Annotated in this window: 51 protein-coding genes, 3 tRNA genes and 1 rRNA gene (1 of these 55 cut by a window edge); 10 read left to right on the forward strand and 45 right to left on the reverse strand. The window is 40.2% G+C overall.

Annotated elements, in window-relative coordinates; translation table 11 throughout:
- Positions 1 to 338 precede the first annotated feature (338 nt).
- A complete protein-coding gene (locus OW255_RS19730) occupies positions 339 to 1,922 on the forward strand; it encodes an N-acetylmuramoyl-L-alanine amidase family protein (protein ID WP_268115105.1) in 1,584 nt (527 codons plus the stop codon).
- A 123-nt stretch (positions 1,923 to 2,045) separates the two neighbouring features.
- On the opposite strand, the gene OW255_RS19735 is transcribed toward OW255_RS19730, so the two are convergent.
- The 4 genes from OW255_RS19735 to OW255_RS19750 all read right to left on the reverse strand — a co-directional run bounded on the left by OW255_RS19735 (position 2,046) and on the right by OW255_RS19750 (position 4,418).
- Entirely contained in the window at positions 2,046 to 2,777 is a 732-nt protein-coding gene (locus OW255_RS19735) for an MBL fold metallo-hydrolase (RefSeq protein WP_268115106.1), read from the reverse strand.
- A 92-nt stretch (positions 2,778 to 2,869) separates the two neighbouring features.
- Positions 2,870 to 3,484 (reverse strand): GNAT family N-acetyltransferase, encoded by a 615-nt coding sequence (locus OW255_RS19740; RefSeq protein WP_268115107.1) that lies wholly within the window; start codon positions 3,482 to 3,484, stop codon positions 2,870 to 2,872.
- Between the two features lie 84 nt (positions 3,485 to 3,568).
- The gene (locus OW255_RS19745; RefSeq protein WP_024838084.1) at positions 3,569 to 3,982 is read right to left on the reverse strand and encodes a VOC family protein; all 414 of its coding nucleotides are present in this window, start codon (positions 3,980 to 3,982) and stop codon (positions 3,569 to 3,571) included.
- Between the two features lie 94 nt (positions 3,983 to 4,076).
- Entirely contained in the window at positions 4,077 to 4,418 is a 342-nt protein-coding gene (locus tag OW255_RS19750; RefSeq protein WP_268115108.1) for a hypothetical protein, read from the reverse strand.
- A gap of 154 nt (positions 4,419 to 4,572) precedes the next feature.
- Between OW255_RS19750 and OW255_RS19755 the strand changes: the two genes are divergently transcribed.
- Positions 4,573 to 5,085 carry an HXXEE domain-containing protein gene (locus OW255_RS19755; protein WP_268115109.1) on the forward strand — a complete coding sequence of 171 codons (513 nt, stop codon included), beginning with the start codon at positions 4,573 to 4,575 and terminating at the stop codon, positions 5,083 to 5,085.
- Positions 5,086 to 5,345: 260 nt separating this feature from the next.
- On the forward strand, positions 5,346 to 5,543 hold the full coding sequence (locus OW255_RS19760; RefSeq protein ID WP_268115110.1) for a hypothetical protein: 198 nt from the start codon (positions 5,346 to 5,348) through the stop codon (positions 5,541 to 5,543).
- A gap of 315 nt (positions 5,544 to 5,858) precedes the next feature.
- Here OW255_RS19760 and OW255_RS19765 read toward each other — a convergent pair whose 3' ends face one another.
- From OW255_RS19765 to OW255_RS19835, 16 genes are all read right to left on the reverse strand, one after another.
- Positions 5,859 to 7,010, reverse strand: a complete 1,152-nt coding sequence (locus OW255_RS19765; RefSeq protein ID WP_268115111.1) for a S8 family serine peptidase — start codon at positions 7,008 to 7,010, stop codon at positions 5,859 to 5,861.
- A gap of 167 nt (positions 7,011 to 7,177) precedes the next feature.
- Positions 7,178 to 7,396: a CLI_3235 family bacteriocin precursor gene (locus tag OW255_RS21130; RefSeq protein ID WP_416861656.1), complete on the reverse strand. Its 219-nt coding sequence runs from the start codon at positions 7,394 to 7,396 to the stop codon at positions 7,178 to 7,180.
- Positions 7,397 to 7,456: 60 nt separating this feature from the next.
- The gene (locus OW255_RS19770; protein WP_268115112.1) at positions 7,457 to 7,753 is read right to left on the reverse strand and encodes a hypothetical protein; all 297 of its coding nucleotides are present in this window, start codon (positions 7,751 to 7,753) and stop codon (positions 7,457 to 7,459) included.
- A gap of 21 nt (positions 7,754 to 7,774) precedes the next feature.
- The gene (locus OW255_RS19775; protein WP_268115113.1) at positions 7,775 to 8,851 is read right to left on the reverse strand and encodes a TIGR04066 family peptide maturation system protein; all 1,077 of its coding nucleotides are present in this window, start codon (positions 8,849 to 8,851) and stop codon (positions 7,775 to 7,777) included.
- The gene (gene ccpM / locus OW255_RS19780) at positions 8,844 to 10,262 is read right to left on the reverse strand and encodes a Cys-rich peptide radical SAM maturase CcpM (RefSeq protein WP_268115114.1); all 1,419 of its coding nucleotides are present in this window, start codon (positions 10,260 to 10,262) and stop codon (positions 8,844 to 8,846) included. Before ccpM ends, OW255_RS19775 begins: the two co-directional genes overlap by 8 nt.
- Complete coding sequence (locus OW255_RS19785) at positions 10,262 to 11,986, reverse strand: ABC transporter ATP-binding protein (RefSeq protein ID WP_268115115.1); 1,725 nt, start codon at positions 11,984 to 11,986, stop codon at positions 10,262 to 10,264. The genes ccpM and OW255_RS19785 overlap by 1 nt, the downstream gene beginning before the upstream one ends.
- 566 nt (positions 11,987 to 12,552) lie before the next feature.
- Positions 12,553 to 12,819, reverse strand: a complete 267-nt coding sequence (gene rpsR / locus OW255_RS19790) for a 30S ribosomal protein S18 (protein WP_024838076.1) — start codon at positions 12,817 to 12,819, stop codon at positions 12,553 to 12,555.
- Positions 12,820 to 12,840: 21 nt separating this feature from the next.
- Positions 12,841 to 13,290, reverse strand: coding sequence for a single-stranded DNA-binding protein (locus OW255_RS19795; protein WP_024838075.1), 450 nt, complete (start codon positions 13,288 to 13,290; stop codon positions 12,841 to 12,843).
- A gap of 22 nt (positions 13,291 to 13,312) precedes the next feature.
- Positions 13,313 to 13,600 (reverse strand): 30S ribosomal protein S6, encoded by a 288-nt coding sequence (rpsF, locus tag OW255_RS19800; protein WP_024838074.1) that lies wholly within the window; start codon positions 13,598 to 13,600, stop codon positions 13,313 to 13,315.
- A gap of 151 nt (positions 13,601 to 13,751) precedes the next feature.
- Positions 13,752 to 13,949 carry a DUF951 domain-containing protein gene (locus OW255_RS19805; RefSeq protein ID WP_024838073.1) on the reverse strand — a complete coding sequence of 66 codons (198 nt, stop codon included), beginning with the start codon at positions 13,947 to 13,949 and terminating at the stop codon, positions 13,752 to 13,754.
- A 41-nt stretch (positions 13,950 to 13,990) separates the two neighbouring features.
- The gene (locus tag OW255_RS19810) at positions 13,991 to 14,980 is read right to left on the reverse strand and encodes an aldo/keto reductase (RefSeq protein ID WP_313345344.1); all 990 of its coding nucleotides are present in this window, start codon (positions 14,978 to 14,980) and stop codon (positions 13,991 to 13,993) included.
- Between the two features lie 111 nt (positions 14,981 to 15,091).
- Positions 15,092 to 15,817, reverse strand: coding sequence for an NAD-dependent protein deacylase (locus OW255_RS19815; RefSeq protein WP_268116641.1), 726 nt, complete (start codon positions 15,815 to 15,817; stop codon positions 15,092 to 15,094).
- A gap of 170 nt (positions 15,818 to 15,987) precedes the next feature.
- Positions 15,988 to 17,040, reverse strand: coding sequence for a GNAT family N-acetyltransferase (locus tag OW255_RS19820; RefSeq protein ID WP_268115117.1), 1,053 nt, complete (start codon positions 17,038 to 17,040; stop codon positions 15,988 to 15,990).
- The gene (locus OW255_RS19825; protein ID WP_024838069.1) at positions 17,040 to 17,960 is read right to left on the reverse strand and encodes a DUF2156 domain-containing protein; all 921 of its coding nucleotides are present in this window, start codon (positions 17,958 to 17,960) and stop codon (positions 17,040 to 17,042) included. The genes OW255_RS19820 and OW255_RS19825 overlap by 1 nt, the downstream gene beginning before the upstream one ends.
- A 25-nt stretch (positions 17,961 to 17,985) precedes the next feature.
- Positions 17,986 to 18,390: a TFIIB-type zinc ribbon-containing protein gene (locus OW255_RS19830; protein WP_268115118.1), complete on the reverse strand. Its 405-nt coding sequence runs from the start codon at positions 18,388 to 18,390 to the stop codon at positions 17,986 to 17,988.
- Positions 18,391 to 18,490: 100 nt separating this feature from the next.
- The gene (locus tag OW255_RS19835; protein WP_024838067.1) at positions 18,491 to 19,441 is read right to left on the reverse strand and encodes an AraC family transcriptional regulator; all 951 of its coding nucleotides are present in this window, start codon (positions 19,439 to 19,441) and stop codon (positions 18,491 to 18,493) included.
- Between the two features lie 187 nt (positions 19,442 to 19,628).
- On the opposite strand from OW255_RS19835, the gene OW255_RS19840 reads away from it, so the two are divergent.
- A complete protein-coding gene (locus tag OW255_RS19840) occupies positions 19,629 to 19,871 on the forward strand; it encodes an HPr family phosphocarrier protein (RefSeq protein WP_024838066.1) in 243 nt (80 codons plus the stop codon).
- 56 nt (positions 19,872 to 19,927) lie between these two features.
- Here the strand turns inward: OW255_RS19840 and OW255_RS19845 are convergent, their stop codons facing one another.
- From OW255_RS19845 to dapA, 3 genes are all read right to left on the reverse strand, one after another.
- Positions 19,928 to 21,943, reverse strand: coding sequence for a methyl-accepting chemotaxis protein (locus OW255_RS19845; RefSeq protein WP_268115119.1), 2,016 nt, complete (start codon positions 21,941 to 21,943; stop codon positions 19,928 to 19,930).
- A gap of 137 nt (positions 21,944 to 22,080) precedes the next feature.
- A complete protein-coding gene (locus OW255_RS19850) occupies positions 22,081 to 22,989 on the reverse strand; it encodes an amidohydrolase family protein (RefSeq protein WP_268115120.1) in 909 nt (302 codons plus the stop codon).
- A 127-nt stretch (positions 22,990 to 23,116) separates the two neighbouring features.
- Complete coding sequence (dapA, locus tag OW255_RS19855) at positions 23,117 to 24,016, reverse strand: 4-hydroxy-tetrahydrodipicolinate synthase (RefSeq protein ID WP_024838064.1); 900 nt, start codon at positions 24,014 to 24,016, stop codon at positions 23,117 to 23,119.
- Between the two features lie 119 nt (positions 24,017 to 24,135).
- Here dapA and dpsA point away from each other — a divergent pair, with 119 nt between their 5' ends.
- A complete protein-coding gene (dpsA, locus tag OW255_RS19860; RefSeq protein WP_268115121.1) occupies positions 24,136 to 24,984 on the forward strand; it encodes a dipicolinate synthase subunit DpsA in 849 nt (282 codons plus the stop codon).
- On the forward strand, positions 24,981 to 25,559 hold the full coding sequence (locus OW255_RS19865; RefSeq protein WP_024838062.1) for a dipicolinate synthase subunit B: 579 nt from the start codon (positions 24,981 to 24,983) through the stop codon (positions 25,557 to 25,559). Before dpsA ends, OW255_RS19865 begins: the two co-directional genes overlap by 4 nt.
- Before the next feature lie 41 nt (positions 25,560 to 25,600).
- Here OW255_RS19865 and OW255_RS19870 read toward each other — a convergent pair whose 3' ends face one another.
- The 6 genes from OW255_RS19870 to OW255_RS19895 all read right to left on the reverse strand — a co-directional run bounded on the left by OW255_RS19870 (position 25,601) and on the right by OW255_RS19895 (position 31,180).
- A complete protein-coding gene (locus OW255_RS19870) occupies positions 25,601 to 26,155 on the reverse strand; it encodes a hypothetical protein (RefSeq protein WP_268115122.1) in 555 nt (184 codons plus the stop codon).
- Positions 26,156 to 26,248: 93 nt separating this feature from the next.
- Positions 26,249 to 27,103, reverse strand: a complete 855-nt coding sequence (locus OW255_RS19875) for a class II fructose-bisphosphate aldolase (protein WP_024838060.1) — start codon at positions 27,101 to 27,103, stop codon at positions 26,249 to 26,251.
- 10 nt (positions 27,104 to 27,113) lie between these two features.
- Positions 27,114 to 28,979 carry a fructose-specific PTS transporter subunit EIIC gene (locus OW255_RS19880; protein ID WP_268115123.1) on the reverse strand — a complete coding sequence of 622 codons (1,866 nt, stop codon included), beginning with the start codon at positions 28,977 to 28,979 and terminating at the stop codon, positions 27,114 to 27,116.
- A gap of 2 nt (positions 28,980 to 28,981) precedes the next feature.
- On the reverse strand, positions 28,982 to 29,902 hold the full coding sequence (locus OW255_RS19885) for a 1-phosphofructokinase family hexose kinase (protein ID WP_268115124.1): 921 nt from the start codon (positions 29,900 to 29,902) through the stop codon (positions 28,982 to 28,984).
- A gap of 170 nt (positions 29,903 to 30,072) precedes the next feature.
- Complete coding sequence (locus tag OW255_RS19890) at positions 30,073 to 30,813, reverse strand: MurR/RpiR family transcriptional regulator (protein ID WP_268115125.1); 741 nt, start codon at positions 30,811 to 30,813, stop codon at positions 30,073 to 30,075.
- A gap of 160 nt (positions 30,814 to 30,973) precedes the next feature.
- Positions 30,974 to 31,180 (reverse strand): helix-turn-helix domain-containing protein, encoded by a 207-nt coding sequence (locus OW255_RS19895; protein ID WP_034600060.1) that lies wholly within the window; start codon positions 31,178 to 31,180, stop codon positions 30,974 to 30,976.
- Positions 31,181 to 31,333: 153 nt separating this feature from the next.
- Here OW255_RS19895 and OW255_RS19900 point away from each other — a divergent pair, with 153 nt between their 5' ends.
- Positions 31,334 to 31,810, forward strand: a complete 477-nt coding sequence (locus OW255_RS19900; RefSeq protein ID WP_268115126.1) for a helix-turn-helix domain-containing protein — start codon at positions 31,334 to 31,336, stop codon at positions 31,808 to 31,810.
- 30 nt (positions 31,811 to 31,840) lie between these two features.
- On the opposite strand, the gene OW255_RS19905 is transcribed toward OW255_RS19900, so the two are convergent.
- On the reverse strand, positions 31,841 to 33,250 hold the full coding sequence (locus OW255_RS19905) for a zinc-binding metallopeptidase family protein (protein ID WP_268115127.1): 1,410 nt from the start codon (positions 33,248 to 33,250) through the stop codon (positions 31,841 to 31,843).
- Between the two features lie 575 nt (positions 33,251 to 33,825).
- Between OW255_RS19905 and OW255_RS19910 the strand changes: the two genes are divergently transcribed.
- The gene (locus OW255_RS19910; RefSeq protein ID WP_024838054.1) at positions 33,826 to 35,844 is read left to right on the forward strand and encodes a KUP/HAK/KT family potassium transporter; all 2,019 of its coding nucleotides are present in this window, start codon (positions 33,826 to 33,828) and stop codon (positions 35,842 to 35,844) included.
- Positions 35,845 to 36,150: 306 nt separating this feature from the next.
- On the opposite strand, the gene OW255_RS19915 is transcribed toward OW255_RS19910, so the two are convergent.
- The 7 genes from OW255_RS19915 to OW255_RS19945 form a co-directional block, all read right to left on the reverse strand.
- Positions 36,151 to 36,885 (reverse strand): hypothetical protein, encoded by a 735-nt coding sequence (locus OW255_RS19915; RefSeq protein ID WP_024838053.1) that lies wholly within the window; start codon positions 36,883 to 36,885, stop codon positions 36,151 to 36,153.
- Positions 36,886 to 37,388: 503 nt separating this feature from the next.
- A complete protein-coding gene (locus OW255_RS19920; RefSeq protein WP_035317732.1) occupies positions 37,389 to 38,501 on the reverse strand; it encodes a glycoside hydrolase family 88/105 protein in 1,113 nt (370 codons plus the stop codon).
- Positions 38,502 to 38,563: 62 nt separating this feature from the next.
- On the reverse strand, positions 38,564 to 39,697 hold the full coding sequence (locus OW255_RS19925; RefSeq protein WP_024838052.1) for a glycoside hydrolase family 88 protein: 1,134 nt from the start codon (positions 39,695 to 39,697) through the stop codon (positions 38,564 to 38,566).
- Positions 39,681 to 41,426 carry a DUF2264 domain-containing protein gene (locus tag OW255_RS19930; protein WP_268115128.1) on the reverse strand — a complete coding sequence of 582 codons (1,746 nt, stop codon included), beginning with the start codon at positions 41,424 to 41,426 and terminating at the stop codon, positions 39,681 to 39,683. Before OW255_RS19930 ends, OW255_RS19925 begins: the two co-directional genes overlap by 17 nt.
- Positions 41,427 to 41,516: 90 nt before the next feature.
- Positions 41,517 to 42,875, reverse strand: coding sequence for an ABC transporter substrate-binding protein (locus tag OW255_RS19935; RefSeq protein WP_024838050.1), 1,359 nt, complete (start codon positions 42,873 to 42,875; stop codon positions 41,517 to 41,519).
- 57 nt (positions 42,876 to 42,932) lie between these two features.
- Positions 42,933 to 43,772, reverse strand: a complete 840-nt coding sequence (locus OW255_RS19940; RefSeq protein ID WP_024838049.1) for a carbohydrate ABC transporter permease — start codon at positions 43,770 to 43,772, stop codon at positions 42,933 to 42,935.
- A complete protein-coding gene (locus OW255_RS19945) occupies positions 43,772 to 44,701 on the reverse strand; it encodes a carbohydrate ABC transporter permease (RefSeq protein WP_024838048.1) in 930 nt (309 codons plus the stop codon). The genes OW255_RS19940 and OW255_RS19945 overlap by 1 nt, the downstream gene beginning before the upstream one ends.
- Positions 44,702 to 44,941: 240 nt before the next feature.
- On the opposite strand from OW255_RS19945, the gene OW255_RS19950 reads away from it, so the two are divergent.
- Positions 44,942 to 45,676, forward strand: coding sequence for a response regulator transcription factor (locus OW255_RS19950; protein ID WP_024838047.1), 735 nt, complete (start codon positions 44,942 to 44,944; stop codon positions 45,674 to 45,676).
- A 63-nt stretch (positions 45,677 to 45,739) separates the two neighbouring features.
- On the forward strand, positions 45,740 to 47,611 hold the full coding sequence (locus tag OW255_RS19955) for a sensor histidine kinase (protein WP_024838046.1): 1,872 nt from the start codon (positions 45,740 to 45,742) through the stop codon (positions 47,609 to 47,611).
- Positions 47,612 to 47,833: 222 nt separating this feature from the next.
- Here OW255_RS19955 and OW255_RS19960 read toward each other — a convergent pair whose 3' ends face one another.
- From OW255_RS19960 to OW255_RS19995, 8 genes are all read right to left on the reverse strand, one after another.
- Positions 47,834 to 48,973 (reverse strand): 2-methylaconitate cis-trans isomerase PrpF family protein, encoded by a 1,140-nt coding sequence (locus OW255_RS19960; RefSeq protein ID WP_024838045.1) that lies wholly within the window; start codon positions 48,971 to 48,973, stop codon positions 47,834 to 47,836.
- A 652-nt stretch (positions 48,974 to 49,625) separates the two neighbouring features.
- Complete coding sequence (locus tag OW255_RS19965; RefSeq protein ID WP_155857778.1) at positions 49,626 to 49,925, reverse strand: hypothetical protein; 300 nt, start codon at positions 49,923 to 49,925, stop codon at positions 49,626 to 49,628.
- Positions 49,926 to 50,117: 192 nt separating this feature from the next.
- Entirely contained in the window at positions 50,118 to 50,315 is a 198-nt protein-coding gene (locus OW255_RS19970) for a hypothetical protein (protein ID WP_024838043.1), read from the reverse strand.
- Between the two features lie 493 nt (positions 50,316 to 50,808).
- Entirely contained in the window at positions 50,809 to 51,837 is a 1,029-nt protein-coding gene (namA, locus tag OW255_RS19975; protein WP_024838042.1) for an NADPH dehydrogenase NamA, read from the reverse strand.
- A 643-nt stretch (positions 51,838 to 52,480) separates the two neighbouring features.
- Positions 52,481 to 52,551 (reverse strand) — tRNA-Cys (locus OW255_RS19980).
- 12 nt (positions 52,552 to 52,563) lie between these two features.
- Positions 52,564 to 52,635 (reverse strand) — tRNA-Glu (locus OW255_RS19985).
- 46 nt (positions 52,636 to 52,681) lie between these two features.
- Positions 52,682 to 52,754, reverse strand: a tRNA-Asn gene (locus tag OW255_RS19990).
- A gap of 92 nt (positions 52,755 to 52,846) precedes the next feature.
- Positions 52,847 to 54,487: ribosomal RNA gene (locus tag OW255_RS19995) — 23S ribosomal RNA — on the reverse strand; it runs 1,252 nt beyond the window's last position.

The following is a 54,487-nucleotide window of genomic DNA, read 5'->3' on the forward strand; positions in this document are numbered from 1 at the left end:
CTCCACGAACTTTCGCTTTTGGAATATATCAAAACCTTTTCCCAAGGATTATCCAGGTTTTATTTTTTTATATCCAGAATAAAGCAGTTTATTACTGATAAATAATTTCAATTATATATTTTATTATGTTTTTTAATTATATTAATATAAATAATCTCTCATTAAGGCTAATTTTTCCAAAATGCGAAATATTTCTCTTTACAAAATTGCTTTAGTACTATACCATATAGGCGTAATATGTTTATATCCTGAGACACCATAAAAAAGTTGATTGTTTCGAGTTGGATATTTACCATATTATAAATACATTACATCATTACTTTAAGGGAGAAATACTTTTGAACAAGCATTGGACGAGAAATACCTTTATGATTATGACGGCAGCCACATTAACCATAAATACTGCTATGGTTTCAAAAGCAAGTGGCTGGACCGAGACAGAAAACGGCTGGCATTACGAAGAAAATGGCGGATACATAACATCTGCATGGAAGAAGGGGCAAAAGGGCTTTTATTATCTTGGTGATACCGGAAAGCTTAAGACTTCTTCCTGGATCACCGATGGAGACAAGAACTATTATGTGGATTCAGAAGGTCTCCGGGTAAAAAACTCCTGGATTTATAATCAGTCCTGGAATGATTCCACAGATACCAATCAATACTGGTATTATTTTGACCAAAATGGTGAAATGTTGACCGGAAAGCAGCAAATAGGGGATAAAAAATACTTTTTCTCCAGTACCGGTGAAATGTTGACCGGCTGGATCACATTTACAGATAATGAAGCAGAGTACTTAACAGACGAAATAACCACCAATAATACATATTACTGCCTGGAGGACGGAAGCAGAGCAAGCGGCTGGCTTAAGCTGGAAGCTCCTGATGATGAGGACCATTCAGGAGAAGAATACTGGTACAATTTTAAGAGCACTGGCGTTATTCGAAGAAACACGAAAGCCACCATTGGTAATCATGAATTCTGTTTCGATGAACAGGGCCGAATGATTGAAGGCTGGGCCTATAAAACGGCAGATACTGATACTTATGTAAGGGTTGACGAAAACACGGAGAAAGCACTTTTAGACACCTATAATGCAGACGCAAGCAGGTATTACTATTGCGGCGAAGAGGACCTGGGAGTCATTCAAAAAGACATATGGTTATCCATCGTACCACCTGGATTAAACGGCGATCCTGACGAAGATGCCACCTGGTATTACTTTGATAAACGGGGCAAGATGATGACCGCAACCAAAGCCACCGCCTCAGAAGCCACACCATCTAGTGCAAGCCGTATGACCGAAGTAAGATGGGTCGATACAAAAGGAAAATATGGATTAGAGGGGGGCGACGATGATCTGCACCATGCCCGCCTTCAAAAAGTTAATAACACCTATTATCTTTTCGACTCTAGGGGTGAAATCATTGATGGCCTGATTTATATTTACAATAAAGATGGATCCTTCCAATTAAAAGAAGGCTATTATTATTTCGGCTCCAAATCATCAAAAACCACCGGAAAAGTAACGCTTGTAAATGACGCAACCGATTACCATTACTATTTCTCCAAAAAGAGAGAAAATGGCTATTCCGAAGGTCAGGGCGTCACTGGAGTATACGAAGGAAAGTTATATTATAAGGGACTTGCAGTCACAGCAGATGAAGATACCAAATATAAATTAATTTATATCCCCGAGTTAGCCAAAACTAACGGAACTGGACTGTTTGTTGTAGATGAAAATGGAAAAGTCAAAACAAGCGGCCTGACTTCTGAAATGTATGACGGGACTAAATACAGAGTTAAAAAACAAGGTTCCAGCTACCGAGTGTTCCGGGTAGATTTAGATACCAAGGAGGAGACAGAACTCACTCACGATGACGCTGAGCTCACTCTGGATTTTAGCGAACCTGAACTTGTTTAATTGATTGATATAATGGCAAACGATGATTTGTCTTAATCATGATAGGGCTGGAGGCTTCTCTAAGAAGCATTCAGCCCTATCTTATGAAGAGCAGAAAATAAATTACTTTTTATATTTCTGTTACTAAAATTTTGCAATGATTTCATTCAAACGATTTTTAACACCTGTATCACAAACACCACCATGGTAGCAAATAATCGTTTCTATATCATAACCTTCCAATTTACGAACGGAATCTTTTGCCTCTTCCATATTTAAAGCATATTGGGGCAAAGCCATATAAAGCTTTCCATTTACAATAACGAGAGCATCACCTGTAATCAGCACTTTTTCTTTTTTAACGTATAAAGAGATATGCCCAGGCATATGACCCTTCGTGTCTACCACCTCAATACCACCGCAATAAGGAAGAATTGCGCCACCTTCTATTACAGTAACCTTATCAACCGGTTTCACAGAGGCTATTAGCTTTTGGAACTCCTTACCGTACTCCTTTTTATCTTCCGGCAGCGTATCCTGAAGGTCTTCGGCCTGCTGTAAACGCAGAGATTTACATTTTCCCGTAATATAGGGCGCTTGTTCTTTTGAACACAAAACTTCAATTTGGGGATATTTCTGAGTTATTTCATGTAACGCTCCCATATGATCATAATCATGGTGTGTAATAATTATCTTCGTTAACATGCTTAAAGAAAAACCAATTTTTTGCATGGCCTCCTCTAACATTGGCATTGTATCCGGATAACTGCAATCAACTAAAATCAATTCGTTCTCGTCTTTTAAAAGTACCGGGTATATGATATTTTCTGTTTCACCTCTATGAAACGTTAGCGGTAATAAATATATATGGCTCATTTTAAAAACCCCTTTTTTTATCTTTATGTATTGTCTTTGTTGATGTCTATCAAAGAGTTATTCTAAATACATTAGGAATCAGTCTCCACCTCTCAAATTACTTGTTTAGATCTACACAGTTTTAACTGTTTCCTCATGACCAGTCCCTGCTCTGCCTCAGCAAAAATATAAAATCCCATTTTCTGATACAGTTCAAAATGGCCTCCAAAATCCGACGATTGGTAACTGGATTTTTTGTATGGGTATACTTCTATTACATCGAATCCATCTTGGGCGGCATCCTTACAAGCACGTTCCAATAACTGGGTAGCAATGCCCTGCCGTTTCATATCCGGTGCAATCATAAAACAAAAAATAGATTTTACCTTTACGTCCAAGCCAGGTTCCTCTAAGGGCACATAGTCCATAAATCTTTGCCAACTTGCACATTTCAAACAATCTGACTTTGTATTGGCATTACACCAGCCAACCACCCTGTCGCCGTGATAGGCAAGATAACCTTGAACGTTATTGCCTCTAACATATTCATAGGCACACTCCCTGCGGTTCTCTGCAGTCGAAAGGTCTTTCTTCTTATAATCTTCGTTACTCCAGCAGACACAATAACATTTATTTTCATCTACATTGTCATCATGTGGTGTAACATCAAAAAAATGAACATAATCTTCTGCCAGGTCTGGCGTCAGTTTGCGTATTTCAATATTCATATTTTACCCCCAATTATATATCATTTGTCTTAGAATGTTCTTCTGATTCATAGTAAATTAAGATAAATACCAAACGACTAAATACTAAAAATCACACATCAGCTCCCAAAGAACTCCAAAACGATCCCTGACAGTGCCTATGATCACCATATAAGGCGGCCTTTCCAGTGGATTTATTATCTCTCCACCTTCACTAAGTATGGAAAAGGCACTTTCAACCTCCTCTGCAGTATCAAACCCGATCCTATGTTTCACCTTTTTTGTTAGATTAACATCCTCTTCGCTGGATAAATCACTCAGCCTTACCTCTTGTTCATCAAACATGATTTCAGAATGGTAAACCAGTGAATCCTTTGACGCATCCGGCTGCTCCCAGCCATTTTTCACCGCATCGGAATAATGTAACAAATTCTTTACCCTACAACCAAAGGCTCGCTTGTATACCTCCAAGGCTTCTTCCGACTCTCCGGAAAAACATAATTGTTGAATGAATTTCATATGAACCCCCTAAATATATGTGTTACAGTTTATGTATTTCACTTCCCTATTTCCGGTCATATACAGTCCGGCTGTTATGAATACCTCCCATCATTTATATAGATGTATACTCAAGTACCTCATCATGCTTCATAAAAAGCTGGGTATGTTTTGTCAATTCCTCATATCCCTTATTTTTCAAGCACCATTTCATAGCCGTCAACACAAGTGCGGCATATAAATTTGACAAATAATCTAATATCTCTGGTGATTTCTTATTCTTTAACTTCTGGCTCTCATAAAAACTCTTCTGTAAAAAGTCCGACATGTCTTCATATAAATGAATGGTGTCGGTATGAATGGTAATTTTATGAAAGTCCTTTTCCATTAACAAGGACAGAAAAACGCTTTCGATATTTTTTCTTGTCTTTCTGACACGCAAGTCATTCTGATTCATTTTTCCACTCCCTATGATTATTTTAAAACTTCTCAAGCAGATAAGCAACACTATATCTGTTTTAGTAGCTTATATTAATAAGCAATAAATTTCTGAAGATTGAAATGTTTCACCTAATGTTATAAACTAAAAATTAAAAAGGAGAGATGTAATTATGAATGAACTTAAATGGTTTGCCTGGCTTTTTCCATTATTATTTATTGTACATGACATGGAGGAGATTATTACAGCAAAGAGCTGGTGCAACAAAGGATTGAAGCCAATTATTCCTCTGCCCTCCACCCCTTTTGGTAATACCAAAAGTACAGCGGGCTTTGCAGTTGCAGTCTTTGAAGAATTGATTTTATGGATTCTTGCCACTCTCCTGGGAAATATCACTGGTTTTTATGGATTATGGTACGGGTTCCTCGTTGCCAATATCATACACATGATCCTGTTTCACATGATTATTTTTCCTCTATCCTATCGCCGATATGTCCCTGGTATAATCACCGCATGGCTAACGCTGATTCCATTCTGCTATATCTTTTACCTGGCTCAAAAAGTTTTGAATTATTCCGTTATTCAAATTGGGCTCTGGGTGACAATCGGATTTTTATTGGCATTTGGTAATGTGAAACTACTGCATAATAAAATGAACCTGCTTTCTAAACTGACAGGAGAATGAGAGCTTGATCATTAACATTTGGAACACATGAATGGTTAGTTGATTTATGTTATTAAGATAATATTCTAACTTATGGTAATTATTTTAGAAGTGGAGGTGAATTACATTATATATGAATAACCATAATATGCAAAATACTGTACAATATCATGGAGGTTAGATATGAAATCTATAGTTAAAAGAGTGACCTCTGTATTACTCATGTTTACAATTATGGCTACATCAACACTCATCTCATACGCACAGGATTATAAGAATTAATGAAAAATTTAATAAATAAAATCATTGCAAATTTAGGTTATATAATAATTATTTGCGGCATGTTAATAGCTGAAAAAATCTCTACACAGGCAACATGGGCAAATATTATTAAAGATAATTTTTGGAGAATTATATTTATATTAATTGTAATTGTAGTTTCAGAATTAATTGTAAAATATATTAAGGAGAATAAGTAAATTAGCATTATATGTAAAGGGGTAAACTGTTCCCATCACAGATCCACTCTTACAAATGTTGATACATCTTAATCGTAATCGGGCTGAAGGCTTCAAAGGAAAGCCTTCAGCCCTTTCTTATGATGAGAGGGGTAATACAGATTGATATGATGGCTCCACTCCTTTTTAATGGGATTGAGTCAACAAGACAATTGCTCTTCAATTTTTCCATTTCTGCCTATTGCTCTTTATTATATATAGTATTAGCATCTAAATGGGACAGAAAACTATAGGATAATAAAATATTGATATTACACCTCTAAACCAAGTTCATACTTATAATAGAAAAGGATATAGCTCTAAAAATAATTCCTCTATATTTTCGTACTTATCTGTATTAATATATTTGATTCCTTTTCCGCCTATAATTCTTTTATGTTCAAATTTATCAATAATAACATCAAAATCTATAAGTTTTAACTTAGATAAGGTTCTCTTGTTATTTACATGTAATATAATAAAATCAGCATTGCAATAATGGCTATAAAAGCGTATCTTCTGAACCAAGCGATACGAATTGAAATCCAATAAATTTATTATCTTCTTCTCAATGTCTGTGTTAAAGCTATCACTTAAGCAAAACCCAATATAACCATTTTTTTCAAATTCAGATAGCAATATTATTGTTGAATCTGTATCAATATTATTTAATATAGCAATAATTGGCACAGTTACTTTTGCTTTAAAATACTCTCTATAGAAATTTTTATACCAATCATATTTAGGTTTTATTGATGCTTTTTTTAAAGTAAATTCAATGTCGCGCATCGAGCTTGTACCGTTATTCAGGAGGTTACAGACCTTAGCAGTTATTATTGGAGCTACGAGGCTGTTTGAACTAGGTAGAGTATAATACTTCCCCCTATATTTTATAATTTCATCCGATAAATAGTAACTGATATCTATACCATCCAAACAATTCCCATTATATATATAACCACGGCAACCAGACTTAACTCTAAGGGATCTAACTCCAATCACTTCTTTAAAGCAAGCAGGAAAAGTCATCTTTTTTCTATTTGAAGTTGCGCAAACCACTACTACACCCATACGTGTTAACTTTTTAACAATTTTATATAGTGGTGGTACATCAGTCAACGAAGTTGTCCCAATGCTTAAATTTACAATATTTATACTATTTCGCAAACACCACTCTAAAGATATTAATAAATGACTAATATTAGCTTTTTTATTACCATCTTCCAAGATTTGTACAAAAGAAATATCACAATATTCTGTACAGTTATCAATGAACATTTTAGCACACATAGTTGCATGAGTAATATCTCTCACGGTTTTATCTCTCGACTGAATTACCATATCATTTTTTATTATATAAACACCACTAATATTCTGTTTCTTTGATATAAACTGATTTATATAATCTAAATTAATTTTAGTATCTATAAAAGCTATCCTTTGTATCATAGTAAATTCCTTCCTCCTTAACAAGGAAACATTGTTATAAATAGTAATGCGATGAAATAAATCATAAAACAAATCTATTTCACCGCATCATTCAGAATATATTATTTATACTTAGGATTATAATATATCTATTATGTTGTAAAAGTTATATGTACTTATATAATAAATTATCCTCTTAAAATTACCGACGGACCAGAAGCTCCTGATGCTGAGGTTGAGGAATTACTACTATTATTTCCATTAGAGTTTATAAATAAAAAGCAAGAACAACTACAACTGCCGCAAGTGCAACCTCCACAACTGCAAGAATAAGCCTCAACACTATTTTCTATAATGGAATTACTTTTTCTTAATTTACGCATATTTTCCCTCCTTTCTACGCACATAATTCCACCAACTCATATACCTAAGTCTAATTGAATGGTGAAAATACATTATGTGTATACTCAACAAAATGATATAATATCATTGTTGGCAGCTGAATCAGATATATGATTCATAATTGAATCAACAACGTTATTAAAACTATAATTTGTAAATAAATCAAAAAGGCTATCATTAATATCAAAGTCAAACTTCTTACTCGCATTTAATAGTATATATACAAACAATTCAGAAGATATATTATATTTTTCATTAAACAGACAATCATCAAATTTATCAATACTGACACCAGATACGTCGTTTATAATCGATTTCAACTCATTTTGAACGTCACTACGTTTTAAATTATTGTTAACCATAATATTTACCTCCATCAACGTCTATAATTGCGCTGGATTTGCCTGTAATTCATTTTCTATTTTTTGAAATACTCTGTTAATGTCATCATCACTAAAGGATGAAAAAACAGTATACTGATCACTTATAGTATCGAATGCTAATTGAGATTTAACAAACTCTGTAGTTATATATAAGTATTCAAGCTTATCAGGATCATCAACGTCTTTTAATACACTGGTGTTTGAAACTCCAAAATATCTTGCATCTACATCTAATCTATATTTACAAAATAGTCTAACTTCCTCTAGAAATTCATCATTATAATCACCAAAATGCATATTAACAATTCCTATATCGCTTTTTATTGAGCTTTGTATTATAAAAGGATTTATACCTAAACCATTTAGATTACTATCATTGTATTTCATAATAGGATTTGGCACTCCAAGCAAGATAATATCAGGCTTTTCCACTAAACAATGCTTATGTATAAACCGATTAAATCCTATCGCCTTAAGAAACGGATCTACTTTAGCATTGAACATAAAATCAGGTATATCGAGACAACCTATATTATTCATGAAATCATGTGATCCTATTTGTAAGACTCGATATCCCTTACTTAAAAAATACTTTCTAGCCATAAACTCAGTTTGCAATTGACCACATTTCTCACCAATTGAAAATATTGAGATAATAGGTACCTCTATTGTTAACATTTTATGGGGAGTTGGAATATCTGTTAAAACTTCATTGCTATCTCCTAAGCCCACGTATTGAGTACTTAATTCGAAATGCTTCGATATATCTTCAGAAACTATAACCTCTTTTCCTAACTCTTTAGAAAAATCAAAGAGTTTCTTATATAGTTTATTATTTATAAATTCCTCACTACTTGTAAGATAGAGCAGATCACTTTCTTGTATCTTTTCCTCATAATTTATAAATAATTTTATATTAGCAAACGAGCCTCCGTCTAACCTGGAAATATCGCAGCCTTCCAATACGTTAAGTTCTGGCGCTAATAATGCTATTGGTTCATATTCACCCATGAATGCATACCTTACTAGAGTTGCATTATCGTAATCGACTGGGAAAATTGCTATCTTTTTATACATTATAAAGCTCCTCCATTTTATCAAAATCAACATTATTCTCTTTTAGCAGGCATATAGTTTTTAATTTTTCTATCGTATCATACATAGCGCTTTCGCAACGAGCAAGCTTCATACCTTCCACAAGCTCTTTTGTATTATCTGCAGATGCTGCGCACATACCACAATAAATAAAATTCCAACAATTCTTACATTTATCAGCTGTTACTTTTCCCGGATTAAGTACAACTCTAGCCTTTTCGAGATCATATCCCGAGTAGATATTGCCGATTTTCATTATTTCTGATTCTTCGCTAACCCTTTCACAAGGAAAGATATTACCATCTACATCTATCATCGGGCGTCTGGCCCCAGGTATACAAGGTCCACCTGGATGTGTTATTCTAGCTAAACCATTAATTCCGCTCAGTTCTTTATGCATACGTAGTATTTTGGGTATTTCATGAATGAACAATCTGGAAACTTTATTTTTATTTATTAGACCAAGAGCAGATAAAAGTAGCTTAGTACGTTGAACCTTATAATTTATGGAATATAAATCATCATATTGTATAGGTTCTTCTACATAGAAGTCATTCATAATCCCCATCCTCAGATTATTATCTTGAATGATATCATTTGCATCAAAAAAATCGTTTACGCACCTAAAATCTGTACCAGGAGCTACAACTGTGTTAAAACTGATTTTTCTAAAAAAGTCGGGATACTTATCTCTAATATATAAAAGATTCTCCATTATTTTATCAAAGGATCCAGTACCATTAGCAAAAACTCTATTATGATCATGCAACTCCTTGGGACCATCCAGACTTATAATAACATCAAACTTTTTATCCATTAAAAACTCTATATTATCATCATTAAACATAGTGCCATTTGTTGTCATAGAATACGTTATACTTTTATATGGATACCTTTCGTCTATGTAACCCATTAACCTTTTAATCTTATTGAACTCTAACAAAGGTTCTCCACCATAAAAACCAATATCAACCTTTTTCGAGTTAGTTGAATGCTTCATTAAGAAATCAATACTTTTTTGCATGATTTCATAGGACATTACCCTATTTGAATGTGTCCGATTATTATATTTATTACCAGAATAAGCGCAGTAAGAACACCGCAAATTACAATTTTGAGTGAGTTGCAATGTAAGCTTTTCAATCTTGTTCTCAAGATGAAATTGCATAAACCTGTCCTGAGGATGTTCTATTTGTTCGACCGGATTTTCTTGGCAATATCCTTTTTCCTGAAAGAGTTGAAGTAGCTCAAGATCCTTCGCATCCGGCCTTTTCTGATGAATTCTACAAAATGAATTATACTCATCATCATCTACAGCCAAGATTGAATTTGTTCCCCTGTCATAAATATACTTTCCAAAAGCAGTAAAGAAAGGTTTAATAACAACATTCATCAGTTTTCATCCCCCTGTGTTAGAATTTTATATAAATCACTATTTTTAGTCACAAGTTCTTCAAAAGTTCCAGTGTCAGTAATCATGCCATTATCAATTACAAAAATCTTATCAAGTCTTCTCAATATATCTTCCCGATGGCTAATTACAATAACAATATCATACAAGTCTTGCTGTATAATAAATTGATTAAATTTTCGTTCTGCCACTATATCAAAGTTGGCAGTTGCCTCATCTAAAACCAAAATATTTCCACACTTTGCTAAAGTTCTAGCTAAAGCTACCTTTTGCCTTTCACCTCCAGATAATTTCGATCCATTAAATCCTACCAGGCTATCTATACCCTCAGGCAACGAATCAATAAACTCAACTGCTGTTGTTAGCTCTATGTAATGTCGAATTTCATCATCCGATAGATTACCTATTATATTTATGTTGTTCCTTATACTTTCATCAAAGAGACTAATATTTTGATTCATAATGCTAAATAAGTTTCGATAATCACCTAGTGCTAATTTGCGAATATCAACTCCATTTATTTTAATTGTTCCAGATACTGGCTCATAAAAACGTAGCATTAAGTTAATGATGGAGGTTTTACCTGAACCATTAACCCCAATAAAGCCTACTTTCTCACCTTGATGAATAGTAAAATTTATTAAGCGTAATACAGCATCTTTGTTACCATAGGCAAATGAAACATTATCAAATGATAAACTCTTCACTTCGTTATAGCTATTATCCATACAAATACCACACTCATCTTCTACCTCATTTTCAAAATACTCCATAAACCTCTTAAACGATGGAATAGAGCTTTGTAATCTATAAGCTAAATTAGATAGAAGAGATATGGGCTGTAAAACATACATGGAATAAGATATGAATGCGAACAATCCTCCTATAGTGAGTTGATCTCGAAAAATTAGTATTGCACCCAATAAATTCAAACCGTGAGTAAATATCATGCCAAGTGTTTGGCTTGATATATTTGAATAATTATCCAAATACTCCATTTTTGTTTCTAAGTTCATCATTTTCATTTTAGAGGATTTAAACTCACTCATTCTCATATCCTGAAGGTTCCAAAGCTTAATAACCTCAATATTTTTAAAAATTTCTCCAAACCAGATAGAAAAACTCTCATTTAACTTCATTAAAGTCGCAAAATAATTACTTCTTATTGATGAGATATAGTTTTTTATAAGTAACTCAAGAGGCATAATGGCCAATATAAAAATAGTTAATCTCCAATCAATAAGGCTAAGACCAATTATACCGCCAATTATTTTAAAAAAACTAACTACAGTTTGAAGTAGACCACTATTTATTATTTGAGTAATATTTGAAATATCACTATAGACATTGCCTATAGTTTTTAAAAAATTATTATCTTTGTGATAAGCCATCTTTAATCTAATTGAGTGACGTATAGCATCATACATCAAGTTAAACGATATCTGCCTATTCACAAACTGGTAATGAACGAATTGAACAAATGTTAGTATTTGCTCTATTATAAAAAGGGAAAATATATACAATGTATAACGTAAAACTACATTTAAGTCACCTTCAGCGATTCCTTTATCAAATAACTCCTTTTGTATCATTGGGTACATTACCCCTAATACGGAAACAACAATCATACAAAAAATTATAATTATGATTCTTATTTTAAATGGACCAAATTGCTTAAAGATAAATTTAATAACATCTTTATTCATACTTCTCCCCTATCAGCTAAATATTCAGCTTTAGCTATTCTTAAAAGTAAAAATATATAATATGCTATTACAAATTCTACATGTTATCATAGAGTAATGCTTATATAAACATACACTTTTACGTTAATTATAAAAATTATTATGCTTAAGGAAATAAACGATATTTTCAACTTTTCAGTTTAATAATCTAGAAAGTATTAAAATACAGAGCAAGTGAGAAAGATTAGTTGTTTTGATTTGTATTAGTAGTTAGATCCCATTACTTTTATAGATTTAAAGTTCTATTAATTAGCATTATATAACATATTTCACAAATTTTCTAGCATAATTTGAAAATACTACATTTTTAAAATCATAAGTATAACTATATATTTAATTATACAAATATACTAAACTATTAGTGCTATAATTGATAAACTTTACTGCAAGGATGTAACTACATTGTACAAATATGTTCTTGCCAAATAAAATGCTTATTCCAGAGTCATTATTTAATTCAAATAAAAAAGACTCCACACGTTCATGTGAAGTCTTCCTCAATAAGCCAACCCTTATAAAATAAGGATTTACTCCATTGTATAAGGCATAAGAGCGATGTGTCTAGCTCTCTTAATAGCAACGGTAAGTGCTCTCTGGTGCTTAGCACAGTTGCCTGTGATACGTCTAGGAAGGATTTTTCCTCTCTCAGATACATATCTTTTTAATTTATTTGCGTCTTTAAAATCAATTACGCCGTTCTTCTCGCCACAGAATACGCAAACTTTTTTTCTTCTACGCATTCCGCCTCTTTTGAACTTAGCGCCATCAGCTTTATCATTTCTGTTGAATGCCATTGGTACTACCTCCTATCAGATTTAGTTGAATGGAAGTCCTTCGTCTTCGACTCCATCCGGGATATTCATAAATCCATCGCCGATTGCACTGGAAGGAGTTGGTCTGGAAGTTGGCTGGTATCCGCCTTCTCCTGATGCTCCGCCTTTGCTGTCTGCGAATTCCTGATCTTCTACAACGATATCTGTTGTATAAACCTTTACGCCGTCTTTATTCGTATAACTTCCAGTCTGGATCCTTCCGGAAACCAATACTCTCATACCCTGACGGAAATACTTCTCTGCAAACTCTCCTGCCTTGTCAAACGCAACACAGTTGATAAAATCAGCAGTCTGTTCATTGCCATCCTGATTTCTGCGGCCTCTGCGGTCAACAGCAAGGCTGTACCTTGCGATTGCCATGGAGCGCTCACCTTGGGAATATCTTACTTCTGGATCACGGGTCAATCTGCCCATAAGGATTACTTTGTTCATACGATCACGCTTTCTTTATCTATTATGCCTCTTGTCTTACGCATAAGTATCTGATAACCGGCTCCATAATACGAATGTGTGCTTCTAACTCATTCGGTGTTGTGGAATCGCCATCAAATTTGATGAAGTAGTAGAATCCCTCTTTCATCTTCTGAATTTCGTAAGCTAATCTCTTCTTACCCCATTCATCAATGTTGGTTACAGCGCCGCCGAAACGAGTAATATAACCCGTAACTTTTTCGATAGCTGCTGCTCTCTCTTCATCTTCGAGCTTTGCGTTAATAACAACGGCTAACTCATATTTGTTCATGCTTGTTACCTCCTTGTGGTCTCTGGCCCCTGCTTTCAGTATCAGGAGCAAGGATTCTCTATGTCACGAGTTAACATTATACAGGAAATATTCTACAAAAGCAAGTCCTTTTCTTAATTTTAAAGGCTTTTTCCCGCATAAATTGGGGTTTTTACTGCTTTGGATTGCCGTCACTGGCTTTTAAGCCTCTGGTATTCTTTTCCACCAGCTTTCTGGGCACCATAATCATATGTCCACAGCCCATACATTTTAAGCGGAAATCCGCTCCAACTCTTAAGATTTCCCACTCCTGACTGCCGCAGGGATGCTGTTTTTTCAGTTTTACAATATCTCCAATTTCATAATTCATAAAAACACCTGCCTGCCCGTTTGGGCCGCCCTTATATCCAATTATTTTAAAATATTGTCGATGCGCTTTAATTCTTCCTTGGAAAATTCCGTATTTTTCAGACAAGCTACGTTATCCTTTAACTGTGCCACGCTGCTGGCTCCAATGAGGACTGAAGTCACCGCCTCTTCCCTCAATACCCAGGCAAGTGCCATCTGGGCAAGACTCTGACCTCTTTCCTTTGCCAAATCATTTAACTGTCTTATAACAGAAAGATTTTCCTCTGATAGGTATCGACCGCCTATGGTGCTTCCTTTTCTGGCTGCCCGGGATCCGCTTGGAACGCCGTTTAGATATCGGTCTGTAAGAGCACCCTGTGCCAGTGGACTATAGCAGATACAGCCTGTTCCGCTCTCTAAGAGGGTATCAAATAGACCTTCCTCTGCCACTCTCTCAAACATGTTATACCGTGGCTGATGGATGAGGCAGGAGATTCCCATGCCTTTTAAGACCTTAATGGCCTCCTTAGCTTCCTTGCTGCCGTAATTGGAAATACCCACATAAAGTGCCTTCCCCTGTCTGACGATGTCAGCAAGAGCGCCCATGGTCTCTTCTATCGGTGTTTCCGGGTCTGGTCTGTGGTGATAGAAGATATCTACGTAATCAAGCCCCATACGCTTTAAGCTCTGGTCAAGGCTAGCCATTAAATACTTTCTGGAGCCAAAGTTACCATAGGGTCCGGGCCACATGTCAAATCCTGCTTTTGTGGAAATGAGCATTTCATCCCGGTATCTGCCAAGATCACTCTTTAATACACTGCCAAAGGTTTCTTCCGCCATACCAAAGTAAGGAGCTCCGTAGTTATTTGCCAGGTCAAAATGAGTAATACCCATATCAAATGCACTTAAAAGAATGTCTCTCTGGGTGGTGGGCGCCTTCTCCATTCCGAAGTTCTGCCACAGCCCTAAAGAAACTCTGGGAAGCATGATTCCACTTTTCCCGCACCGCTTGTATTCCATTGTTTCGTATCTGTTCTTTGCCGCCTCGTACATCATAGTTTCTCTCCTTTACGCTTCCATAAATAGTCCCTAATCAGTTTCCCTATACGTTCTGTTACATGTTACCAATATTTATACCATATTATCCCTTATCATCGCCAGCATTTATACAGAATCATGAAGTACTTCTCCAATACTTCCGCTGATGACTAAATCCGCCTTCTCATCCATGGGAGTCACGGTCTTATTGATTAAGACCATGTGGCTGCCTCTATAATAATTAATCAGGCCTGCTGCCGGATAAACGGTTAAGGAGGTGCCGCCTATAATGAGCATATCCGCGTTTGAGATGCAGGAGACTGCCTTACTCATGACACCATCGTTTAAGCTCTCCTCATAAAGCACCACATCAGGCTTTATGATCCCGCCGCAGTCACACCTTGGCACTTCCTTTCCCTCCATGGCGGAAAGCATTTCTTCCAGGTTATAAAACTTCATGCACCGGGTACAGAAGTTCCTTCTTACAGAACCATGAAGCTCCAAGACCTCCCGGCTTCCGGCATCCTGATGAAGGCCGTCGATGTTCTGGGTAATGACCGCCTTTAATTTCCCCATATCCTCAAGCTTACGCAACGCCAGATGCGCCTTGTTTGGCTTTGCCTTTGGAAATATCATCTTATTGCAGTAGAACCGGTAAAATTCCTCTGGCTTTTTTACATAGAAGCTATGGCTGATTATGGTTTCCGGCGGATACTTGTACTGTTCTTTATAAAGTCCATCCACTCCCCTGAAATCAGGAATATTGCTTTCCGTGGAAACTCCTGCCCCACCAAAAAATACAATGTTATTGCTAGCTTCGATCCATTCCTTTAACTGGCTTACCCCTTCCATATAAAAGTCCTTTCTTATCCCGTTGGTCTCCATATAAAGAGTCTTACTTGTCAGACTCTGGCGCTGACGCGCCGTCACTTTAGTGACATCTTCCTATGCAATAAAAATAGGGCGGATTATAAAATAATCCGCCCGTAATCACAAGTCGGATTCTGATACCGACGAACAATTTAAGTTACCTCGTCAAAAAATACGCCGTTTAACGGCCGAATCCGCTCCACCATAGCCATCTGATCGGCTGGAACCGATGGAAGGCCATAGCCAAACAGCCAGGAGGTCATTTCACCAATCCCAAGAGTGAGATGGGGCTTTCTTGCGCTTTCCTCTTTGACCGGGGATAAGCTGGAGCCTTTTCTGTCAAGCTTCCAAAGGAACAAGCCGTTGTTCTGAGGGATAAATGAATCCTTAACTTCAATAAGAAGCTCCATCTCGCCAACAGGACAATCTTTCTTTAAGCTGATGACAGAAACAAACCTTTCCATATGAATGATTCTTCCCATGGCATAAGGCTTTGAGGGACCGTTCTCCTTTACGTATTCCGGCAGACAGATCAGTTCTCTTAAAGTCCCTGCCGTTTCTCCGTAATAGGCCCACACACCAGCTAATTTAGATGACTCATTCTTTGTGGTAAGAAGAAGGAGATCTCCGCTGTCGCTCCTTACCTCCTTGCATAAATCCCGGTAGTATTCTTCACTCCGAAGGGCGTAGACCTCATACCGCTTTTCCAGCTGCCTCTCAGCAAATTCAGAAACTTCCTTACACTTATTGGAACGTTCCAGAAAGGCACGGCGATTTAGCTCCGTTCTTCCCTTTTCATTCAAAGTTATGGCTGGTAAGTCACATATATAGGTATAGTCAAAAGGCTGGTAAATCGCAGGATCCACAGGAACCAGAAAACTGAACGCCATCCGCTCAGTATACATATCGGTAAAGCAACGGCTTAACAGCTTTCTCATGTAGCCCTGATGGCGAAAATCTGGATCTGTAGCTACACCAGCCACGTAATCGATCTTCCAGACCTGGTCCTTTACCACCACCTCATAAGGATTTCGGTGGAGCATGGCTGCCATTTTCTCTTCCTTATATGCAGTGAGAACCTTATTCTTTAGCACCCGGTCCGAAAAGTAATAGTTTATAAAACTTTCTGAATCCTCAGAAAAAACCTTTTCCCAAAGCTTTCTGCTTTCTATTTTTTCTTCCTGCTTCAAATACCGTATCATCATCAAAAGCCCTTCTGAATTACTCCGTATTTTCTTGCAAATCCAATGGGATAGTAAGACATCTTCGCACGGCGTAAGCCTTCCATGCCGACATCATCTTCCCGGTTGACCAGTTTCACTTCCTCAGAAAAGCCGTGGATCAAGAACTGCTGGTTGATAAACTGATAAAGTCCCTTGACTTCAGGGTCTGCCTTTTCAATATGAATCACAGCCATCTTTTCCAAAGGATTGTAGGTACCAATGGTAAATGCCTTTAAGCTTCCATCAACATAAACTCCAGCCATTCTTACATTTAACATGGAACAGTTTTTTAAGATATCGTGGATGCCCATGACCTCATAATCCAGCTGACGGACGAATTCGGCTGCCTCCACCTTATTCTCCCACCACTCATCAAGGAAAGAAAGAACCGCTTCCCGGTCTGAGCAGATGAGAGAACGATATTCGTAACGTCCTTCATACTGCTTTAAAAATGAATTTAAATGATTTTTCTTCTTATGAAGCTTCTTTCCAGCCAGAGTTCTTAAGGCTTCTGCATCATAGAGATAATCCTTTAAATCTTCCTCTTCTTTTACAAGGAACTTATCTGGATCCAGTTTTAAATAATTAATTGCTTCTTCATCCGCCAGAAAAATCTTAAGAGGCTTTTTCAATACCTCATTAAAATATTCCACCAGCTGATTAAAATAATAGGAAAGATCTTCTTCTCTGCAGATGGGCATTGCCGTAAATGGCTCCCCATCTTTTTCCATTAAAAATAAAACTGCTTTTTCATCACTGACAGTATACTTTACCTGATAATAATCTCTCCAGATAAAACTATCCAAATAGACGCTGTCACATGTTTTATTGGGCCGTAAGGCGTAGAATGGAGCAATTTTACTCATGTCCTCTGCCTGAAGCGGCTTAAATTGTAAGTTCATATTAATTCCCTTCTAAAATATATATCTAGCTTTTCTTTATAAAATCAGTACTGCACTTGGGACAGTGAACGCTCACCTTCCCTTTTCCTCTTGGTATTCTGATCTTTTGTCCACAGCTTGGGCATTTATAAATATGGTATTGCCTCATCTGCTGAAACTTAAAACGCCACTTCTTAAAAAATTCCGTTACCCGGAAAGAAATACGTTCGAACTTCTGGTTCTCCTCAAAGCGTTTTCCAATATTCCTGGAAAACATGCGGAAATAAGACAGCACCATAAGAAAAAGCGCTGCGATATCAACCCAGTAGCTGCGAATAAAAATACCGGCAACAATAAGGGCAAATGTAAAACCGATCAGAAACCGGCTAAGCTTATCAGCCCCATATCTGCCGATCATAAATCTTGAAAAACGTTCCCGAAACTGACTCATCCTATGTTCCTCGCCCCTTTTTCATTTTGACTTAACTATAATAACCTATGATAGGAAAGTCAATGTTACTCCGGCAGATTTCATAATCTTTTCAGAAATTTCAGAATTTGCCTCTGGAACTGTCACGGTACTGTTTTGGTGTAATTCCATATCTTTGTTTAAACAAACGATGAAAATAACTGCTGTTTTCATAGCCAATTTCCACGATAATCTCCTCCACCGGCTTTGTGGTGGAAGAAAGATAACCGGCTGCACGGTTAAGCCTGATGAGCTGAAGGCACTCCGTAAAGGTCATCTTATAATAACGCTTAAAGAGACGGCTGACATAATAAGACGGCTGCATGGAAAGGGAAGAAAACTCTTCCAGAGTGGCACATGAGTAATTTGTTTCTAAATATTTGTATGCAGTCAGAACGATCTGCTCCTCATACTGCAGCATGTCGTGGGATTCCACTTTATCTGCATCATGAAGAAGCTCCATGATCAGTATGCCCATGGTCGCCTGATTGATTTCCTGTCTGCCCTCTTTTTCTTCTGCATGAGACCAGATCATATTTTCCAGTAAATTTTTGGCCGGAAGCATTTCTCGCAGATGAAAATGCAGATAATCTGCCACAGGCTCTCTTCCCCTGGCCTGGGTGCCGATGAAACGATGCAGCACATCTCCACATTCTCCCATAAACGCAGGATGGCTGAAAAATTCCGGCATTAAAAAGAAGTGGATGGCCAGATCCTCTTCTGCTGCTGGTTCCACGGCATGACTGGTTCCTTCTCTTAACAGCAGTAAGTCGTTGGCTTCCAGTAAAAGCCTTCGTGTGCCGTTTATGATGTGAACCGTCTTACCGCTGTACATATAGATTAATTCTACAAAATTGTGACTGTGATCCGGTAAAGCAACGTGACATGGCTGACAGCACATATCCATCAGCTTACCCGGCCTGATTACTATATTCTTATCCACCACGTTATCTTCTAAATTATTATGATAATGTTCCATAATTGAAGTTGCATGCGATGAATTCCTTAGACGTTTCAGAAGTTCCTTCTTCATTTTCCCCTCCAAACAACAGATTCACATGCCCTTCCCCCACGCCATTATAACACCAATCTTCATAGATTTGCAAGAAAAGACGGTTTTTATACAAATTTAGACATATTATAATGTCACATTTTGTCATATAATCATGGCAAAACAACAGGTATATGTAACCAGTATTATTTTTATGAGGTGAAGCGATATGAAAAAGTACCCTATCCGAATTAACAACATTGATGAAATTACCACCTTTGTCAGAACAGTGACCAAGTACGATTATGACGTGGATTTATGCAAAGGAAGCATCTTAGTTGATGCGAAGTCCATTCTTGGTATCATGACAATCTGTCCGAATCCGGATCTAGAGTTGATCATTTACAGCAATGAGCATGAAGATATTCTGGAATCCCTGTCAGATTTTCTATTGGAAGAAAAAATTGCATAACGTACATAATCAAGCAAAAGATGCCTGGCAGGAACTCCCTGCCAGGCATCTTTTTGTTAATTTACCTTAAATTCATTGACCAGTTCCTTTAACCTGCTGGCATGTCCATAAAGGTCTTCGCTGGCTGCGGCTCCTTCCTCTGCATTGGCAGAGTTTGTTTGAACCACACCGGAGATCTGGTCCACGCCGATGGTAACCTGGCGGATGGCTTCAGACTGCTCTACCGACGCCTGGGATATCCTGCCAATCATATCAGTAACCTGACGGGTGGTATCCACTGCACTGGTAACCGACTTTGCCGCCTGATCGGCAAGCGTGGTGCCTTTTAAAACCGCTCGGATGGCACCGTCAATCAAATCAGCCGTGTCCTTGGCTGCGGAAGCACTTCTGGAGGCTAGATTTCTTACCTCGTCTGCCACAACGGCAAAGCCCTTTCCTGCCTCTCCTGCCCTGGCAGCCTCTACGGCTGCATTCAGTGCCAGAATATTGGTCTGGAATGCAATTCCTTCAATGTCCTTAATAATCCTGCTGATCTCGTTGGAGCTTTCCGTGATATCAGACATGGCATGAACCAGCTCTTCCATATGCTGATTGCTGATCTCAAGCTCTCCTGCTGCCTCCATGGCCTGTTCATTGGCTCCGGCAGAATCCCTGGCATTTTCCTCAATCTTCATAGAAATCTCATTGATGGTAGAGGCCAGCTCTTCTACAGAGGCGGCCTGCTGGGAGGCACCGTCTGCCAGTGATTTTGAGCTTTCTGAAATATTTTGAGAGCCATAGGCCACCTGATCTGAAGTTACGGTAATCTGTTCCATGGTTCTTGTCAGGGTGCTTCTGATCTTTAACATGGAGTTTTTAATCTTTTCAAAATCCCCCTTGTAATCATATTGAAGCTGAAATACAAGATTTCGCTCTGCAATCTGATTCAGGACAGAGGATATTTCATTAATATAGTTTACATAATTTTTAAGCTGACCAGAGGTATTGGAAAGGGATTCCGCCACCAGACCGATTTCATCGTTGCTTTTAACATTTACTTCCACATCAAGATTGCCATTTGCAATCTTCTCTGCCGCCGCTGACAGCTTGCCAAGGGGTCTTGAGATGCCTTTTGCCACAAGGAAGATGAGAGAAACTAAAACAAGGGCAGATAAAACAAAAACACTGCCCACGGCTGTGATTAATTCATTTTTCTGGGAAAGAAGCTCTGACCTTGGAATGTTTGAAAGCACGATCCAGCCTGTATTGCCTGCATTTTTAATAGAACCGGAATAGGACACCTGATCCATGGTATAGTTAAAGTTACCGATTTCTTTCTTTGCAAAGGCGTCCTTAATATTTTGGGAGATATCAATTTCTGAAATGTTTTTCTGAATCAAATCTTTATTTGGGTGATAAACAATGAGCCCGCTTTCTGTGGTAAGTATGACAGACCCTTTCGTTCCAACCTTATAGGAGGCCATAATATCATTTAGGTGAGCAAGCTGAATGTCAAGTCCCATCACTCCTAATGCTTCTTTTGAGCCCTGTTTAAATACACCGCTGACTGCTGATATGATGGTAAGCCCCGTACTGGCATCTATGTAAGGCTCTGTAAGAACCGGCTGGTCCATCTTCGTAGCCTTAAACCAGGGTCTTGATGTAATATCCCAACCGTCTGCTGATGTAAAATCGTCGGACTGGGTGACCTGGCTTAAATCTACATCTGCGATCCAGGCAGCCAGAATATTCTCCTTATCTGCGGCCTGAATCTTATCAAGGGTGGCTCTCATCTGAGGATAGCCCTCACTATCCGGCATTCTCACATTTCCAGTGGCCTTTAATAAGTATTCCTCAGCCTGCTGGCTGGCGGAGGCGCTTTTCATCTCAGCCATGTAATAGCTTAAAAAGGATTCCACCTGATTGGCAGCTGCCAAGGATGCCGCGTCCAGTGTCTGAAAAGATTGGTCTTCCATGCTCTTTCCCACCCGGTCAGCGATTATGATGCCGGACAGAACAAAAATAAGTATGACGGGAACCGAAATTCCAAGAAGCATTTTGGTAAAAATGTGTGTTTTGAGTCTCTTTTTCATAGGCATTTACCACCTCTCCCAGTTTTTATAAATATAGCATGAGGCGCAAAAGACCGCAAGACAAAGAAATTGCCTAATATTTTCCGTTTTATTTGGAAATATTAAGCAATTTACCGTTAATAATCTTAAGTTGTCATTTAAAAGAATACCTTATTGGCAGTATCATAAAACACCATCTGTTTTTCCTGCTCCGTCAGCACATCACTTTCCATGAGAAAGTTTACATAATTCTTATAAGTATCCTTCTTAAGCACAGAAGGGATATCTGTTCCAAACATCATACGATCAGCACCAACAATCTCTTTTCCAATCTGAACCGACCTTCTGGCGTTCTCATAAGGATAAGCATCCGGGCCGCAGATATGAGGAAGGGCCGCAAGGTCAAACCAAACATTGGGAAGCTTTAAGAGCTCAAGACCCCATTTTAACTTGTCCACGTCCTTTGTGGAGACTGCAAGAAGGTGGCAGACCACAAACTTCATGTTAGGATGGTTTAAAATGGCTCTCCGAAGGGCCTCCACCTGCCAGCTTTCACTTCCGCATTTTCCAATATCAATGACGAATACCAGTCCCTTGTCATCTGCATAGGAATAGGCCTCCTCCATGAGCTCCCCGTCAAGAGGCAGGGTGTGATGATTGCTCATAAGGCCGGAGCCTGTGCTCACCTCAAACTTCACGATTCCAAACCCAAGTTCTTCAAACAAATGCTTACAGATTTTGTCCTTATTCCGGGAATACGGATCATAGGAGGCAGCGCCTGCAAAACGGTCAGGATACCGTTTTACCGCTTCATGGGTGTATATATTCTGAAAACCGTAGTAATTCCCCTGTAAAAGAACGGCCTTTTCCACCTCATTCTCATCCATGATGGCAAGAATCTGTTCCGGGGTTACCTGCTCTCCGCCAAACATAGGTGGAATCATCTGGGGAACGATCTCACCGCTTGCATAGATGGCATCGCCATTGCCTATGGAACGAAGCTCTCCCCCGGATCCTGTCCCGGCGATGTATTGTACCAGATGAACGTGACTGTCGATTATTTTCATTCCTGTCCCCTTTTCTTTTTTATTTCATATTATCATACAGGAACAGGAAAAATGCAACTCTTTCCGGCAGGAACCGGAGAACCGGGAGCCTTTCTTCTCCCGGTTTCTCCAGCCACACCAGATGACCTTAAATTTCTCTTAACTGAACAAAATAAGATTCCATAATCTCTCTTAACTTCTTTTTCTTCTCCGGCTCAAGCTTTGTAAGAGGAAGTCTGAAATTCTCCCCGCAAAGTCCCAGCATGGCTGCTGCCGTCTTGACCGGAATGGGGTTTACATCCATAAACATGGCATTCATGATTTTTAAGAGCTCCAGCTGCATATCCTTGCTTTTTTCTATCTCACCGTCTAAGAAATGCTGGCATAGCATGTGCACCTCAAAGGGCATGATATTTGCCAGTACTGAGATGACTCCCTTTCCCCCAAGAGCCATAATCGGAAGGGTGAGATCGTCATTTCCAGAGTAGATATCCAGTCTGCCGCCGCAAAGGGCGGCTACCTTGGCAACATGGGAGATGCTTAAATTAGCTTCCTTGGTCGCCTTAATATTGGGGTGTTCCGATAGCTTTAAATAGGTCTCAGGTTCCACATTGACCCCAGTTCTCGTAGGAACATTGTAAATAATAATGGGTATATCCACACTGTCTGCGATTGTGTTATAATGCTCCACAAGCCCTTGCTGAGACGCCTTGTTGTAGTACGGCGTCACAACTAACAGCCCATTTGCCCCAAGGGCCTGGGCCTTTCTTGACATTCGCACCGCATGGGAGGTACAGTTGCTTCCGGTTCCCATAATAATCGGAACTCTATGATTTACATAATGAACCGTAAATTCCAGCAGCTCCAGTTTTTCCTTTTCCTCAAGCGTTGAGGATTCCCCTGTGGTTCCATTGACGATGATGGCATCGGTGCCATGCTCCAGCTGAAACTTCAATAATTTTTCTGTTGCCTTTAAATCCAGGTTTCCGTGCTCATCCATTGGAGTAACAATAGCTGCTCCAGAGCCTTTAAACATTGCATTTTTCATAGACATCCATTCCCAAAATTAGAGGTTCATACTAGAAAAGTATGACAAACACCCCCTATTGGTACCATACACAAAACAAAAATTCTATCATATAAACCATTATAAGGAGTGATGACCGTATGCATAAATTTCTTCTTTTAGGCGGCGATCTAAGACAGCTTTATTTAAGCCGCATTCTTACCAAAAACGGCTTTCCGGTAACAGTTCATTATGAGGATGGAGATTTATCCATTTCCATTGAGGAGGCCATAAAAAGCAGTCAGATCATACTCTGTCCGATTCCATTTACCAGGGATAAATTAAATCTGTTTTCTATTAATAAAATGGAGGACTTAGGCATTGGAAACATTCTAAGCCTGCTTACCCCGGACCATATCCTGTTTGGGGGCGCTATCCCGGATTATGTGAAAGCTTACGCAAAGGAAAACAACATCCAATGCTTTGATTACATGGACATAGAAGAGATTACTGTGAAAAATACCATTGCAACTGCGGAAGGTGCCATTGCAGAGGCCTTACGGGAAAGTCCCGGCTGTCTTCACAAAAGCCGCTGTCTGGTCACAGGCTTTGGCAGGTGTGCCAGAACCCTGGCATTAAAGCTAAAGGGGCTTGATGCAGCCGTTACCGTAACCGACCGAAAGGATGCCCAGCTTACCCTTGCATCCTCCATGGGCTTTGATACCGCAGCCCTTTCTGATTTGTCCCAGACCATAGGGGACTATTCATTCATTTTCAATACCATACCGGCTCTTGTTTTGAATGAGGAGTTAATCCGTCTTATGAATCCGGAGGTCACCATCATTGATATCGCCTCCGCCCCTGGCGGCGTAGATTTTGAGTTTTGTAAAAAGCAGAGCATCCGGGCAAAGCTTTGTCCCGGTCTTCCTGGAATCTATGCACCGGAAACCTCCGGTGAAATCTTATTTGAAGCTATTGTGAAATGTCTTGCTAAAAGGAGTGGCACATGAAACTGAAAGGATTAAAAGTGGGCCTGGCCGTTACCGGCTCTTTTTGTACGTTTGATAAAATAGAAACTTCCGTCAAGGTTCTTACGGAATTGGGTGCAGATGTTTACCCCATTTTTTCTACCAATGTACAATTCACCGAGTCAAGATTCGGTGATACCGGAGAATACATGGATAAGATAGCCGCCATGACCGGCCACGATCCAATTCTTCGGGTAGAGGACGCGGAGCCCATTGGCCCTAAATCCTACCTGGATATCCTGCTCATCGCCCCCTGTACCGGCAACACACTTGCCAAACTGGCAAACGGAATCACAGATTCCCCGGTCCTTATGGCAGCCAAAGCTCATTTAAGAAATTCAAAGCCCCTGGTCATCTCCATCTCCACCAACGATGCCATGGGAATTAATTTTAAAAATGTAGGTGAATTATTTAACGTAAAAAACATCTATTTCGTACCCTTTGGCCAGGATGATCCGGTCAAAAAACCGACCTCTCTGATCGCTCATACAGAGCTGATCCCAGAGACCCTGGAGCTTGCCTTAGAAGGAAAGCAGATCCAGCCGGTTCTTAAATAAACAAAGAGTAAGGCTGCTGCAAAAACGCCTTTGCAGCAGCCTTACTCCCTTTCTGAAACCATTTTGGAATCTGACCCTCCATAAATCCGGTTCATATAGCCAGTGGTTCCCTTTTCATGCTCCTTATTAAAGCTCATAAGATAATGAGACCTGGATTTATCATATATCTGGAATCCCGCAGCTGTAAGCTGGTTCTTAAGAGTGCTGGACTGATAAACCGTCGCATACACTGGTTTGTTTGTCTCCTTTCCACGGGAAATCAGATGGTTGATTAAAAATTCCTCCACCCCTTTCCCGTTGGCAGAAGGCAGTAACAGTATGGAGACCTCGCTGATTCCATCCTGCTGCTCTTTATAAGAAAAGAAACCGACCGTATCCCCATAGTGCAGGATTTTACAAAAACAGGTGACCTCCAGCAGTCTAAAAAAGCTGTCCCGGCTGATAACCGTCTGAATCCGGTTATCCCAACCGCCATAATACTGGTCTACATATCGTTTGCAACAATCCTTTTTCACTCTGATATAAGAATTCAAATCCTCTGATTCCGCATTCTGTATTAAAAAACCCTGGCTCAATAAGCCATCCGGTAATACCATACACCCTCCTGACTGCGATTGCCGCAAAACCATTATGTACTACCATTATATTCCTGTACTGAATGGTTAAAACCAGAAGTATGTATTTATCGTCTAAAGCTTTCCTCTTCCAATGCTCCTGCAGGCAGAAATCCGGTCCACCACGTAACGCTTAACCAGCTCTTTTCCCCGTTTTCCATAGAGCTTAGGGTCGATGATGGACTCATCCCCTTCTAAAATCTGCCTTACCCCCTTGGTATAGGCGATTCGAAGGTCAGTGGCATAGTTCACCTTGCTGATGCCTTCCTGAATACATTCCCGCACAACGTCATCAGGTACGCCTGAGGTCCCGTGAAGCACCAGGGGAATGGAAACCTTTTTCCTGATCTGTTTTAAGAGATCCACGCGGACATTTGGCTCACCCTTATAAACGCCATGGGCCGTTCCAATGGAAACCGCCAGGAAATCAATCCCTGTCTTTTCCACAAAATAAGCCGCTTCCTCCGGCGAGGTAAGACCGCCGTTTCCTCCGTCTAAATCATCCTCTTTTCCACCAACCCGTCCAAGCTCTGCTTCCACCGGTATGAGGTGAGGTCGGCATGCGTCGGCCACCCGTTTGGTCAACGCAATATTTTTCTCCAGGGAATAATGAGAGCCGTCAATCATAATAGACGTATATCCTTCCCTTAAAGCCTTCATTGCCAGCTCATAGCTGCTGCCATGGTCCAAATGAAGAGCAACGGGAACGGAGGCCTGGTCTGCCCGAGCCTTTACACTGGCATAGTAAAGATTTAAGTCTGCATAGTTTACGGTAGAGGGCGTCGTCTGTAAAATAACGGGCGACTGCATCTCCTCCCCGGCTTCTATGACAGCCATGATCATTTCCATATTTTCTACGTTAAAAGCACCCACTGCATAATGATCCTTTTGGGCCTGATATAACATCTCTTTTGAAGTAACTAACGGCATATCTACTCTCCTATTCTTTTGACAGCAGTGACACGACCTCTTCCTTAGTTCCACACTGGTTCAGCCGTTTCACAAACGCTGGTTCCATTAGTTTCTGTGACAACTCTGATAATAGCTTTAGATGAGTCTCTCCTTCCCCCTCTCCCACAGCAATCATAAACACGGCTTTCACTGGCTCCTGACTGGCGGAATCATAATTTATTCCCTTTTGTGACAATCCAACCGCAACTCTTGGCATGTTTACTGCCGAAGATTTCCCGTGAGGAATGGCAATTCCAGTTTCAAAGGACGTGGAAGAAACCTCTTCTCTCTTCATAAGCTCCGCTTTAAAGGCCTTTGCATCATTCAAAACCCCATCCTTTTCAAGCATTGCAATCATTTCATCAAAGACTTCCTCTTTCTCTGTCTTTTCCAGGGAAAGGGACACCGTCTCAACTTTAAATAGCAAAGAAGAGGAAGTCGTCTCTGGAACTTCCACGGCCACCACCTTTTCCGTAACAGGAGGTGTTACCAGTATGTAAAGAATGGCACCAATGACAGAACCAAGTAAAATACAGGCCACCCAGACAAGAGGCTTATTTACCAGACCCAGAATCAGAAACCCACCGTGAGGAGCCGGAACCTGTACCTTCATAAGATAAGTAGCCACCGCTGAAACAGAGGAGCTGACCATGAGAATAGGAATAACCTTTAAGGGATTCTTAGCCGCAAATGGAATGGCCCCTTCTGTAATATGGGTGCTTCCTAACACATAGTTCACTAAAGCTGCTGTCCGATCTTCGCTGGTAAATCTGTTTTTCTTAATGGTAGCTGCAATGGCAAGAACAAGAGGCGGTGTAATACAGGCCGCAGAAACACCAGCCATAAAATAGTAGTTTCCCTGTCCGAGAAGCACGGTTCCTGTTACATACGCTGCCTTATTTACCGGACCACCCATATCAAATGCACACATCGTTCCAATGACGATTCCAAGGAGAACCGGACTGGTATTCTGAATTTTCGTAAGTCCTTCCATCATCCAGTGATTTAAAGCCGCACAGGGCTGGCTGAACAGCATCATGAGAATTCCCACACCGCCAATGGTAATAATAGGAACAATGAAAATGGATTTTAACCCCTCCAGCTGCCTTGGTAGCCCCCTTAAGGCTCTTACAGCTGCCAGTGCGATGTAACCAGCCAGAAAACCGGAAATAATACCGCCAAGGAAACCGGCATCCGTACTACCAGCAATCATACCTCCTACAAAGCCGGCTAAGAGTCCTGGCCGTCCGCCAATGGACTGGGCGATAAAGGCACTGAGCACCGTTACCATAAGCCCCATGGAATACCCGCCCACAGACTTTATAAGAGCGGCAATCTCGTTATACTGGTCCGAAGCCGGGTCAAAGGAATAGATTCCCCACAGGAATGAAATTGCCGTCAGCACACCACCAGCCACTACCAGGGGAAGCATATGAGAAACACCGTTCATCAGATGCTTATAAATCTGATGGGCTGCACTGCCATTCTTCTCCTGCCCCGAATATCCCTGTCCCTGACCGCCTATCTCCCCTCTGCTGCCCTTACGGACAGGCACAGCCCGGTTTAAGCACGCCTTTACCAGTTCCTCCGCCTTATTCATTCCATCGGATACAGACGTCTCTAAAACCGGCTTTCCGTTAAAGCGATCCAGATCCACGTTTTTATCACAGGCCACAATAATCGCATCGGCCCAGGCGATGTCTTCCGGTGTCAATAAATTTTCCACTCCAATGGCTCCATTGGTCTCCACCTTAATCTGACACCCCAGCTTTTCTGCTGCCTCCTTTAAAGCCTTTTCCGCCATAAATGTGTGGGCAATCCCAGTGGGACACCCCGTAACCCCCAGTAATTTCATACTCATTCCACCTTTCTCACCATAATTTCCTTTGTATACTCTTCTACTTTATCCATTAAGCCAAGCCCGCTGCTTTCTGCTACATTCGCACCGACCGCGGCTGAACGTTTTAACGCCATTTCAATGTCAGAGGGGTCCTTAAGCCATAGGCTTAAAAACCCGGCAAGGGAAGCATCGCCTGCACAGGCAGAGCTCACCAGCTCCACTTTCTTTGTTCCGGCATAATACATGGATTTTCCGTTGAAAAAATAAGATCCCCTCTCGCCCAAGGTAAGAAGAATGTTCTGAGCCCCCTTTTCATAAAGGTCATGGAGAACATCTTTGATATCCTCTTCATCCCTCATAATAATCCCAAATATATCCTTAATCTCCTCATCATTGGGTTTAATCAAATACGGCCGATACCTCATCAGCTCTGCCAGATGATTGGAGCTGATATCTAAAATAACCTTGGTACGCCTTCTTTTGCATAGTTCCATAATATCATCGTAAAAGGAGCTTTCCATCCCCTTGGAAAGACTTCCGCTGATGACTAAGGTATGAAGGTCTGGAAGTTCATGTAACAGGCCGCACATCTCAGCCCGCTTATCCTTCGGCACAAATGCCCCTTCATTCACAAGCTTAAATTCCTGTGCTCCGTCATTTAAGAAAATATTGATTCTGGTAGTATCTTCCACCCAAACGGGGTGTGCCTTTATGAAACGTTTTTCCGTCTCCTCTATGATGTATTTTCCAGAAAAACCTCCAAAAAAGCCAAGGACCTCAGACTCCGTCTGAAAATGTTTGAGACAGTAGCTGACATTCAATCCCTTTCCATTTGGTGTATAAACGGCCCCAAATGTGCGCGTCACTGCATTCCCCGAAATCCCATGAGAAAAAACATTCATATCAATGGCGGGATTCGTTGTCAAAGTATAAATCATCCAATTGCACCTCACTTTGTATTCAGAGCTGTTTTACTACTATAATTATAGTAAATAATGGAATGAAAATCTTTTCAGAAAATGAAAATGGAAATGAATAGGATTTGTTTTCCTGCAAAAAAAGAAGAGCCTGACGAACAGACTCTTAAACTAATCTATTTTTATATTCATTAAGAATAGAATGAAATATAATCTATAATAATCCTGCAAATCATATAGAGAGGGATTCTGGAAGAAACCTCAAATTCCTTAATCGCCTGATGGGAATGCTTAAACCCAACCAGGGAATGCCTGCTGTATGTAACTAACTTTGAATTCTCATTGCAGCAGCAGGAGATGACACAGTTTCCTTTTTGATAAGCCTTAGCCGCCGCAGAGACAAGTTCCGGAGTCTCCCCATTCAGAGACAAAATAAACAGTACATCATCTTCCATTAATTTTGCCGCCTTTACCTGCATGATATTAGGATCATCGGTAAAAAAAACATGGTAATTAAGAAGCTGCAGCTTTAAAGAAAACTCCTGACCCACATACGTAGTCAGCCCTCTGGCAAAGATGGATATCTGGTCGGCACAGTTTAAACATTTGATTACCGCTAAGATATCCGTTAAGGAGATGCGTTCATGCACCGCCTGAGCTTCAATCAGCGTCTTATTAAACAACTCATTCATGGATTGAATCTCTTCACTCTTCGCTTTATTCCCTGACCGGTATCTTAATTCATTGAACCCGTTAAGCCCGCATTTGCGAATGGCCCTGGACACGGTGGATGGCGAAGAATAGGTTTCAAACGCAATGTCAACAATAGAAAGCTCCGGAAGCTCCTCCTCGTGACTATTAATAAACTGAATGATTTCAAGTTCCGTTTTCGTTAATCTCTCTAAGGTATTCGTATCCAATGGAATAATCATGTACTTCCTCCAAACTGCATTTTATCGAAATATCGCTGCTGTATAAGAAAAGAGTCTGACCTACTTACCAGTATAAGCTCTAAATGCTGTTCTTAACAAGCAAATTGTCACTTTTCCCCCTCTCTAAGCTCTTTTCACCCTCATGTCGCATTTACGCTACTTAAGAGGTAAAAAAAATATTACTCGCTTCCTCTCTGCTTAGTGGTATCACCTGAACAATTTTATTCATTTCTTCTACGGTAAAGGTATTCCCCTTCCTTTTCATCTTCCGATAAAAGGTAGACCGATTCATCCCTATGGCATCTGCAACTGCCTCCTGTGTCATACCTGATTCCACAATCTTTCCTTTCAGCATTTGAGTATTCATAGTACTCACCTCCCCCTAGTCGCATTAATGCTACGCCATAAAATAAGGATAGCTCAATAGAAATAAAAAGTCAACATCGGAATAGCAAAAACGCAACTGTGTTCGTTGCATTTTTGCAACATTAATGATATTATACATTCAGGAGGTGGGAAAATGTCAATTACTGGTCAAAGAATCAAAGCACGAAGAAAACAACTGGGAATGAATGCAGACGAAGTGGCAGCAAAGCTGGGCGTTTCCAGGTCCACCATCTTTCGTTATGAAAATGGTCATATTGAAAAAGTCCCTGCCAATGTATTAGAACACCTGGCTGAAATATTAAAGACGACACCAACTTATTTAATGGGTTGGGATGACGATTCCAGCGATTCCAGCTCCCATAAACTTGCCGACCTGTCATTTAAAAATATGAGTCCGGATGACAGAAACATATCCATGGTAAAGGAATCGTCCGAAGACACGTATAAAACCGACGAACGTCTTCGTTCCATTTCCCTGAATCTGGAACCATCAGACAAGGACACTATCATTAAAATGGCAGAAATATATACGATGCTCACAGATGAAGGCAGAAAGAAAGCATACGATTATATCGTTGATCTGTCCGAACATACCAAATATCTAAAATAATGATAGCATAGCGAAAGGTCAAAAGGACTCTTACCGAGTCCTCCCTAAAAAATAAGAATATCCATCGGATCTACCAAGCTGTTCCTTTGGCGTTTCATCTATAATCAAAGCCGCCTTAATCAGCGATTCTAACTGTTCCCTCATTAAACTAACGCTGAATTTATCCATTTCTCTGTCCACGCTGTTCACCATAAGATAATCCGGCATCTGTATTAACCCAAGAACCGGTATGCCCGCTTCAAATAAAGGCTGGCTTTCACCGAATTCAAATTTATTATGACCTCTTAAGGCAACGGTCCGAATCTGCATTCTGTCTTTCGTCGCCATCTTCCAGATTTCCCTCATCTGCTCATTACCCATATAGGTATATTCCGTCTGAATGTTTCCTGTAGCCTCATAACCACTTTTCCCATTGTCCTTCCACTCCATAGACCCCAGATGCTCCACCGTGATTGCGGCTACCGCTTTCTTATTCCCAGGTTCTCCATCCCAAAGCTCCCTATGACCCATCATCCAGGTTGAAGTAGCCTGTGAAGTTCCCTTAAACACCGGCAGCCGAAAATGACCAGTAACAAAGGCAAATACCAAAGTACGCTCCGGCCGGCAGCTCATAAAATAACGAATCATAGACAACATGCCAATGGCCCCATTTTCCTCTACCACGTTAACACCGTCGGTATGGCTGTTGATGATTACAGATTCCTCTTTGTTCCTGCCTTCTATGGTCACATAAATGCTTTCCGTCAATGCGTCCTTTTCCCGGTCTGCAAGCAGGACCAAAGTACTCTGCTCTTTTCTCCTTGCCCCATCTAATACTCTTTTCCCATCCGTTTCATTCACCCACAGAGCAGGAATGCCCATGTACTGGTCTGTAAATGGCAGATATTGGTCTTCCACCTTCTGATCCGGTACTCCCTTCCAGACTAAAACCACCGCTTTCACACCCATTTTCTTTGCCTTCTTCAAGTTAGGGTTACGAAGTACAGAAGTGAGTACAAGATCTCCATCACCCAAAACAATCCCATGGTCTCCTGGAAAAGCTTTTCTTTTATTCATAAAAAGCCCTACCGGTAGTTTTTTAATCATTTTCATTTCAACTACTGCAATATTTCCTTTTGCTTTTTTATAATCTCCATTCTTCACATAGATAAGCTTTCCAGATACCCCATCGTCACCCGTCTCACCAGAGTACGGATACGCAGAAGAAACATGAATTTCTTCCTGATTGATATATAAAGCACCCCATCTTTCTTCCCACCGGCCAAATTTATATAAATCCCGATGCACAATAAGTCCCATATCATTTAACTTCTGCTTCAGCCACTCAACAAACTCCCTGTGACCCGATGCACCTGTCGTACGGCTTCCAAAGGAATTCATCATACGAATTTCATCTAAAATAGTCTCCTCTGAATCCAATTTTCTATCTTCATAAAACATAAAACTTCCTCCATCGTAAATCAGTATATATACTATTGTATCTATTATATCCTATTTATAAGAAAGCACAAACCATTCCATACTTCTTTGAAACTCCCTCTTCCATGAAAAAAGGCATCTAATAGACTGAAAGCTCCAGGTTTTTCCACCACCTCTTGCAGATTTCTATTAAAGCAAATAGAACAACGAGCCATAGATACCTCCTAAAATAAAGCAGTATCTATATGTCATATTTAGAGGGAATAAGAATTGATTGCAAAATATATGATATTGGTGTTATGATAGCCTTATATGGTATCATTTCATACCTGCTGAACTTTTTTAAAACTTCGCATTCATCTTAAGGAATATTTAATTGACATCCCTGCTTCATTTTTGTAAAATACCCATATCAAAAGGGAGTAGTTGACACTGAAAAGTGTTTGCGATTGCATCATTACGATTATATTCATTGCTTTTCAGGCATACTATAATCTGCATCGCAACGAAGTAACAAGACTTTTGTTGTAATGTTTATTTACAGCAAGGGTTTTTTTTTGACTTTTTTACAAAATACATTTAGCAAAGAGGATAACATGGAACTACAATCAAAGAAATCAAGTATTTCTAAACTAACACTTGGAGGAATCCTGGTAACATTAGGTGTGGTATATGGAGATATCGGTACCTCACCGCTTTACGTAATGAAATCCGTACTATTCGGGAACGGCGGTATCCAAACGGTCTCAGAAGATTTTATTCTCGGAACCTTATCCCTGGTATTCTGGACCCTTACTATTTTAACAAGCATAAAATATGTATTTATTACATTAAAGGCAGATAACAATGGAGAAGGCGGTATCTTTTCCCTGTTCACACTGGTCAGAAGCCGCGCCAGGTGGTTGATCCTCCCTGCCATGATCGGAGGCTCCGCCCTCTTAGCCGATGGTATGCTGACACCGGCTGTCACTGTAACGTCAGCGGTTGAAGGACTTAAACTCCTGCCTGTATTTCACAACCTTTTTGGCGACGACCAGAAAAACATCGTAATACTAGTTATTTTCATCATCTGCCTCCTGTTTTTTATTCAACATATCGGTACGGATTTTATCGGAAGGCTGTTTGGTCCTATCATGTTTTTATGGTTCTGCAGCTTAGCCTTCTTTGGCATCATCAACCTGGCAGAGAATCCATTTTTACTGCGGGCATTATCCCCTCACTATGCCATCAAGACGCTCTTTAGCGAGGACAATAAGCTTGGATTTTTTATTCTGGGCAGCATATTCTTATGTTCCACCGGTGCCGAAGCCCTTTACTCCGATTTAGGACATGTCGGCCGTAAAAATATATACTTCACATGGCCATTTGTAAAAGTATGTTTGCTGCTTAACTATTTTGGTCAGGGTGCATGGATTTTATCCGCGAAAAACAGCCCTGCCTTTGCCTTAACAGAAGACATCAATCCCTTTTATCAAATGATTCCTAATAGCATGCTCATATATGGAATCATAATATCCACCCTGGCCGCCATCATAGCGTCACAGGCCTTAATTTCCGGCTCCTTTACCCTTGTATCGGAAGCCATCAAGTTGAACTTATTCCCAAGACTCCATACCATATACCCCTCTCCATTAAAGGGTCAGCTCTACATTCCGGCCATCAACCGGATCTTATGGATCGTCTGTATTGGAATCGTGCTTTACTTTCAAAGCTCCGAAAAAATGGAGTCAGCATACGGTCTTGCCATCACAGTCACCATGCTTATGACAACCATATTACTATATAACTACATGCTGAAGAAGAAAACGCCCATTATACTTGCAACCATCATGCTTGTTTTCTTTATGAGTTTTGAAATTTCCTTCTTCATTGCAAACATCGTTAAGTTTTTCCATGGTGGCTTTGTAGCCATCATAATTGCTGCTTCCATTTTATTTGTCATGTATCTCTGGGACAGAGCCCATATTATCAGGATGCGCTATCAGGAATACGTGCCCATTGAGAAATACCTAGACCAGCTCTCTCAATTACGCCATGACCCGGAAGTGCCCAAGTATGCCAGCAACCTGGTATGCCTGAGCAAATGCCCCAACCCAAAAGAAATCGAGCGTAAAATACTTTACTTCCTTTTTGATAAACGCCCTAAAAAAGCCGATGTTTACTGGTTCGTAGACGTAATCGTAACCGATGAACCCTATCAGGCCGAGTACACCATAGAAAAATTCAATACAGACCACATTATCAAAATACAGCTAAAGCTAGGCTTCCGTATCGATCAAAACCTAAATGTCTTTTTAAGACAGATATCCACAGAACTGGTAAAGAATAAGGAAATAGAACCACAGTCCAACACATATTCCATTATTCCAAACCGTAAACTAGGCGATTTCCGCTTTGTATTCATTCAGGAGATTCTATCCCATGAGACATCATTATCCGCCTGGGATTCCTTCGTGTTGAACACCAAGCTGTTTATACAGAAGTTCACCGCTTCCCCATCCAACTGGTTTGGACTTGATACCAGTGATGTTTATATTGAGAAGGTACCTATGATAATAGGCCATTCCAATCGAGTTGTTTTAAAGCGGGTGGATGGGAAAACAGATAAGAAGTAAATCAGATACACAATTCAGATAAGATATCCAGATAAGAAATATTTATATATGAAGTAATTATATATGAAGTTAAAAAGATCTCCTTTGAAATCAAGTCAAAGGAGATCTTTTATATATCAAATAATTCATATGTTAATCAAGCCGTGTCATGTGCAGCAGTACTTAACATACTTATTTCATACTTATGTTTGAATGTAGCAAATACACCCATTCAAATAAATATGTTTATGACACAATAAAGATGTTAACGAAACAATAAGCATGCTAACGACAGAGCAAATATGATATAGTATCCCAGATGTAATTTTACAGATCATCTACAAACTTTTTAGCTTCCCCCAAAGGCATTCCAGTATAGTCACGAACAAGTTTAATGGCCTCAATTACATTACCTCTATCTTTTAGTTCTCGCACTTTCGCAACCAGATCTTCGGTAAGATCAGATTTATGGTCAGACATCTCCTGCCTGCGTCTCAGTTCATCCGCTATCTTCTTCTTCATCTCATCGGTAAGCTCTTCACTCCCAGTCTGACTATGTATAAAATCAATTTCAGGCGCTTTCTTTATAAATAATCCAATGAAGGACCCCAAAACAACGTAAGTAACCAAGTATTGTAATAACCGGTAAAGATATAGCCATATTACACTGAGCTTTATCATTTCTCCAGAGTGCTTCAAGATGGAAATAGAATCCGAAATAGCAAATTCTCCCGGTGCATAGTTATTTACCGATCGTCCAATTACCAGCTGGCCCCAGTGAGAAACCATAAGCTCCAAAGGCTTATTTAAAATGGGATTTCCAGTAGTATCAATCTGCATACTGATCACCGCAAATACCGCTATTAAGATAACCATATTATTTTCCCATTTAATTCTCTTAAAATATATGGTAAGAGCGAAAATTAATATTAAAGTACAGCTTCTAATGTAGCTATTGTAAAGATAAGCATTTATTAGTATGGGACCACCCCATATGAATACTACTAATATAAAGGCTACAAAAAGAAATACGGACAACAATATAGTAAGATTTTTCTTCACAAAAATTCCTCCTTGCTGATTTTAAGATTTGATTATTTGAAAATAGCATAAATAATAATTTACCATAGTCGTTTGATAGCTAACCATCAAAGGCTTATATGTTATATATAAGAAAGTATATTCACTGTAGTTTTTAAATACTATCTATATACTGAATTAATCATGATACGAGAGGCAAATTACCATTTATACCCATATTATCTCATAAATCGCGTAATAAATCCATAAAAAAGTAATTCTGTGTACATTGTATTAAATATACAAGCTTTAAGGATCAGATGAACTTCTGACAATGTTTCCTAAATGACCCTTTTATTAATTGTTATCCAATCTATTTCCTGCACTCATCGGGACGACAAACCTCATACAGATCATTATAGCGAAGGAATTTTTTGTAAGCCTTTAAAATGATATACCTTGCATTTCTAGCCGGAAGAGAAATCCCACATTTTTTTAGAGAAGTTTTTTTACAGCCCCCTTTTTATACCTTAATTTCACCTTTCCTATAATGCCTCACAAAGCGCCAGAATGGCCAGTGACTGACCGTAGGCCATGGGTGCTATAAGAATGTTCTTATAATGCTCTTTGTCATAGCCCATGCCGGTTCCGCCGGAAACATGAAGCACGGTCCCATCAGCATCAATGTTCTTTAGAATGCCCTTTACCGCGCCATATGCACATTGAAGATAAGTATCATCAAGGATTCCCATTTTAATGCCCTTTAAAATCCCTGCTGCTATGGCTGCAGAGCCTGACACCTCTTCATAGCTGTCGGGTTCATCTAGAACTGTATGCCAAAGTCCACTCTTGCTCTGCAGCTTTAACAATGCCTGTACCTGAGCCTTATAGGTTTCCGTAACAAAATGACGGATACCGGAATTCATGGTACCTTTAAACATCTCCATATATTCCAGTATTCCCAACGTAAACCAGCTGTTGCCTCTGCACCAGAATACACCACCGAAATTATTTCTTTCATTAAAAGTCCAGCCATGGTAAAACAGGCCTGTTTTCTTATCATATAAGTACTTGATATGCATCAGCACCTGATGATAAGCCTCATCGACCCAATCCTGCCGGTTGTATTTAAGCCCCATTTTGTTTAAGAATAAAACGGTCATGAATAGGGTATCGATCCACATCTCATTTTCATTGAGACGAACACCGAGACGGTCTCCGTTTGCGCTTGTCACATGCTGGAAACCACTCTCTTCGGTTTTAGGCAGGCATTTCATGAGCCAATTGGCCCAGTCAAGACAAAGAGCTTCAAATTCCCGGTCTTTTACTGATTCATTCAAATCCACAAGTGCTAAAAGAGGGGCTGTAGTGTTGATGTTTCGTGATGGAAGACCTTGTTCCAGGTTGTCTTTATACCAGTTAACAAGGAATTCTTTATAATCTTCATTTCCCTGGATTTTCTGAAGCTTCATGAGTCCATAAAGACCTATGCCCTGAGGCCAGTCCCATTCCTTTATTCCAAAATCTCTTTTAAAATAACCAACGGCCTCACTTCGTTCTTCAATGGTCGATTCATCGTTGGTCTTATCTAGGTTTAAAAGCTTGTCGACCACAAGGTTTAGTTTTTCTCTGATTCCATTCTGATCTATTTTCTGCATTTCTTTATTTCTCCATTTTTCAATTTTACTAAAACGCGAGGAATCCAGTCACGTAATGATTCCTACCAGATCAAAAAATCCTTATTAAGCAGCCTTAAGATGCCTTCCACCAGAAAATAGTCTCCATAGATAATAGGGACATGGCGGTCAGATTCTCTGTCATATCTGGCGGAGCCGTAATTTAAAATAGAATCCTTCTCCGGATCCCACTGGCAGAGACGTTCTGTGACCGATTTCAGACAGCGGACAGCTGATTTCACATACAGATCTTTCTCCAATGGATTTACATGCTCTGAAAGCTCCAAAAGACCGCAGGCCCCACAGACTCCAGCTGTGGTATCATAATAAACCGGTTCCTCTGGAGCTCGGAAATCCAGCATGGGAACATAGTCGTTTAGTGCCAGATTGGCACAGAAATAATGGGCCACCCGTTTGGCTGCATCCAGATAGGCTTCATTCTTTGTATATTTATAAGCCAACGCCATTCCGTAAATCCCCCATGACTGCCCCCGGCTCCAAGAGGAGCCACTCTCAAAGCCCTGGCCTCCCGGATTATTTAAATACTCTCCTGTGACAGGATCAAATTCTACCAGGTGGTTACAGGATCCGTCAGAACGGATGATGTACTTAAGGGCCATGTCCGTGTGATTAATGGCAATCTGTCTCCACGCACTGTCCCCTGACTGTTCTGAAGCCCAATAAAGAAGAGGCAGGTTCATCAGACAGTCCACAATGGCGATACCTGAACGTTCCCCATTCCACGCTTTAATATACCGTCCATTAGGATTGTAGCGGCCTGCAAGAATTCCTGCGGCGTGAAGTCCCCGGTTTTTGGACTCTTCTTCTCCGGTCAGACGGTAATCCGCCACGGCCGTGTGAAGCCAGAGAAAGCCTACATCATGGTCCAGCTTTGGAAAGTTTTGAAATGCACCGTCAAGCCGTTTCTCGATTTCTCTTGCATTTTCCAGGTAGAAATCCTTTTTTGTTGCATGATACATTTGCCACAAAATTCCGGAGTAAAAACCATTGGTCCAGGCTGTCAGCTCCCGTTCTCCCATGTCATAGTATCTGCCGTTTTCCGGAACATAAGGCATGATTGGGCCCAGGCGCTTACATTCTGCCTCCAGCTTTGTTTCAATCTTCTTCCAAATCTCCTCTGCCCAAAGAAACGTTTCTTTATCAATCCTGTATCGCATAACAGTTTCCTCCTCCAATTACCACCGTTTTTTTTGTAAACTCTGTTTCCACAAGGGTTTCCACCTTTGTCTCCCCGTGAGAAACCGGAAAACGGACTGCCGGAATAAATACATTGGGAAATATGAGATTCATGTTGGGTAATGCAGCAATCACTGTTGCCTCTCCAACCGTTGATATCACCCGGCTATATCCATTTTCATCAGATACCAAAGCTTTCGTTCCATTGGTCACTTGTTTCGTTTTTTCCATACAATTTGGGTAGGAGAAGCCACAGTCATAGGCAATGCAGGGAGTATATTCAGGCAGACTGCTGGTAATCACATGTCTTCGTCTGTGTCCGCTTCCTTCTGGGATCAGCCAGGTTTCCACCATAATCCCTTCCACAGGACTCCACTTCGAATAGACCTCATGCTCTGTAACACGATACTCCTCACAGGTTCTTCTGATATAGTGCATTCCATGAACATAAAAAGCCAGCATGCTGTCCGTTCCTGATTGCTCAATGGTATGATAGGAGCGGGATACACAAAAACCAAACTGGGTCGAATAAGCGAACTTTGCATATTTTTCAGCCGCAAAGGGATGCTCTAAGGTGGGATACTGCCCTGCTGTGAGAGCCACAACCTCATGGTCTCTGTGACAGATTAGCATATCACATTCCTTTACCGCCAAAGAAGACTTCAGCTTAGGCAGGGGCTCTGCCTCAGCACTCCAAAACGGGTGTGATTCTTCCAGTGCCAAAAATACAAATGTTTTTAAAGCCCAATAAGCAGAACCTGGTGCATTATATGCTTCTGACATCAAAAGATTGGGATAGGTATAACCCACTGTCAGCACTCCACCATTATCAAAAATCGGCTGCCGTATCCAGTATTCCAAATGTCGTTCTATGATCCCCTTTATCACTCCCCAGGAACCAAACTCCACTCCGGCCAGTGTACAGGCGGAAAAAAATGCCGCTTCTGCAAAACGATAGGTCAGAGAACGGCCAAAGGGCAATGCCTTCCCCTCATCATCAAACCAGTAAATAAATGTCTTAGCAAATTCTGCTGCCCGGCCTTTAAAAAGACTGGAATGGTATGGATCTTCTTTTTCCATAAATTTTGAATAGAGCAGACAGTAGAAATGAATTCCAAAAGAAGTATAATAGTCCTTTTGAGGACGTTTACCATCAGAATACCAACCGTTTCCAATGTAAAAGGACTCATACTTGTCCATGGCAATCTGTACCTGTTCCTTGCTCCACTTCTTTCCAAGGCTCTTTAATGCCAGGTTTACAATGACCTTGAAAAACTGCCAGTTATTTTCAGCCTGTGAATACTCGTTGATCTGGTACAGCCAGTTTGCCAGATTCTCCTTGGACCGATCATCAAGAGGTGCCCACAACAGATTCGGTATCATTAATAACCCATAGCTAATGGCTGCCATTTCCACCATTCTCTGATCCTTATCATGGAGATCTCCCCAGTATTCCTCTGATTCAGGATCCGTACCGTTTGCAAGTCCCTTTTGGTATAACTCCAGCAGACTCTTATCAGTTCCGCCTCCTGCCCAATAAGAAGCCATTCCCCACAATACACGAGAAAAGCCTTCCATCTCCCCAATCCTGTTTCCGTAGCCGGCTGCAAAAGCACCAAGCTTCAGCCCTGCACCGCCTGCACTGTAATGATGCTTCAGGGGAGCAACCAGTTTCATAAGCATATTTTCATAATACTCTTTGTTCTTCATCCTTCCTCCTGCTTTGAACTATATATACGGATAGAAGGTGTCACAAAATATATATTTTGCAACACCCTCACTCCTCTTCCTATAAACGGATTACTTCGTCTTTAATTGTCCTAATATCTCTTCATACTGCTCTAATAATTCCTTCGCAGCATCTTCCGGTGTAATATCCCCGTAAATAACTTCCTGAATCAAATCCTTACGGACTACCTCAAGCTCTGTATTGCCGCTGATCATGTTATTGATATAAGGATCTTTTGCAACCAGATCAATGGCTTTTTTCTGAAGCTCGTCAACAGAACCCTCTGCAATGAGAATATCTTCTGCCTTCTGGGTCGGACAATATCCCACTGCTGTTTTCTGTATTTTAATTGCTTCCGGGTCATTCATAAGGAAATCCAGGAATTTAGCGGCTTCTTCTTTATTGGCAGAATTGTCATTGATAGAAAAGCCACGGTCTCCGCCGTATACCACACCAGTACTCTTTGCATTTTCCATTACTGGTGCTGAAATCACTTCCAAAGGACTGTCTACAGAAGTTAGGTACTTAGGAGCTGATCCTGTATAATCCACGATCATTCCAATTTTTTTGTTGATCCACTTAGTATTTTGGTCCATCTGGCCTGCAAAGGTTGCTGCATCACCAAATGGCTCCAGAGCATTTGACTGATAAAGATTTAAAATATTCTGGAATGCTTCTGCAGCATCTGCCTCTGTAAAATTAGGGGTATAGGTCTCTTCATCAATAATAGGCTTTCCAGTCTTTTGAACCAGATAAGGCTGTATAAACAGACGATTCAGCATATCTGCATCAGCTGTCATGAGATAAGCATCACTGTCTTTCTCATGAACCGCTTTTCCTAATTCTGCAATTTCAGCCCAAGTATAATTCTTTGTAAGATCAATACCAAATTCCTTTGCAAAATCTGCATTTACATAAACAACAGGGGAACCACCCACTGTACATGGGAAAAGATTCGCTTCTCCATTATAGGTTCCTGAGATTTCGAGCAAACGGTCCTTTAAGGTGCTTAAATCAACAGGCAACGTAGAGAGGTCCGCTAAGTAATGTTTTGCCCCCTGAATATCCGGCAGCCATTCTTTATTAAGCTGAATGATGTCCGGTGCCGTATTACTGGAAAGGGTGGTCATGATTTTCTCATAGTATCCGTCGTATCCTTGATATTCTGCTTCTATTTTTACATTGGAGTTCTTTGCCTGATAAGCATCAATGACATCTAATAATGCCCCATGACGGCTGTCGCTTCCCCACCAGGAAAAACGTAAGGTTACAGGCGCTCCGTCTCCGCTGGTTGCTGACGTTTCCGCTGCGCTCTGAGTTGTCTGTTTAGTTTCACTTGTCTTGCCTGCGCTCCCACACCCCATAAGTGTTATAGCTGCCATTGATACTGACATAAAAAGAGCCGCATGTTTCATAAACTGTTTTTTCATAGAAATACATCCTCCTTAAATTAGGGGCAAACAGCCCCACCTGTCATTATATTACTTTTAGCCTTTGATACCTCCGGCTGTAATACCTTCAACAAAATACTTCTGGGCGAAGAAATATAAAAGAATCGGCGGTATCAATGATACAAAGGACATGGCCAAAACCTGATTCCATGGTGTCGATGACCCCTGGCTGTCAATGGACATTTTTAAGGCCAATGACAAGGTGTAGTTCTTTACACTACTGATATAAACAAGATTGTTAAAGTAATCATTCCATCTCCATAAGGTCTGGAAAATGATTACGGAAAATACCGATGGCTTTAAAAGAGGTGCCAAGATCTTTACATATACCACAAATGGATTACACCCATCCATGTAAGCGGATTCGTCTAATTCTTTCGGAATTCCTCTCAGGAACTGAATCTGCATAAAAATCAGGAAGGGGTAGCAGGCCAAAACTGCAGGTGCCCAGAAGGGAAGATAGGTATCCACCCAGCCAAATTTATTAAATACCACATATCTGGGAATCATGATGACTGCGTCTGGCAGCATCAGTGTAGAAATCATAAGTGCAAATAAGGTCTTTTTAAAAGGAAATTTAAATCTTCCAAACCCATAAGCAACAATTCCCGTGGATAGTGCGGTAAAAACAACCGTCGGCACCACCAGCTTGAACGTATTTAAGTAAAAGGTAAGATAGGTAAACTGACCGCTTCCCTTCCAGCCATTTTTGTAAGCAATGGAAGAAAACGTTTCAGGCAAGAGACTCATCTTTCCAAATAACTCCTGATTATCCTTAAAGGTGGCAAAAAACAGCCAGATTAAAGGATAAATCATTGCAACACCCATAACAATTAAGATTACATATGCAATTATATCATTTTTCTTCACTCTCATTAGTCCATTCCTCCATCATTATAAAATACCCATGCACTGGACGAGCGGAATACCAAAAGTGTAATTAGAAGAATCGCCACAAACAGCACCCAGGAGGACGCAGATGCATATCCCATCTTCAAATTTTTGAAGGCGTCTTCATAAATCTTCACTCCAATCAGATAAGTTCCGTGATTGGGACCCCCGTTTGTAATGATGAATGCTGATGTAAATTCCTGCAATGCATGGATAATCTGCATAATCAGGTTAAAGAAAACGATCGGTGTCAGCATGGGAAGAGTAATACTCCAGAACTTTGTCCATTTGTTAGCTCCGTCAACCTCTGCAGCCTCATAAAGTTCTGTAGGTACATTTTTAAGTCCTGCAAGGAATAAAACCATGGAGGAACCAAACTGCCATACCACCAGTAAACTGATGGTTACCAGTGCAATATCCGGATTTCCCAGCCAGTTTACAGAAGGAATACCAAATACTCCAATAAACTTATTGATCATTCCTTCTTTCATAAACATAAAACGCCACAAAATGGAGATTGCAACGCTTCCACCCATAATAGAAGGCAGATAGTAAACGGTACGAAATAGATTGATGCACTTCAGCTTCATATTCAGTATCATTGCCACAATTAAAGCCATAATAAGCTTCATGGGAACAGCCATAAGTGCATACTTAAAGGTCAAACCAAGCGATTTCATAAAGTATTTATCTTTTTGAAACAGTCTTGTATAGTTGTCTAACCCAATCCACTTACCTTCAGACAAAATCGAAAAGTCCGTAAATGAATAGTACAGGGACATAATTAACGGATATGCCTGAAGAATACAAAAACCAATCAGCCAGGGCAGAATAAACAAAATTCCCCACTTCCAGTTTTTCGGATATTTCCTGACACCGGGTACGGGCAGATTCTTAGTTGCTTGCGGTGACATACATTACTCCTCCTAACGCTTTTCATTAATGAGATTTTATCACATACCCTCATGAACTGAGCCCCTGTCACCGTTACCTGTACCTATCATTATTATCTATCATTATTTTACAGCTCTATCATTATTTTAGAGGTTTATGAAAAACTCCTGGGAATCATCGCTCTCATTTGACGCAAAGAAGCCTGACATGCTATAATTTGCTGGTAATAAACGTTACCGATTTGTTGGGGAGGTAAAACAATGTACGAGCTTTTAATTGTAGATGATGAGGCTAATTCCCGGGATATTCTCGCCTCCTGTTTTCCATGGAATGAATCCGGCTTTTCCGTCTGTGCCCAAAAGGGAAACGGTCGCGAAGCCCTTGATTATATAAAAGATCATACGGTCCATGTGATTTTGACAGACATAAGTATGCCTGACATCGACGGTATCGGTCTCGCCAAAGCCATTTGGGAGGCTCCTGCCCCCAGCCCCACTATTGTCTTTTTAAGTGCCTATGACAATTTTCAATATGCCCAAAATGCCATGCGCTATGGAGTTCGATACTATGTCTTAAAGCCTACCAATTTTTCTGAGCTAAAAGAGATATTTGCTACTATAAAAAAGGAACTGGACAATAAATATGGGATCTCATCCCAGGACGAAACCGATTATGTCCCCGATGAAATTATAGATAAGGTTCTCGCTTATTGTACAAAGAACTATCGGGAAGGCTCCCTCTCGGATCTGGCGGAATCCCTGTATCTAAATTCCTCCTATCTCAGCCAGCTGATCAAACAAAAAACCGCTAAGACCTTTTCTGATTTATTAACCGAAAGCCGCATGAAACAGGCCGCATTACTTCTAAAAGATCCGGATTCTAAAATATATAATATCAGCAATTCCATTGGATATGTAAATCCCAATAACTTTGCAAGAGCCTTTAAAGCATATTGGGGTGCTACCCCCACAGAATACCGAAACCATGAAAAATAAACAGGTAATGCCTATAAGGGACTGGCGGCTAATAATCAGCCGGAGATAGGAAACGAAAAGAAAATGAAACAGATGAAGCAGATGAAACAAACAATCCGTATACAATTATCCGTTCGTTATCAGTTCTTTACCAAAAGCCTGTTAACCAACTGCCTGTTACTTTTGATCCCCATCATGATGGTTGGCCCTTACAGTGTCATCCAATCGTCGAAGGACAATACGGCTGCTATAGAAAAAAGCACCTATCAGACCCTTCATCAGCTGGAGCAGACCATTGAACAGCTTTATTCTCATATTGATAATGCTAAAATATTTTTCTCCTCCAATCCCAGGGTCACCATTCAAATGAAAAAAGCATTTAATGAAAAGTCTGTTACTCTGGATTCCCTGAGAAATATAGAAAACCTGTCTTTATATTTTCAAAACCTTATATTTACTGACCCTTATATTGAAAACATCTATGTTTATTATGACAATTCCTATAACCGGATGTTCCTTCCGCAAAGGGGTTCTATGCAAACGGTCTTCAATTCAGACGAACAGAACATTATAGAAACTTATAAAAATTCCGGCACCAAAGATTTCTGGATGGAGATCAAGCGAAAAACAGTTCCCGGATCTACTGCCTCCATCGATTCCCTGGTCATTTATCAGCGTCTCTATACACGTTTTGCAAACAAGCCGGTGGGAATGGTCGCCTTCGAATATAATCTAAATAAGATGGAGCAGTATTTTCAGACGCTGCTGCAATACAGCAGCCAGACCATATATTTAATTGATTCGGGACGCAATGTTATTTATACCAACAGCAAATCCAATAATCCTGCTGCCGAATTGGACAACATTGATACAACACTCACTTCGAAAGAAGAGTTGCACCTATTTGATATTGAGCTAAACGATATGTATCAAAAAGCCGCCTATTTAAAATCTGCGCGGAACAACGGTCTGACTTATATTACCTTTACTCCCTCCAATGAAATCTATAAAACTACAAGGAGCCTTTCCGGAACTTATATGCTCCTTATGTTTTCAGGAATTTTCTTATCCTTTGTCCTGGCCTTTTATAAGACCAATAAGGAATATCGGTATTTGAGTAACATCATTGACATCTTCAGTAATCCAGAAACTTCCCAGCAGCATTTTGACCAAATGCCGAGGAAAGCTGGTAATCCATTTGAATACATTATGCTAAACATAATAAAGCTGTTTCTGGAGCAAAAATATTTAAAAGTTCAGGCATCGGAGCGGGATTATAAATTGCAGATATTAAAAATGCAGGCATTACAGCATCAGATTAACCCTCATTTCCTCCATAATACCTTAAACACCATTTACTGGGAAGCAATTCGTATGACATCTTCGGAAAACTCATGCAGTACCATGGTCTCTAACCTTTCCTCTGTTATGCGCTATTCCGTTGGAGATCCTCAGGAAAACGTTAAAATCAAGGAAGAGCTTGGCTATTTAAAAACTTATCTGGATATTATGAAAATTCGCTACACCGATAAATTTGAGATAATCTACCGAGTCGATGAATCCTGCACCATTTATCCGATTAAAAAAATGATTCTACAGCCAATTGTTGAGAATTCCATCTATCATGGAATCAAAGAAAAAGACGAGAAGGGCAGAATCTATGTTGGAATCCGGCGCATTCATACATCCATCTTATTTTATATCCTGGATAACGGAGTCGGCATTCCTTTGGAAAAGCTTTTAAAACTGCAGAGACAGCTTCATACCCATTCCGACATCACCTCCTCCCACATTGGCCTGACCAACACCAATCTACGGTTAACAATGACCTATGGGGCTAAATCCCGCCTTCGGATTAAAAGTATCAGAGGAAAATATACCCTCGTATATTTTACAATTTCGGTCATGGATCTGGAATCGAAGTTTGCTCCGCAAAAGGATTCTGTAGATGAATAGGATTCCTTAATTGAAGGATCATGAAGATATTGAAAAACAGATGCCTGAGGCATCTGTTACGACTTTTGATTTATTAGATATCTAATTTACTTAACTTCGATATTTTATAGAAAATAAGCTATCAGAGCATAACATATTCGCAATGATTGCTCCGCTATGGCTTTTTGCTGAACTGCATTTTCAAAGACACGAAAAACGATATCTGAATCTACATGCCATACACTATCTTCTTATATAAACAGTCCCATCCATGATTCTTCTGGCAGTTCTCTGTACCCCAACGCTCGGTAGTTCCAATTCACCATTCTTTTCTGTCAGTTCAGGGTACATAGTCATGATTCCACTTGGGTGGCCGATTCGCACATTTTCCACAAGTTCCATAGATCTTAGGACTTTATCCACAACAGAGCCTTTTAAAGCGGCAGCCACGCTAATAGCGCTGGCAGAAGTTAATGGACAGGCTTTATGACATTTAAACACAGAAATAACTCTCGTACAGATATCCATGTTTTCCGCCTCCACCTGCTGGCCTGCAATATCCGTATAACTTTTTGGATTGGTCACAAAGCCCACTTTGGGTACTGCAGGACTGTTTAATGTGGCATCCTCCAAGTTTTTTGCAAATCCCATCCTACAGCAGGCAGTACCTCTTATTTTTTCTAACAACGTGCTAATTTCCTCATTGCTGTTAATTTCCTCCGGAAGCTCCGTTCCGGTAAGACCGATATCTTTTGCATATACAATTACCATTGGATTGGATACATCAATAATAGTTGCTTCCAAAGGTCCAAATCCTGGGATCTCAAGCACATCAAGAAACTTACCGGTAGGAAGCAATACGCCGGTTTTGGACCCTGCCGGATCCATAAACTTTACTTTTAACTCTGCTGCCGTTCCATCCACACCGGCAATGGAACAATCTCCATCTTGTGCAAAGGTATCGGTTTCCGGATCAATGGGAACGGTTACATGAATGTACTTGTCTGTGTTGCGGTTCAGCATACGTACTGTAGTAATAGGTTTTATTATGTCAACCATACCTTCTTCAACCGCAAAAGGCCCTACCGCTGCTGTCATATTTCCGCAATTTGATTTGTAATCCACCAGACCTTTTCCCACAATCACCTGTCCCACAAGATATTCCACATCCACATCATTTTCTTCACTTTTCCATATCACTACAATCTTGTTATTTGAAGATACCGTTCCACCCATGCCATCAATCTGCTTTGGATCCGGATCTCCCATTACCTGAAGAAATATGGAATCCCACTCCAATCGGTCATCTGGTAAATCTTCTTTTCTGAACATACAGCCCTTACTGGTGCCACCTCGCATGAATACTGTTTTAAATGCTCTCATCTCTTATATATCTCCCCTTTCATAATGAAATAGCAACAACTTAAAGAGAACAAAGCTTGTCTGTTTATAAAAAACCTTGTCTGAATAAAATTTAGTATATCAATAAAGCATACGTGATACAAATTCAATATTGTTATGATTATATGCAAATATTTGATACGTAGCTAGAATCACAAGTTCAACACAGTAGATGAAACTTATCTTTAATGTCAGTCTATACTAACTGCTGACACCAGAATTATTATACAAAACTACGCAGTCTCAAAGGTAGACTCTTGCCATAATATCATGGTCGAAGCTTTCTCTAGGAAATTAAAACGTATAAGGAGCCTTCATCCTACTACATATGGACTATAACCAGGGCTCCACTATGGGATACCCCCATCTTTGGGATAAGCGCGACTCTGAAATAGCCAATGAATCAGTAGAATCTAGATGATATAGCAGTTCTGGATATAACCAATATAATAGCATTATAGATAATAAAGAGTCTTAAATGCAAAAAATGAGCCTTAGAAATCCTTACTTTTTTCAGGTTTCCGAGACTTTCATAAAAAAGAGGACAATCCGTTCAGAGCTATAAATCTTTAAAAATACAAAATTACAATTTTGATATAAAACAATATCTATCTTTTAACTGTCCAAAATCCTTTCAATCTATAAAAGCTTCCCGAACCTCTCCTTCTAAGTTTTTCAGGCCCTTTACTGACTCCACTATTATATTTGTAGAAGCTGCCATTTCAATAATTCCCAGAAGCCCCTCATAACAGTTTTTAGGTTTATTTCCTAACCGTTGAATATACTCTTCTATTCTTTTCCGGCTAGGAAAATAAGTACGATTCAGAGCATAAAGGGCCTGAAGTAAATGATCTAATGATTTTTCCAAAACCTGATGATAAAATAAAACTTCTTTTCTCAGAACCCCCCTGTCTAAATCATCAACATTCATCACACGAGAAATATAATTTTGAAACAGCTTTTCAAATAATTCAGCAGACGGTCTTTCACTCTTTCTTTAATATCTGTCCAAATGGAATCTACTTCATAAAGTATACTTATTTTTAATCCTAGCAAGTTTTCTGTAGGGTCATTACCAGCATTGTCTTACTGCTTTAGTGTCTCAAAAATGATACCATTATTCCTGCTAAAATTTTAATACATTTTTTGTAATCGCGTCTTCTATCAATGATTTAGATATATACATTGCCTTTAAACGATTTCTAAGAAGCGTATGATGAGAGTTGCCTTCTGGGAATTTTTCCTTTGCTTTTTCACATTTGTTAATGATAGAGTTTACAGCCCTAAGGGCCGCAGTTAACTCTTCACTAGAATATTTATCCATAGCATATTCACCTCATTCTACATTCTAATTATATGATTTTATTACTAATGCATCTTATTATAATACCATAATCATATTTAATCTACCTATTTTATAGGATCCCCCATTTAACTTGAATAACAAGTAATATAACTAAAAATTGCATCGTTTTGTTCTATAACGGAATATAAAAAATGCATACAGATATGCATTGCTATAAAACCTTTAATGATTTAATATACTCCCTGCAATGACTACAAATATTCTACTAATAGAAATCTGTATCAAGAAACTGCAAAAAAAGTGAGAGCAATCCTTGCTTAATTGCCTCACTTTTTATACTTTTGCTTTTTATTTCATAGCGACATGCACTATATTGTTCCATTAGAATATCTACTTGGCATTACACTCCATTGCAGACATTACTCTTCTTATGTGAGAATAATGAAGGTCGTAACACTTTCCCCATAAGTAACTGAAGCTATCTTACACACAACCATAAATCCTTCATAGTTTACTTTCTGGTCTGAAAACCACGCCTATACTGCTCCGGCCATGGGTACTCGACTTCCATATTACGTGCTGTATGCAGTATCCAGTAAGGATCGCGTAAGAGTTCCCGGCCTAGCGCAACCAGATCCGCCCGTTCTCCACCCAAAATTTCTTCCACCTGATGTGGGTCCGTAATCAGCCCAACAGTAACCACAGGTATGCCGCAGACCTGTTTTAATTGTTCAGCAATTTTTACTTGATAGCCAGGATAGATCTTCATAGGTGGTGTTGACACAACTCCGCCTGTACTTACATCAAGCACATCAATATAGGGCTTCACCAAGTTAATAATTTTAGACATCTCTTCTATATGCATACCATTCGGTTCATAATCCTCAGCAGATACACGCAATAAAATCGGCTTTTCAACTGGCCAAACCTCATGAATCGCCTTTAGTATTTCAATCAATATACGGCATCGCTTTTCTGTTGACCCGCCATAACCATCCGTACGATGATTGGTTAATGGCGACAGGAATTCACTGATCAGGTATCCATGAGCGCCATGAATCTCAATTGCATCAAAACCGATTTCAGCCGCCCGCGCAGCGGAATCACGAAATGCATTAACAGTTTCATGAATATCCTCTTCCGTCATCTCACGAGGCATAGGAGAGTCCTGACTAAATGGTATAGCACTAGGGGCGTCAATTATCTTTTCCCGGGCTTCACACTTACGCCCCGCATGATTGAGCTGAATTGCCACTTTACTCCCCTGTTTCTGGCAAGCGGTAACAATTGGCTTAAGCGCCTTTGCCTGATCATCATTCCAAAGTCCCAAACAATGGTCAGAAATACGCCCCCGTGGTAAAACACCGGTGGCTTCCATAATAATCAACCCTACACCGCCAACCGCACGGGAGGTATAATGCGTAAAATGAAATTCATTAGCAATCCCATCAGTTCCGGCACTATACATACACATCGGAGGCATAACAATACGATTGTGCAGAGTCATGCTTTTTACAGTAAATGAGTTTAATAAGTACATAAGATATTCTCCCTTCTATTATAATAAGATTTGGTAAAAGCTTGTTATAGATGTGAATTTGAATCATTATTTCATTTATGTATGCTGTAGCAAAAACATTATTCTTTCATTATATATTGCATATATTATATATCTGCATGATGAAGGATGCAATTAAATTCATGTAAATCATATTAATCCTCCAATGCACTATGAGAAGTTACTCAAAAAACCCTGCCGATAAAAAGAGAAAGAGGAGTTTTAAGTCATATAATTTAATACTAGAACCATATTAAAGTCGAACAATACTAATTTAACGTCATCAGTGAGTCATTAAGCTACAACATTTACTAAGAAACATTGCTAAGCATATGAATATTTCTTTGGGTATAGTGTAGAAATATTGGAAATGTATTATAAACCCTGGAAAAAGCGGCGGAAAAGGAGATAGCCTATATAGAGAAACCTTAAAACAGGCTTATTTAGATTTTTTCTGAACGGATAGAGTAGCAATTTAATACTCTTAAGCAAGCAAGTTTTTTTACTTAAAGCTAAAGCAATTGTGGACGCACCTGCATAGCAGGTGGTTTAGTAAAAAAACTGCTATACAAGTAAAAACCCCAGAAACCCTTATTTTATCAGGTTTCTGAGGCTTTCATAAGAGAGGCGACAACCAGATTTGAACTGGTGATCAGGGTGTTGCAGACCCACGCCTTACCGCTTGGCTATGTCGCCGTATTATTTTAATGACCCCAACGAGATTCGAACTCGTGTTACCGCCGTGAAAGGGCGATGTCTTAACCGCTTGACCATGGGGCCTTACTTGTATTTCGTTGACCCCACAGCTTCTGTTGAGTATCACGAACTCCCCGAGTAGGACTTGAACCTACGACCCAACGGTTAACAGCCGTTTGCTCTACCGACTGAGCTATCGAGGAATATTGCTTTTCAGCAATCCTTGAGGCATATACCCTCAAAACCACACATTGTTATATATCTTTCATCCGTTCTTCCTCTTACCTAAACCAACCTGGTTAAGCCCTCGACCTATTAGTGACAGTCAGCTGCACATGTTACCATGCTTCCACCTCTGCCCTATCTACCTCGTCGTCTTCAAGGGGTCTTACTCTTGCGATGGGATATCTCATCTTGAGGGGGGCTTCACGCTTAGATGCCTTCAGCGTTTATCCCTTCCCGACTTGGCTACTCTGCCATGGTGTTGATCACCAACAGATACACCAGAGGTCAGTCCATCCCGGTCCTCTCGTACTAAGGACAGCTCCTCTCAAATATCCTACGCCCACGCCGGATAGGGACCGAACTGTCTCACGACGTTCTGAACCCAGCTCGCGTACCGCTTTAATGGGCGAACAGCCCAACCCTTGGGACCTACTACAGCCCCAGGATGCGATGAGCCGACATCGAGGTGCCAAACCACTCCGTCGATGTGAACTCTTGGGAGTGATAAGCCTGTTATCCCCAGGGTAGCTTTTATCCGTTGAGCGATGGCAATCCCACTTTATACCACCGGATCACTAAGTCCTAGTTTCCTACCTGCTCGACCCGTCGGTCTCGCAGTCAAGCTCCCTTATGCCTTTGCACTCTTCGAATGGTTTCCGTCCATTCTGAGGGAACCTTTGAGCGCCTCCGATACACTTTCGGAGGCGACCGCCCCAGTCAAACTCCCCGCCTGACATTGTCCCCCAGCCAGGTAATGGCTGCAGGTTAGAAACCCAATATCGCAAGGGTGGTATCCCAACATCGGCTCCTCAAAGACTGGCGTCCTTGATTCATAGCCTCCCACCTATCCTGTACATGCAATACCGAATCCCAGTATCAAACTAGAGTAAAGCTCCATGGGGTCTTTCCGTCCTGGCGCAGGTAACCAGCATCTTCACTGGTATTTCAATTTCACCGGGTGCATTGTTGAGACAGCGCTCAAATCATTACGCCTTTCGTGCGGGTCGGAACTTACCCGACAAGGAATTTCGCTACCTTAGGACCGTTATAGTTACGGCCGCCGTTTACTGGGGCTTAAATTCAGAGCTTCGCGTTGCCGCTAACCCCTCCTCGTAACCTTCCAGCACCGGGCAGGCGTCAGCCCATATACCTCACCTTTCGGTTTTGCATAGACCTGTGTTTTTGCTAAACAGTTGCTTGAGCCTATTCTCTGCGGCCTGATTTCTCAGGCACCCCTTATCCCGAAGTTACGGGGTCATTTTGCCGAGTTCCTTAACAATGCTTCTCCCGCCGGCCTTAGGATTCTCTCCTCATCCACCTGTGTCGGTTTACGGTACGGGCACATATTACACAATAGCGGCTTTTCTTGACAGCCCCTACAGAGACTTCCCTACTTTTGTTCGGTACGCGTCACACCTTCCTGTTGCTAAGCGGATTTGCCAACTTAGCCAGTCCAATGCTTGCCCCGGTCTTTTCATTCCCGGGTTCTCTCTCGGTTCTGTGTCCCCACAGTTCTGATAATATGCGGTACAGGAATTTCAACCTGTTGTCCATCGACTACGTCTTTCGACCTCGCCTTAGGCCCCGACTTACCCAGAGCAGATCAGCTTTACTCTGGAAACCTTAGATATTCGGCCTGGAAGATTCTCACTTCCATCTCGCTACTCATTCCGGCATTCTCTCTTCTTAACACTCCACATCTCCTTACGGT

Source organism: Lacrimispora xylanolytica, from assembly GCF_026723765.1.
Taxonomy (GTDB): Bacteria; Bacillota; Clostridia; order Lachnospirales; family Lachnospiraceae; genus Lacrimispora; species Lacrimispora xylanolytica.

Excerpts from the sequence above, each read along its gene's own strand:
- namA (WP_024838042.1), bottom strand. The coding sequence starts at position 51,837 with ATGTACTTATTAAACTCATTTACTGTAAAAAGCATGACTCTGCACAAT.
- OW255_RS19890 (WP_268115125.1), bottom strand. The coding sequence starts at position 30,813 with ATGATTATTCCATTGGATACGAATACCTTAGAGAGATTAACGAAAACG.
- rpsF (WP_024838074.1), bottom strand. The coding sequence starts at position 13,600 with ATGAACAAATATGAGTTAGCCGTTGTTATTAACGCAAAGCTCGAAGAT.
- OW255_RS19970 (WP_024838043.1), bottom strand. The coding sequence starts at position 50,315 with ATGGATAAATATTCTAGTGAAGAGTTAACTGCGGCCCTTAGGGCTGTA.
- OW255_RS19820 (WP_268115117.1), bottom strand. The coding sequence starts at position 17,040 with ATGATGATACGGTATTTGAAGCAGGAAGAAAAAATAGAAAGCAGAAAG.
- OW255_RS19905 (WP_268115127.1), bottom strand. The coding sequence starts at position 33,250 with ATGTTTTATGAAGATAGAAAATTGGATTCAGAGGAGACTATTTTAGAT.
- OW255_RS19775 (WP_268115113.1), bottom strand. The coding sequence starts at position 8,851 with ATGTATAAAAAGATAGCAATTTTCCCAGTCGATTACGATAATGCAACT.
- OW255_RS19765 (WP_268115111.1), bottom strand. The coding sequence starts at position 7,010 with ATGATACAAAGGATAGCTTTTATAGATACTAAAATTAATTTAGATTAT.
- OW255_RS19895 (WP_034600060.1), bottom strand. The coding sequence starts at position 31,180 with ATGAATACTCAAATGCTGAAAGGAAAGATTGTGGAATCAGGTATGACA.
- OW255_RS19880 (WP_268115123.1), bottom strand. The coding sequence starts at position 28,979 with ATGAAATTACTGGGGGTTACGGGGTGTCCCACTGGGATTGCCCACACA.
- OW255_RS19875 (WP_024838060.1), bottom strand. The coding sequence starts at position 27,103 with ATGCCGTTAGTTACTTCAAAAGAGATGTTATATCAGGCCCAAAAGGAT.
- OW255_RS19815 (WP_268116641.1), bottom strand. The coding sequence starts at position 15,817 with ATGGAAGGGGTAAGCCAGTTAAAGGAATGGATCGAAGCTAGCAATAAC.
- OW255_RS19960 (WP_024838045.1), bottom strand. The coding sequence starts at position 48,973 with ATGAGAGCATTTAAAACAGTATTCATGCGAGGTGGCACCAGTAAGGGC.
- OW255_RS19940 (WP_024838049.1), bottom strand. The coding sequence starts at position 43,772 with ATGAGAGTGAAGAAAAATGATATAATTGCATATGTAATCTTAATTGTT.
- OW255_RS19850 (WP_268115120.1), bottom strand. The coding sequence starts at position 22,989 with ATGAAAATAATCGACAGTCACGTTCATCTGGTACAATACATCGCCGGG.
- OW255_RS19810 (WP_313345344.1), bottom strand. The coding sequence starts at position 14,980 with ATGTACGAGGCGGCAAAGAACAGATACGAAACAATGGAATACAAGCGG.
- OW255_RS19870 (WP_268115122.1), bottom strand. The coding sequence starts at position 26,155 with ATGGTATTACCGGATGGCTTATTGAGCCAGGGTTTTTTAATACAGAAT.
- OW255_RS19830 (WP_268115118.1), bottom strand. The coding sequence starts at position 18,390 with ATGAGTCAGTTTCGGGAACGTTTTTCAAGATTTATGATCGGCAGATAT.
- OW255_RS19930 (WP_268115128.1), bottom strand. The coding sequence starts at position 41,426 with ATGAAGAACAAAGAGTATTATGAAAATATGCTTATGAAACTGGTTGCT.
- OW255_RS19760 (WP_268115110.1), top strand. The coding sequence starts at position 5,346 with ATGAAAAATTTAATAAATAAAATCATTGCAAATTTAGGTTATATAATA.
- OW255_RS19925 (WP_024838052.1), bottom strand. The coding sequence starts at position 39,697 with ATGCGATACAGGATTGATAAAGAAACGTTTCTTTGGGCAGAGGAGATT.
- OW255_RS19825 (WP_024838069.1), bottom strand. The coding sequence starts at position 17,960 with ATGAACTTACAATTTAAGCCGCTTCAGGCAGAGGACATGAGTAAAATT.
- OW255_RS19910 (WP_024838054.1), top strand. The coding sequence starts at position 33,826 with ATGGAACTACAATCAAAGAAATCAAGTATTTCTAAACTAACACTTGGA.
- rpsR (WP_024838076.1), bottom strand. The coding sequence starts at position 12,819 with ATGGCATTCAACAGAAATGATAAAGCTGATGGCGCTAAGTTCAAAAGA.
- OW255_RS19770 (WP_268115112.1), bottom strand. The coding sequence starts at position 7,753 with ATGGTTAACAATAATTTAAAACGTAGTGACGTTCAAAATGAGTTGAAA.
- OW255_RS19885 (WP_268115124.1), bottom strand. The coding sequence starts at position 29,902 with ATGATTTATACTTTGACAACGAATCCCGCCATTGATATGAATGTTTTT.
- dpsA (WP_268115121.1), top strand. The coding sequence starts at position 24,136 with ATGCATAAATTTCTTCTTTTAGGCGGCGATCTAAGACAGCTTTATTTA.
- OW255_RS19950 (WP_024838047.1), top strand. The coding sequence starts at position 44,942 with ATGTACGAGCTTTTAATTGTAGATGATGAGGCTAATTCCCGGGATATT.
- OW255_RS19785 (WP_268115115.1), bottom strand. The coding sequence starts at position 11,986 with ATGAATAAAGATGTTATTAAATTTATCTTTAAGCAATTTGGTCCATTT.
- OW255_RS19835 (WP_024838067.1), bottom strand. The coding sequence starts at position 19,441 with ATGAAGAAGGAACTTCTGAAACGTCTAAGGAATTCATCGCATGCAACT.
- OW255_RS19845 (WP_268115119.1), bottom strand. The coding sequence starts at position 21,943 with ATGAAAAAGAGACTCAAAACACACATTTTTACCAAAATGCTTCTTGGA.
- OW255_RS19840 (WP_024838066.1), top strand. The coding sequence starts at position 19,629 with ATGAAAAAGTACCCTATCCGAATTAACAACATTGATGAAATTACCACC.
- OW255_RS19795 (WP_024838075.1), bottom strand. The coding sequence starts at position 13,290 with ATGAACAAAGTAATCCTTATGGGCAGATTGACCCGTGATCCAGAAGTA.
- OW255_RS19865 (WP_024838062.1), top strand. The coding sequence starts at position 24,981 with ATGAAACTGAAAGGATTAAAAGTGGGCCTGGCCGTTACCGGCTCTTTT.
- OW255_RS19750 (WP_268115108.1), bottom strand. The coding sequence starts at position 4,418 with ATGAATCAGAATGACTTGCGTGTCAGAAAGACAAGAAAAAATATCGAA.
- OW255_RS19900 (WP_268115126.1), top strand. The coding sequence starts at position 31,334 with ATGTCAATTACTGGTCAAAGAATCAAAGCACGAAGAAAACAACTGGGA.
- OW255_RS19945 (WP_024838048.1), bottom strand. The coding sequence starts at position 44,701 with ATGTCACCGCAAGCAACTAAGAATCTGCCCGTACCCGGTGTCAGGAAA.
- OW255_RS19755 (WP_268115109.1), top strand. The coding sequence starts at position 4,573 with ATGAATGAACTTAAATGGTTTGCCTGGCTTTTTCCATTATTATTTATT.
- OW255_RS19745 (WP_024838084.1), bottom strand. The coding sequence starts at position 3,982 with ATGAAATTCATTCAACAATTATGTTTTTCCGGAGAGTCGGAAGAAGCC.
- OW255_RS19735 (WP_268115106.1), bottom strand. The coding sequence starts at position 2,777 with ATGAGCCATATATATTTATTACCGCTAACGTTTCATAGAGGTGAAACA.
- OW255_RS19920 (WP_035317732.1), bottom strand. The coding sequence starts at position 38,501 with ATGCAGAAAATAGATCAGAATGGAATCAGAGAAAAACTAAACCTTGTG.
- dapA (WP_024838064.1), bottom strand. The coding sequence starts at position 24,016 with ATGAAAAATGCAATGTTTAAAGGCTCTGGAGCAGCTATTGTTACTCCA.
- OW255_RS19740 (WP_268115107.1), bottom strand. The coding sequence starts at position 3,484 with ATGAATATTGAAATACGCAAACTGACGCCAGACCTGGCAGAAGATTAT.
- OW255_RS21130 (WP_416861656.1), bottom strand. The coding sequence starts at position 7,396 with ATGTGCGTAGAAAGGAGGGAAAATATGCGTAAATTAAGAAAAAGTAAT.
- OW255_RS19955 (WP_024838046.1), top strand. The coding sequence starts at position 45,740 with ATGAAACAGATGAAGCAGATGAAACAAACAATCCGTATACAATTATCC.
- OW255_RS19805 (WP_024838073.1), bottom strand. The coding sequence starts at position 13,949 with ATGAATTATGAAATTGGAGATATTGTAAAACTGAAAAAACAGCATCCC.
- ccpM (WP_268115114.1), bottom strand. The coding sequence starts at position 10,262 with ATGAATGTTGTTATTAAACCTTTCTTTACTGCTTTTGGAAAGTATATT.
- OW255_RS19935 (WP_024838050.1), bottom strand. The coding sequence starts at position 42,875 with ATGAAAAAACAGTTTATGAAACATGCGGCTCTTTTTATGTCAGTATCA.